The sequence below is a fragment of the Bacillus sp. RZ2MS9 genome, assembly GCF_001816185.2.
Classification (GTDB): Bacteria; Bacillota; Bacilli; order Bacillales; family Bacillaceae_G; genus Bacillus_A; species Bacillus_A cereus.
Genome location: NZ_CP049978.1, coordinates 155001 through 212671 on the forward strand (window position 1 = coordinate 155001; position 57671 = coordinate 212671).

A 57671-nucleotide genomic window follows, 5' to 3' on the forward strand; every position below is an offset into this window, starting at 1 on the left:
ATCGCTCAACGGATAAAAGCTACCCCGGGGATAACAGGCTTATCTCCCCCAAGAGTCCACATCGACGGGGAGGTTTGGCACCTCGATGTCGGCTCATCGCATCCTGGGGCTGTAGTCGGTCCCAAGGGTTGGGCTGTTCGCCCATTAAAGCGGTACGCGAGCTGGGTTCAGAACGTCGTGAGACAGTTCGGTCCCTATCCGTCGTGGGCGTAGGAAATTTGAGAGGAGCTGTCCTTAGTACGAGAGGACCGGGATGGACGCACCGCTGGTGTACCAGTTGTTCTGCCAAGGGCATAGCTGGGTAGCTATGTGCGGAAGGGATAAGTGCTGAAAGCATCTAAGCATGAAGCCCCCCTCAAGATGAGATTTCCCATAGCGTAAGCTAGTAAGATCCCTGAAAGATGATCAGGTTGATAGGTTCGAGGTGGAAGCATGGTGACATGTGGAGCTGACGAATACTAATAGATCGAGGACTTAACCATATAATATGTAGCAATGTTATCTAGTTTTGAAGGAATATGCATTAAAATTTCTTCTTGACATTTCGAAAGAAATGTTTATAATGATAAAAGTCTGGTAATGATGGCAGAGAGGTCACACCCGTTCCCATACCGAACACGGAAGTTAAGCTCTCTAGCGCCGATGGTAGTTGGGACCTTGTCCCTGTGAGAGTAGGACGTTGCCAGGCTAATATTATTCCGCAGTAGCTCAGTGGTAGAGCTATCGGCTGTTAACCGATCGGTCGTAGGTTCGAGTCCTACCTGCGGAGCCATTATGCTTCCATAGCTCAGCTGGTAGAGCACTTCCATGGTAAGGAAGAGGTCACCGGTTCAAGCCCGGTTGGAAGCTTGGGAATAGGTTTAAAACTTTTTTGGCCCGTTGGTCAAGTGGTTAAGACACCGCCCTTTCACGGCGGTAACACGGGTTCGAATCCCGTACGGGTCACCACTTTTGGAGGATTAGCTCAGCTGGGAGAGCACCTGCCTTACAAGCAGGGGGTCGGCGGTTCGATCCCGTCATCCTCCACCATATATATTTAAAATGTCGGAGGGGTAGCGAAGTGGCTAAACGCGGCGGACTGTAAATCCGCTCCTTCGGGTTCGGCAGTTCGAATCTGCCCCCCTCCACCATTTTCTTTAAAATAACCTGAGAGGGTTTATTTTTTTGAAAAGATAACCATACTAGTAAATATTAATGGGCTATAGCCAAGCGGTAAGGCAACGGACTTTGACTCCGTCATGCGCTGGTTCGAATCCAGCTAGCCCAGCCATTTACGAGCCATTAGCTCAGTTGGTAGAGCATCTGACTTTTAATCAGAGGGTCGAAGGTTCGAGTCCTTCATGGCTCATCATTTTTGCGGAAGTAGTTCAGTGGTAGAATACAACCTTGCCAAGGTTGGGGTCGCGGGTTCGAATCCCGTCTTCCGCTTAATTAATAAGGGGCCTTAGCTCAGCTGGGAGAGCGCCTGCCTTGCACGCAGGAGGTCAGCGGTTCGATCCCGCTAGGCTCCATCTAAATAAAAAAGCTTACATCATATGATGTAAGCTTTTTTTGTGTTTAAAAAGACAACTTTTATACTTGTCGTTTAAAATGAAGAAAACGTGAAAATAAGGGATGGGGAGATAATTGTGAAAGTTGTTATTGCATCTGATTCATATAAAGAAAGCCTAAAAGCTATAGAAGTATGTGGAGCTATTGAAAGAGGTTTTAGAGCAATTTTTCCTAATGCAGAGTATGTGAAAATACCAATTGGAGATGGAGGAGAAGGGACGGTTGAATCACTTGTTGATGCTACAGGGGGGAGAATTATATCAATTAGTGTGACAGGACCGCTTAGAGAAGGTATACAAGCTTTTTATGGCATTTCTAAAGATAAAAAGACAGCGTTTATTGAAATGGCAGCAGCATCAGGATTACAGCACGTTCCAGTTGAAAAGCGCAACCCACTTATTACAACGACAAAAGGAACAGGAGAACTTATATTACATGCGCTAGATCAAGGAGTGGAGTACATAATTTTAGGACTTGGAGGAAGTGCTACAAATGATGGTGGGGCAGGTATGTTAGCAGCTTTAGGAGTAAGATTTATAAATGACAAGGGTGAAGTAATAGATCCATCTGGAGGCACATTACATTCGATTGTTGCTATTGATTTTTCACAAATGGACCCCCGCTTAAAGGGGGTAAAGATAGAAGCGGCATGTGATGTGGATAATCCATTAGTCGGAATGCAGGGAGCATCTTTCATATTTGGGAGACAAAAGGGTGCAAATGTAGAGATGATGAAAGAGCTAGATGAGAATTTACAACATTATGCGAATATGCTTAAACGATATGTATCTTTTGATGTATCTGAAATACCTGGTGCAGGGGCAGCGGGAGGAATGGGAGCGGCTGTTATTTCAGTGTTAAAGGGAGACTTGCGGAGGGGCATTGAAATTGTATTAGATTATACAAATTTCGATAAACATATAGAAGATGCAAATCTCATTATAACTGGTGAAGGTAGAATAGATAAACAAACTGCATATGGAAAGGCTCCTGTGGGTGTTGCGGGGCGTGCAAAACGTTTTTCTGTGCCTGTAATTGCTATTGGAGGGTCTGTATCATCTGATTATTCAGCTGTGTACGAGAAAGGAATAGATGCGGTATTTAGTATTACAACGAGACCGATGACACTAGAAGAAGCATATAAAGTAGCAGAAGAAAATATTGAAATGACAACAAAAAATATTGCAATAGTATGGAAAATAGCATCAGAAAAACACTTCTAAATGTAGGAGTGTTTTATTATTATTATTTAATAATAGTGATTGCGATTGTTTCATTAAGTTAACTTTATACATAGAATAGTCTTGAAATTTAGTTTTCAGTATGAATATAAGTGAATAAATTGTATATCCATACAGAAAAATGTCGAGTTGAGTCAGACTATATAAAAGATTTAAAATATTTAGTGAAGGCATAAAAGGGGGATACTATCTATGAAAAAAGAAATCTCAGTTATTGGAGTTCCAATGGATTTAGGACAGATGCGTCGTGGAGTTGATATGGGACCGAGCGCGATCCGTTATGCAGGGGTAATTGAAAGAATTGAAGAAATTGGATATGACGTTAAAGATATGGGAGATATATGTATAGAGAGAGAAAAAGAGATAGATGAAAATACAAAATTAAGAAACCTTACACAAGTTGCAACTGTATGTAATGAATTAGCAAGTAAGGTGGATCATATTATAGAAGAAGGTCGTTTTCCACTTGTATTAGGTGGTGACCATAGTATTGCTATCGGTACATTAGCTGGTGTAGCAAAACATTATAAAAACTTAGGCGTTATTTGGTATGATGCACACGGTGATTTAAATACAGAGGAAACTTCACCATCTGGAAATATTCATGGTATGTCACTTGCAGCAAGTTTAGGTTATGGACATTCTTCACTTGTAGATTTATACGGAGCATATCCAAAGGTGAAAAAAGAGAATGTCGTAATTATCGGTGCGCGTGCATTGGATGAAGGAGAAAAAGATTTCATTCGCAATGAAGGTATTAAAGTGTTCTCAATGCATGAAATTGATCGTATGGGGATGACGGCTGTTATGGAAGAAACAATCGCATATTTATCTCATACTGATGGTGTACACTTATCATTAGATTTAGACGGTCTTGATCCTCATGATGCACCAGGTGTTGGAACGCCTGTAATTGGCGGTCTATCTTATCGTGAAAGTCATTTGGCGATGGAAATGTTAGCAGAAGCTGATATTATCACATCTGCTGAATTTGTTGAGGTAAATACGATTTTAGATGAGAGAAATAGAACGGCAACAACAGCAGTTGCTTTAATGGGTTCTTTATTCGGTGAAAAACTAAAATAAATGTAAGAAAAGCAACTGAGAAGTTGCTTTTTTTATTTGAAAATAGGCGTATAATAATGATTTATATTATACTGTACAATAAAAATGTTTGACATCTTACCAATTTGAGCTAAAGGGGGTTGTTTGTAATTGTCGTTTGTTTCATGTATGGTATAATTAACTAGTTGTTGGAAATACATACAGATAGAGCATAAAACAATATTTCAATATATGGATAGAATTGCTCGTAAGTAGGAGGAAGGGATAGCATGCCTTTTGAAGATACGACCATTTTGAAATATCTTAGTACGGCATTAGATATTGCCATTGTATGGTTTATTATATATAAGCTAATTCTTATAATCCGAGGGACGAAAGCTGTTCAACTTTTAAAAGGGATTACAGTTATTATCGTCGTTAAGATGATAAGTATTTTCCTTGAATTGCGTACGCTATCTTGGCTAACTGAACAAGTATTAACGTGGGGATTTTTAGCCGTTATTATTATCTTTCAGCCAGAATTGCGAAGAGCACTTGAGCAGCTAGGGCGCGGAAGTTTATTTTCGCGTGTTGGAACACATGAGGATGATGAACCTGAAATGGTTGCAACAGCGATAGCAAAAGCAACCGAATATATGGGGAAACGTAGAATTGGTGCATTAATTACTTTGTCAAAAGAGACTGGTATGGGTGATTATGTGGAAACGGGTATTCCGCTTAATGCAAACGTATCATCGGAATTACTTATTAATATTTTTATTCCAAATACACCTCTTCATGACGGAGCGGTAATTATGCAAGGAAGTACAATTAAAGCAGCAGCATGCTATCTTCCATTATCAGAAAGTCCGTTTATTTCTAAAGAATTAGGAACTAGACATCGTGCTGCAATGGGAGTTAGTGAAGTTACTGATAGTATTACAGTAGTTGTGTCTGAAGAAACTGGTCAAATTTCTTTAACGAAAAATGGTAAGTTGCATCGTGATTTGAAGACAGAACAGCTGAAGGATATGTTATTAGCTGAATTTAGTGGAAACGAAAAAACGACTTCTTCGTCTTTATGGAATTGGAGGAGAAAGCGTCATGGATAAGTTAATGGAGAATCATTGGTTTTTAAAAGGGATCTCATTACTATTGGCGTGTATGCTTTTTATGTCAGCGACGTTAACTGAAAAAAATACGACATCAGGTATATTACCTTTTGCAAATGATACGAAAGAAACATTAACTAATTATGCTATTAATCTTAAGTATGATGAGGAGAAATATATTGTAAGTGGTATTCCAGCAGAGGGCGTTAAGGTGAAATTAGAAGGCCCAAAAGCATCAGTTGCTACAGCAAAAGCAAAAAAACAATTTGATATACCGATTGATTTGCGAGATAGTCCAAAAGGAACTTATGAGATTTCTTTAAAAACGAACGGGCTTCCAGATGATGTGAAAGGAACAGTTCAGCCATCAACAATTAAAGTTACTCTTCATGAAAAGGCGAGAAAATATGTTCATGTAGATCTGAAATTATCAAATGAGGATCAGATGCCAGCGGGGACTACACTAGAAAAATCAAGCATTAAACCGGATACTGTTGAGGTAGTTGGGACGAAAGAAGAAATTGAAAGTATTTCATCTGCCAAAGCGTATGTTGATTTAAAAGGTGTTAATAAAACTGTTACAAAAACGCCCGAAGTTACATTATACAATAAAGAAGGAAAACGTTTAAATGTAAGAACAAGTCCATCTAAGATTAGTGTAACGTTGAATGTGGCAACGCAAACTACAGCCAATAATACTGAAAAAACTGTTCCTGTAACGTATACGAAGAAGGGGAGTTTAGCAGAAGGATTGGCAGTTACAAATATCAGTGTTGAGCCGAGAGAAGTAACTATAGCAGGTCCAAAAGATATTTTGGATAATATACAATCGCTAGAGGGGGTCGAAGTAGATCTTAGTCAATTGACAGAGTCTACAACATTCGATGCCTCTGTTTTATTACCCAAGGGTGTAACAAGTGCAAAACCGAATCAAGTGAAGGTTTCGGTGGGAGTGCAAAAAACAAAACAAACGAAAACAAAAACGATTGATGGTATCCCAATCCAGAAAAATGGACTTTCTAAAGATGTTACTGCTCAGCTACTTTCGCCGCAAGATGGAAAGATAAGTGTTGATATTTCAGGAGAAGCAAGTATAGTAGATAAAATAACAGCTGCTCAAATAACAGCGGTAATTAATCTGCAAAATGTATCTCCAGGAACGAAAGATATTTCCATTCAAGTGAGTGGTCCTGGTAATATTTCAATAGAGCCAAAACAAAAAAGTGCTAAAGTTACTATTGTGAAGAAAGAAAAACCAGATAAAGAAGTACAGGGTAACGGTCAACAACCGGATTCAAACACCGATCAAGAAAATCAAAATGAGAAACCAAAAAATCCTGAACCTGATTCAGAAAAAGAACAGGAAAAGAATCAAAACCAAAATCAAAATCAAGATAAAGATAAAGAAACGAGTCAAGAACCAACAGTAGATAATCACAATCAAAAAGAGCAAGAAAAAGGAGCGAATCATAATGGGTAAATATTTTGGTACAGATGGAGTACGCGGAGTTGCAAATAAGGAGTTAACACCTGAATTAGCTTTCAAAATTGGACGTTTTGGTGGTTATGTATTAACAAAAGATACAGATCGTCCAAAAGTAATTATCGGTCGTGATACACGTGTATCTGGCCATATGTTAGAAGGAGCTTTAGTAGCAGGGCTATTATCAACTGGAGCAGAAGTAATGCGCCTTGGCGTTATTTCTACACCGGGCGTTGCTTATTTAACAAAAGCACTAGACGCACAAGCGGGTGTTATGATTTCTGCATCTCATAATCCAGTACAAGATAACGGTATTAAATTCTTTGGTTCAGACGGCTTTAAATTAACAGATGAGCAAGAAGCTGAGATTGAAGCTTTATTAGACAAAGAAGTTGATGAACTACCACGTCCGACAGGTACTAATCTTGGACAAGTGAGCGATTACTTTGAAGGTGGACAAAAATATTTACAGTACATTAAACAAACTGTTGAAGAAGATTTCTCTGGCCTACATATCGCTTTAGATTGTGCACATGGTGCAACTTCTTCTCTAGCTCCATACTTATTTGCAGACCTAGAAGCTGATATTTCAACGATGGGAACTTCCCCAAATGGTATGAATATTAATGAGGGTGTAGGATCTACACATCCAGAAGGCTTAGCTGAATTGGTAAAAGAAAAAGGAGCGGATATCGGACTTGCTTTTGATGGCGATGGCGACCGTTTAATTGCTGTAGACGAAAAAGGAAACATCGTTGACGGTGATCAAATTATGTTCATTTGTGCGAAGTACATGAAAGAAACTGGTCAATTAAAACATAATACAGTTGTTTCAACTGTTATGAGTAACTTAGGTTTCTACAAAGCACTTGAAGCAAATAATATTACAAGTGATAAAACAGCAGTTGGTGACCGCTACGTAATGGAAGAAATGAAGCGCGGAGGTTACAACCTAGGTGGAGAACAATCAGGCCATATTATCTTACTTGATTACATTACAACTGGTGATGGAATGTTAAGTGCACTTCAACTTGTAAACATCATGAAAATGACGAAAAAGCCATTATCTGAGCTTGCAGGAGAAATGACGAAATTCCCACAATTGCTAGTAAACGTTCGTGTAACAGATAAAAAATTAGCATTAGAAAATGAAAAAATTAAAGAAATTATTCGTGTTGTAGAGGAAGAAATGAACGGTGATGGTCGTATTCTTGTTCGTCCATCTGGAACAGAGCCACTTATTCGTGTAATGGCAGAAGCACCAACACAAGAAGTTTGTGATGCATATGTACATCGCATTGTAGAAGTTGTGAAAGCCGAAGTTGGCGCTGAATAATTAGCTGAATTTATATGAAAAAGGAGCACAAAAAGTGCTCCTTTTTCATATGTTTTATAGACGATGAAAAAAATTTCATTGACGGTTTATCCATGTTTGTTATAAGATGGTCTTGTTCTTTTTCTCAAAGGAAATATTGTAAATTATAAAAGCGCCAGAACTACAAATAGTGTAGTTGACGAGGTGGGGTTTATCGAGATTTCGGCGGATGACTCCCGGTTGTTCATCACAACCGCAAGCTTTTACTTAAATCATTAAGGTGACTTAGTGGACAAAGGTGAAAGTGTGATGAGAGAAGAGGAACGGATGAAAACTAGCTGTATAAGTATATACGGACTTAAACCCAATCGAGAGGAAGGTGAAAGCCGTTACAAGCTTACAGGGCTAGCAATATGTAATCCGTTTTTTAGTATAAATAAAAATGGTATCGGACTATGTCGTTACATGTTCGCAGAGCAGTGTAAGCATTTGTAACGGCGACTAAACATGTGTGGAATCGTAGGATTTATTGGAGAGCAAGATGCAAAGGAAATTTTATTAAAAGGTTTAGAAAAGCTAGAATATCGTGGATATGATTCAGCAGGTATTGCAGTACAAGCAGAGAACGGTGTTGTTGTATACAAAGAAAAAGGCCGTATCGCAAAACTTCGTGAAATCGTAGATGAGAACGTAGCAGCAAGCGTAGGTATCGGACACACACGCTGGGCTACACACGGTGTTCCAAGTAAAGTAAACGCGCATCCGCATCAAAGTACATCAAAACGCTTTACATTAGTTCATAACGGTGTAATTGAAAACTATGAATTAGTGAAAAAGGAATATTTACAAGATGTAACGTTCGTAAGTGAAACAGATACAGAGGTTATCGTACAGCTTATGGAACAACAAGTGAGCACAGGATTAAGTGTAGAAGAAGCGTTCCGTAATACGCTATCTCTTTTACATGGCTCTTATGCAATCGGATTACTTGATGCTGAAAATCCAAACATGATTTATGTTGCTAAAAACAAAAGCCCGCTATTAGTAGGTGTTGGTGACAACTTTAATGTTGTGGCAAGCGACGCTATGGCGATGTTACAAGTTACAGATCAATTCATTGAGTTAATGGATAAAGAAATCGTAATCGTAACGAAAGAAAGTATTACAATTAAAAACTTACAAGGTGAAACGATTGAACGTGCACCGTTTACAGCGGAATTAGACGCAAGTGATATTGAAAAAGGAACATATCCTCATTTCATGCTTAAAGAAATCGATGAGCAACCACTTGTAATCCGTAATATAATTCAAAAGTATCAAGATGAAAATGGCGAAATTGAATTAAATCAAGACATCCGCAATGCGATTTTAGATAGCGATCGTATTTACATCATTGCATGTGGAACGAGTTATCATGCAGGTCTTGTTGGAAAACAATTTATCGAGAAGTTTGCAAAAATGCCAGTTGAAGTACACGTGGCAAGTGAATTCTCTTACAACATGCCATTATTAACAGAAAGACCATTCTTCATTTACATTTCACAAAGTGGTGAAACAGCTGATAGCCGTGCAGTACTTGTACAAACAAATGAAATGGGTCATAAAGCATTAACAATTACAAACGTGCCTGGTTCTACGCTTTCTCGTGAAGCTGATTATACACTTCCGTTATACGCTGGACCAGAAATTGCAGTTGCATCAACGAAAGCTTACACAGCACAGCTTGCAGTACTTTCAATTTTAGCGGCTGATATTGCTAAAGCAAAAGGTGAAGTTCTTGATTTCGATTTAACACACGAACTAGGACTTGTAGCAAATGCAATGATAGAACTTTGTGATCAAAAAGAAGAAATGGACGCATTAGCAAAACAATTTTTAGCAACAACGCGTAACTGTTTCTTCATCGGACGTAGCGTAGACTTCTACGTAGGATTAGAAGGTGCGTTAAAACTAAAAGAAATCTCTTACATCCAAGCAGAAGGATTCGCTGGAGGAGAGTTAAAACACGGTACAATCGCTTTAATTGAAAATGGTACACCAGTTATCGCACTTGCTACACAAGAGCACGTAAACCTTGGAATTCGTGGTAACGTGAAAGAAGTAGTAGCACGCGGAGCTAACCCATGTATCATCTCAATGAAAGGCTTAGAAATGGAAGGTGACAGCTTCGTATTACCAGCTGTACACGAAGCGCTAGCACCGCTAGTAGCAGTTATTCCATTACAACTTATCTCATACTACGCAGCACTTCACCGCGAGTGTGACGTTGATAAGCCACGTAACTTAGCTAAGTCTGTTACTGTTGAGTAGGAGATTGGTAGGTTAATAAATATAGTTATGCGTTTGAAATAAATTTTGATAGTTTATAAAAAAGTCTGATCGTTTATAATAAATTAAAACTAAGAAAAGAACTCTGTAAAAATCATTTTACAGAGTTCTTTTAGTTATTTATTGTTTTACATAACAAATTGTTACTTGTTCGTCTATGTGGAAAATCTGTAATGCTTTACCATCTAAATTTTTAACCTCATATGATGAATAAATAGGTCGTTCCAATTTCACTTCTTGACCATTTTGAGTTCCTTTTTCCACCATTAGCGTTAACTGATGGGAAGAAACGTCTGCTTGGTATGTTCCTGTTAAGTAATTATCTTTATTTGGATAAGAACCATTTGCATATGTTTCAAATGTCTTATCTGCTTTTAGGACTAACGTAGTTTTGACTCCGTCTCCGTAATCAATACCCCAATTACCTACAAGCTCTGTACCGTCTTTATAGTTGTTCTGTACATTCTTAAACTTAGCCGAACCCTCGTCTGGTGTATCAATTTTTCCTTTGAATATACCAGTTTTATCTTGGGTACTGTATGTTTTAACTGTATTACCACTAGATAAACTCGGTGAGTTAGAAGAACTAGTACCACTTGTTGTAGAAGTAGTTGTTGAACTACTCTTAGCTTCCGCTTTTAACTTATCAAATACAGGTTTCCAAATGCGTTTTGCTTCATCTAATTTATTGTTTGCTTTATCTATGATTGCATCATCCGTATCTTTAAGTGTTTTAGAGTAATCAAATAACTTCGATACTTCTTTGAAAGATTCTTTTAACTTTTGAACAGCTTTTACAATTTCCTTATGATCTTCCTTGTATTTTCCTGGTGCATCTATACGCTCTATTTTATTAAATACTTTATCTAAGTCTTTAATACTATCTCGTACCTCTTCATTTGACTTACTTCCCTTTTTATTATCCCTCACAGAAGCATCATAGTAATCTAGACGTCTTAATAAGTCTTCTTCAATGTCTACCATAAGTTGTGGGTAATCCTCAGGTAAAACCATAATCATCTTAACATCTTTACTTTCTTCTTTTGAGTTAGTTGATTTTTCCTTTGTTTCAGATGATTTACCTTCTGTCTTAGTTTCTTTACTTTCTTGTTTACCAGATTCAGCATTTGTTTTTTCTTTTTCTCCAAATAAACTAGTTACACTACAAGCTGACATAGAAACTACTAATCCGGATGCTAGTAAAATTTTACCTGTACTCTTTTTGAAATTCTTCATATGATTTTTCAATTCTCCCTCTAAAAACATAAAATAGATGTGCTTTAGCCCCTTTAAAACTAAAAAACATATCCCTTCTATATTTATTTTATAATACCTTTCTATGTGTAATATTTTACAATTAATTACAGATGCGGTCAAAATTTATCTTAGTTTAACGATGTTTACAAAAAAGATGCGAAGCTTTATTCTTCAAGTAAAGATTCTAAGTGAGTTTTGATTAAAATTTTTTTATAAAAATCTCATACTTAGTTAAAAAGAGTAATTCTATTTTGATCAATCGCTTTTTCAAAATGGATTTTTTTGTTGTTAAATAAAGATTTATGACTTCATTTTTATCAAATTTTATTCCAAACCAACATATAGTTATAGCTTTAAAATAAATTTACAAATTTGTATCTAAAAGGGGTATTTTTGTGTCGAAAAAGAACATCTAAAATTGATAAGCGGAAAGAGCCCTATAGATTAAAGTTTTACTTTATCGGATTCACTTTTATTTATCTGAATTTTCCGTTAATATTTTAAGTATCCGTGAACAATTTCCTTTATTACGACAAGAAGAGACGGTAGATTCATGGACATTACAAGGGGGCTTATTATATGAAAGTGAAAGCAAAAACATATTTAAGTATAGAAGAGATTATTTCATTACCAACCGTATCAAGTACAAACATAAGTGATGATGGTAAAAACGTAGCATTTGTTAAGAAGACGGCTGATTGGAAAGACAATATATATAGGAATCATGCATGGATATATGAAAAAGATAAGAAGCAGAGTTACCCATTATCAAATGGTGATATAGATAGTACACACCCATTATGGTCTCCAGATGCTAGGTGTATCGCATATCTTAGTCGAGTTGGTGATGGGGGAAATCAGATATTTGTTAAGTCACTAGATGATTATAGAGAGGTTCAAATTACTGATGAGAAAGAAGGAGTCAGTACATTCAAATGGGGTCCTACTGGCAAGGGTCTTTATTATGTTACGCAGTCAAAAGAATGTGAAGAGATAAAGAAACGTAAGAACCTATATGGAGATTTTCAACATATAGGTAAGGAACACCAGAATAATTGTTTATATTACATTGAAATAGAAAAGGTGATACAAAGTGATACAGATGAACACGAGAACAGAGTTGTTTATCAATTAACGGATGGTAAGGATTTTCATATCCATGAATTTGATATTTCAAATGATGGTAAAAAGGTTGTATTTATGGCGACACCAAGCTCAAATATGGCAGATTATATAAATGGAGATCTATACATACTCCATATTAAAGCTGGAGAGCTACAAAAGCTGAATGTGGATAAGTTGTTGGGAGGGAGTGTTTGCTTTTCTCCTGACGGCAGTAAAATATGTTACACAGCAAGCATAAGAGAGAAGGATTACTATAGAAACCATATACAAGATAGTACGTTAGAGATATATGATATGAATACTGGAGAGGTAATTCAGCCTCTAACAAACTTTGATAGTACAGTTATGCCATTACAGTGGACAGCTAAAGGAATTTTAATTAGATGGCAGGATAAAACGAATTATCGTATTGGATTACTAGCTGAAGATGGCACTGTGGAAGCATTAAGCGACAAGGTAGATGGCTTTATAATGGATGCCTCTATAACAAAGGATGGAAATCATATAACCTATAATAAGGCTATAACAAATGAAACCTTTGAAATCTATTTAGACGATAAAAAAATAACGGATGAAAATAGCTTTTTCAAAGGGAAACTTAAAAGTAACAGGGAAATCATCTCATGGAAAAGTAGTGATGGTCTTGAAATAGAAGGTGTTTTATCAACGCCAGTAGAGTTTGACACTAATAAAAAATATCCTTTATTAGTAGTAATTCACGGTGGTCCGGCTTGGGCATCTTTTCCGATATTTTCAGACTGCTTCAATGAGAAATATCCGATTGAACAGTTTGTTGAAAAAGGCTTTATCGTTTTAGAGCCAAATTACAGAGGAAGTTCAGGTTATGGTAATGAATTTTTAAAAGCTAACTATAGAAAACAGGGGATTGCTGACTACGACGATGTTATATCAGGAGTTGATAAACTAGTTGATCAAGGGATAGTAGATAAAGATAGAGTAGGAGTTATGGGATGGAGCAATGGTGGATATGTATCAGCTTTTTGTTCTACATTTAGTAGCAGGTTTAAAGCTATTTCAGTTGGCGGTGGAATAACTAACTGGAGTACCCATTATGTAAATACAGATATACCTTACTTTATTAGAATGTATTTAGGAAATACTCCATGGAATGATCCAGATATATATACGAAGACATCACCTATGACGTATATTAAATCAGCTTGTACGCCTACCTTAATTCAACATGGGGAAAAGGATGCAAGAATTCCGATTACAAATGCATATGATCTATATCAAGGATTAATGGATATGGAAGTTGATACAGAATTAATTATATTTAAAGGAATGGCATATAGTTCTGACCAACCAGGAGTTCATGTGGCTATTATGAAGCAGAACTTGATGTGGTTTTCACACTATATGCTTGAAGAGAGTATGGAGGGTTTTAGGACTTTGTAATAGATGTTTGTACAAGATATATGATTGAAACGGTCTTCATATTGAGATGATTTATTATAAAATATATACTTAAACTACTATCAGTACATATATCAGGGAGGACTAATATGACAGGAAATAAAAATGACTTATTAGTAGAAAAACGTGAAGAGTTATTGAAAGTATTGCAAGCTCGTTTTGAGAAAAACATGAACCGCCATGAAGGTCTTGAATGGGCTAAAGTTGAAGCGAAGATAGAAGCTAATGCTGAAAAATTATGGTCACTTAACGAAATGGAAGTAACTGGTGGTGAGCCGGATGTTATTGGTTATGATGAAGAAAAGGACGAATATATTTTCTATGATTGTTCAAAGGAGAGTCCTAAAGGCCGCAGAAGTCTTTGTTATGATCTTGAAGCGTTAGAATCAAGAAAAAAGCATAAACCAGAAAATAACGCTATTGATGTGGCGGCCGCTATGGGTATTGAGTTATTAACGGAAGAACAATATCGAGAGTTACAACAACTTGGAGATTTTGATATGAAATCATCGAGTTGGGTACAAACACCTTCAGATATTAGAGAGCTTGGTGGTGCTCTATTTTGCGATTATCGCTTTGGACATGTTTTCGTGTACCACAATGGAGCAGACTCTTACTATGCTGCCAGAGGTTTTCGTGGTTCGTTAAAAGTTTAAATTAGGATAAATAAGAAAAAGAGCCTATATTCAGGCTCTTTTTCTTATTTATATTTTAAAAGTAAATTGTTACTACGCAGTTTTACTTAATTTATATATTCCGTGGTTGTTTTTACGGAAAAGTTTAGGGAAAACATAGCCATCTAATCCAATACGTCCAGCGTTCTGCCCTGCAACTAAAATGAACATAGTCAAAATAAGCAGGTTTGGGTTTACACTAACAGTTCCGCTTAATAAAAATGAAAGATTCATTATGATTCCGAAAAATGCAGCTGTTTTTGTTAATCCGCCTAAAATCAAACCTAGACCTACTAAAATTTCTCCCCATTGAACTAAAAAGCTAAATAGGTCTGCGTTTGGAAGGACAAAATGTTGAAGAAAATCTGCCCACCAACTTTGTACTGCAGGATGGTCACCTGATGCTTGAGCAATAGCACCCTTTAGAAAACCGCTTGCGTCAAAAGATTGTCCGAAGACTTTGCCTATCCCAGCAGCGAGCCATGTATATCCTATGTAAAGCCGTAAAAGTAATAATATGAAAGTAGCACGTTTATCAGTTCTTAAAAAATTGATAACCATTGAAATCCCTCCAATATTGTATTTACACGTTTATTATATATCTAATGTGAAAAGATTCACAATAGATATAATGTGAACAAATTTATGATTTTTCATTTGTGAAATTGTACAAAGCATTTTGAAGTTTATTTTTGGAAGGTGAAGAATAAATGTGGTCTGGGAGCTATCTATTGTAGTAGAGAGCTCCCAGAGTAAATAGATTCATTTAGTTTTTTTAGTGTATCTGCGCATTACGTATTATTTCTCTGGCTTTATATAAGGAACAATTTGCGCAGTCACCCCTACAGAAGCACCACGAATAAAGTCTTGGTTTTCTAACGCCTTAAAGTTTTCCGTTCTCCCAGTTAGCATAACCCCTAAAATTTTCACTTGATCAAATGGTTTGTCCTTGTTTGATTTTAAAAACTTCTGGATATCTTTATCATGACCATCGTCATCGTATTGGTTAAGTGAATCAACGAACTCTTTATAGGCTTCTCTAGGTGACTTGTCTGGATTAAATCCATAAACGGGCATACCAGCAGGCCCTTTGCTTTCATCTCTAATTGGTGAGGTCATGTATAACCATACAATGTTTAAGTTGTCTGGAATCTTCTCTTTAATTTCTTGTAGTGTGTAGGGCTGGTTGAAAGAAATAGCAACTTCGGCAACATAGTTATTCATTTGTGAAACTTCCCCTAATTCATTTTGGACACCATCAAAATATTCCTTAATAGCGGGATTATAAAATGTTGCAAATTTTTTCTTTGTTTGTTTATCATACTCATAGAACTCTGTATCGGACCAATAAAATCCGGGTGTTAATTCATTGGTATCAATGTTGATACGGAGCCAACCATAGGAACTTGTTAAAGTGTTCCATGGGACTACATAACCATTAATATTTTTAGATCGATTTGATATAATATTGCCGCCAAACATAGTTGAATTACTTGTAACTTGAGAATCGATTTGCACATTAGGTTCGGCAATTGCATTATGTAAAAAGAGACTTTCGTGAAGCTTTGTCGAACTTTTCGCCGCAAAGTAATTGCCAACTTTATAAATTATAGGTATAAGCATGATTACAACGATAATTGAGGTAATGATGATTTTAAGTAACTGTTTTCTTTTAGCTTTTTTTAATGCATCTTTTAAAGAAGTATCCATTAAGGTTTTCCTCCTACTGTAGAATGAATTGTTTTACGTGCACGATGTAATTTTTGTTTTACGCTGTTCACTTGAATATCTAGTATTAGAGCGATTTCTTCATATGAAAAGTTGTAATAGTATTTTAAAAAGAAGGCTTCTTTATATTCTGGTTTTATATCTTTTAATAAATAGAAAATCTCATCTTTATTTAAAACAGCGTCTAATTCTCGGTCTGTATATTGTAATTTTGAATAAATCTCTTCAGTTAAATAGATGTTCTGTTGCTCTTTTTTTCTCTTTAAGTCAATGTATTCATTTAATGCGACTCTGAAAAACCATGGACGTATGTTATCCTCGGTTAAGCTATCTAGCAATGTGTATACTTTATAGAAAGTATTTTGGATGATGTCTTCTGCATCTTCTTTTATAGCCCCTTTCGCTAGTAGTAGTTTGAACACTTCCTCCCCTAGATTGATAAGATAGGAGGTAAATATATTTTCTTTTCCCATCACTTTTCCTCCCTACACTTATACAACGAATAGGTAATGATAAATGTATACACTTAAATTTAAATTAGTTATTAACTATGGTTTATAGTACACGATACTTTATAAATAGGAGTGGTTATTTTATTTTTTGAAATATTAAATCTTTAGTGCTAAAATAAAATTTGGAGATATATGGAGAGGAGACAAAGACTCAATATGTGGATGAACTTGTAATGATTAGAAACTACTAGATAGATAAATTTTGCTCTCATAAGCGAGGGTTTATTTAGTTATCTGTAAATCATTCAAGGAATGCATATTTGGCTTGTACATCCCTTTTATAAGGATAGGTGCCTATTTTATGTATCTGTCTTTTTTGTGGGAAAGTTTATATCTCTTATATAAAATATGCGTCCTTTAAACTTGGAGGAGTATATGATGAACCAATTAAAAAATAAAGTAGCAGTTATTACAGGGGTAAGTCGTCTAGATGGTATAGGGGCAGCGATTTGTAAAGAATTAGCTGAATCAGGATACGATATATTTTTTACGTATTGGACAGCTTACGATAAAGAGATGCCTTGGGGCGTTGATAAAAATGAACAAATACAATTAAAAGAAGAGTTACTAAAAAACGGTGTTAAAGTATCAAGTATGGAGTTAGATTTAACTCAGAATGATGCACCAAAAGAGCTTATAAATAAAGTTACTGAACAATTAGGGTACCCTCATATATTAATTAATAATGCAGCATATTCTACGAATAATGATTTCTCTACGTTGACTGCTGAAGAATTAGATAAGCATTATATGGTAAATGTTCGTGCGACTACATTGCTCAGTAGTCAATTTTCCCGGGGATTTGATAAGAAATCTGGTGGTAGAATTGTTAATATTACTTCGGGGCAATTTCAAGGTCCTATGGCAGGAGAACTAGCTTATGCGACAACGAAGGGAGCTATTGATGCTCTTACTAGTACGTTGTCAGCAGAGGTAGCTCATTTAGGAATAACAGTGAATGCAATTAATCCAGGACCAACCGATACAGGATGGATGACTGAAGAGATAAAACAAGGGTTAAAGCCGATGTTTCCTTTTGGCAGAATTGGTGAGCCAAGGGATGCAGCTAGACTCATTAAATTTTTAGTAAGTGAAGAGGCCGAGTGGATTACTGGGCAAGTTATTCATTCAGAAGGTGGATTTAAAAGATAAAAAAGAAGGCATCTCACCAGGGTGAGATGCCTTCTTTTTTAATCTTTCTTCAATCTTCGTGCAACACCATTCCCTAAAGACTGTAATCCTTGAACGAGGATAATTAAAATAAAGACGGTTGCATACATTACTTCAGGCTCGTAGCGTAAATGTCCGAAGCGGTATGCTAAATCCCCTAGCCCGCCAGCACCTACAAGGCCAGCCATTGCTGTTGCGCCGATTAAGCCGATCGTTGCGATTGTTAATCCGAGTACAAGGGAGGGACGAGCTTCTTTCACCATGACGTGCCAAATGATTTTTATAGTAGAGACTCCCATCGCTTGGTAGGCTTCAATGACACCGCGATCGACTTCTAGTAAAGCTGTCTCCATTAAACGTGCGATATAAGGGGCTGTGAAGACGACAAGCGGTACGATAACACCTTGCACGCCAATGGACGTTCCCATTAGAAACTTTGTAAAAGGTAAAATAAAGAATAATAGAATGATAAATGGAAGAGAGCGAATGATATTAATAATTGTATTAAGAATAGGATAGATGATTTTATTTTCACGCTGCCCACCAGGTCTCGTTAAAACAAGTGTGACGCCAAGTGGTAATGCAATAAGGATCGAGATGAGTAATGAGATAGATGTCATTTGAAAGGTTTGGATTGTGGCTTCCCATATGACTTTACCCCATTCATCCAAAAAGGACTTGTTTCCCATAATCTGTTCTACCTCCTTCTACGATGATTCCTTGCTCTTGTAAAAATGATAAAGCACGGTGGATTTCATTTTGTTCCCCTTGCATATGAACGACTAGTTTCCCATATGCTTCATGTTTTAACTGCGTAATATTACCGGATAAAATATTCGGATACACTTGGAAACGTTTTGTGGCAACGGCTAAGGCGGGTTCCCCTGAAGTAGTGCCAATAAATGAAAGTGTTACAATTTCTCCAGTACTTTGTAGTTCTTTCTGTACCTCTTTTGGAATTTTCGCTGCAAATGCGCTATTTACAAATTTCTTCGTGGTTACATGTTGTGGGTTTGTGAAAATATCTTTTACAGTCCCACTTTCGACTACAGATCCGTGTTCCATAACAGCAACGCGGTCACATATACGCTGGATGACATTCATTTCATGTGTAATGAGTAAAATCGTAATTCCGATTTCTTCATTAATCTTTAATAATAGATCAAGAATAGAATCAGTTGTCTCTGGATCCAAAGCACTCGTTGCTTCGTCGCTTAATAACACTTCTGGTTCATGTGATAGTGCACGTGCAATGGCAACACGTTGTTTCTGGCCACCAGAAAGTTCGCTTGGATACGCATCTTTTCGATTAAAAAGATCGACAATACGTAAATACTTTTCTACCCTTTTTTCAATTTCATTTTTTGGAAGACCAGATAGACGTAACGGTAACGCGATATTCTCATAAACAGTCACTGTTTTAAGTAAATTGAATCCTTGAAAAATCATCCCGATTTTTTGTCGCGCTTTTGCTAGTTCTTTTGTCGATAACGTTGTTAAGTCTTGTTCGTTTACAATGATATTTCCTGTCGTTGGTTTTTCTAATAAATTTACACATCGAATCAATGTACTTTTACCAGCGCCACTATACCCAATGATTCCAAATACCTCGCCTTTTTCTACTTTAAGGGAAGTAGACTTAAGAGCCTCAACATTCCCTTTTTTTGTTGTAAATACTTTGGATATGTTTTTTAATTCAATCATTATCGTCAGCTCCTACCAAGATGGTAAAACTGAACCATCAAATTTTTTCTCGATAAACTCTTTTACTTCCTTAGACTGATAAGCTTTCTTTAATTTATTTACAACGGCATCATCTTTATTTTCAGTACGAACAACGACCCAGTTCACATATGGTGAATCTTTTCCTTCGCGGAAGATAGAATCTTTCGCTGGACTTAATTTTGCACCTAATGCAAAGTTTGTGTTAATTGCAGCTGCTTTCACTTCACTTAGTTGCGTTGGTAATTGAGATGCCTCTAATTCGACAATCTTTAATTTTTTTGGATTTTCAATTACATCTTTTGCAGTCGCTTTTTCTGTAGCCTTTGGATCAACTTTTAAAACCCCTGCTTTTTCAAATAATTTTAAAGCTCGAAGTTCATTCGTTGGGTCATTTGGTACAGCAATTGCGTCGCCCTCTTTTAAGTCTTTTACATCTTTTATATCTTTAGAATATACGCCCATAGGGAATGTTACTGTTGAAAATACTTCAGCTAATTTCATATTGCGTTCAGCTTTAAATACATCTAAATACGATTTCGTTTGGTAGCTATTTACATCAAGGCTTTTTTCATCTAATGATACGTTTGGCGCTACATAATCATTAAATACTTTTATATCAATTTCGAGACCATCTTTTGCTGCAACTTCTTTTACCTTTTCAAAAATTTGTTCATGTGGTCCACCTGTTACACCGACAGTAATCTTTTTCTCGTCTAATGCTTTTACCTCTTTATTTGAACTCACGCTACATGCGCCTAATAATAATACTGCTCCGCTTACAATGCTTAATAATACCTTTTTCATCTATAAATCCCCCTTCATATACGTTCCAAAATAAAAAGCACCTCTCAAAAATAAGAGAGGTGCCGAATAGACGAAATAGATTCCTCTCTTATCTTCCAAAACGAAAACTCGTTTTGCAGGAATTAGCACCTTAGCTTATACGTCATAAGCTCGGTTGCCGGGCATCATCGGGCCAGTCCCTCCGCCACTCTTGATAAGAGTATGTGTATGTAGTTTTGAATATGGTACTAATAGTAAATCGTACAAAAAGAATTGTCAATGATATTTTCAGAATATATTTTATTTTAAGGTAATCGAAACGTTCCCCTTTTTATGTCCTTTTTCTACATATATATGAGCTTCAGCAATTTCTTCTAATCGGTAAGTTCTATCAATAACAGGCTTTAGCTTTTCTGTTTCAGCTAGTTGTTTTAGTAGGTTCATATCTTCTTTACTGACCTTTGCCATCATTCCGTTCACAGATACATATTTTCCATTAGGCATTAATGCATCTGTACAAAGAGACTTTTTATATTTTCCAACTGCATCAAATATAATATCATAGTGCTCGCCCCGCTTAGTAAAATCTTCTTTCATATAATCAATTACGTTGTCTGCCCCTAAAGCTGTTACTAAATCTAAATTCGAACTACTACAAATGGCTGTGACAGTCGCCCCGAAGTATTTCGCAAGTTGTACGGCAGCTGTCCCTACTGAGCCAGAGGCGCCGTATATAAGTACTCGTTGCCCTTTTTTTATCTGTCCTTTTCTAAGGAAGTGCAATGCTGAAGTTCCGCCAAAAGGAATAACGGCAGCTTCTTCATATGTCACATTGGTAGGTTTTAATGCTATTAATCCACTTTCATGCACGCATGTGTATTCCGCATAACCACCAAGGTTTAGTTCTGTTAATGCAAAAACTTGATCTCCTTTTTTAAATTGTGTTACATCTGTTCCAATGTCTTCGATTTCACCGGATAACTCTACGCCAAGTATAGGTTTTCTCGGTTTTCTGAAACCTAATATGATCCGCATAGGAATCCAAAATAAGAGGGGGCTATTAAAGCCACGTATTCTACAATCTCCAGTTGATACACTTGTTGCGTGAATTTTAACTAATACTTCATTTTTTTTAGGTTTAGGCTTTTCTACATTTTGAAGCTGGAGAACATTAGGTGGTCCATAATTTGTGCAAATAATCGCTTTCATCCTGACCTCCTGAAATGAGTTGTTATTATTTACATCATATTTAAACTTTTTCTCAAACATGTTGTTATATAGGAAATAAATTTAAAGATAAATATTACGAATTATATAGATTTCATAGGAAAAGAGATGATATTATTTTTGGGAAGGAGGGGACGTTATGAAAAAATTTATTTTAATTTCAAGTTTAGTACTTGCAGTCGGTCTAGGAGTAGGGTGTAGTAATGAGAAAACAAAAAAGACTGATGAACCGAAAAAAGAAGCTGTGCAGAAAGAAAAGGAATTAACAGCGAAGGATGTTTTTAATAAAGCGAATGAAGCTTTTAAAAACGAAGAAAATGTAACGATGACATATGATGTGGGAATAAAGGCTGAAGGAACAGAGATGAATGTAATAAAGGCCAAAATGCAACTAGAGCCGAAGAAAAAAAATTCTCGTTCTGAAATGAATGTTTCTGGTACAGAGGTTGTTGTGTATGATGTGGGTGGCAAAATTGCTGGTCAGTTGAAAAATCCTAATACGGGTGAAGTTATGTCTGTACCAGAGGAACAATTAAATGCTAACGGAATGAACGCGACTCAAGGAATGGTAGATAATTTAGAGATTCCATCGGAAATTTTAAATAAAGTGAAGATGGAGAAAAGTGGAGATAATTATAAGCTGAAGTTTGCATTAAAAGGGCAAGAGACAGAGAGTATGTTAGCTAGTATGGATGAAAAGCAGAAACAAATGCTACAAGGCCAAAATGCAAAGATAGAAGAAATAGATGGGGAATATATTATTACAAAAGATTTTAAATATGAATCAGCAAAGATAGATATGGTTATGAGTAGCAATGGTGAGGATAAAGCGCACATTATTACGGATGCAAAGTTTACATCGTATGATAAATTTGATCCAATACAATTGCCAGCAGCAAAGTAATCACTGTCAAGAGAGGTACCTGAAAGAACGGGTATCTCTTTTTGTTGCTAATAAGGAGAGTGTCCTTTGAAAAAAAGAAAGATAGCAGTGGTCATTGTCGCATATATGGTTTTGCTTGCAACGTCTGTACATACGTATAAAAAACAAATTGATCATCCTATTATGAGTGATGTAGGTAAATTGCTTCCGACGAAAATAAAACGTGTTGAAAGTGCTACGGAAGAGCACTCGTTAATAAAATTAGTGCGAGATGCAAAAGTTTCAGGAGAGAAAATTTCCATTGCAGGCATGCAACATAGCCAAGGAGGACAGACATATTATCCGAATGGCACGATGCTCGATATGAAAGGATATAATAAAATATTAGAATTTGATCCAGAGAAGAAGCGGATTACAGTTCAAAGTGGTGTCACCTGGAATGATATTCAGAAGAAAATAAATCCTTATGGCCTTGCGGTACAGGTCATGCAGTCTCAAAATATTTTTACTGTTGGCGGTTCATTAAGTGTAAATGTACACGGGCGTGATATTCGTCATGAGGCACTGATTGATACAGTAGATTCATTTAGATTGTTAATGGCAGATGGCACGGTACGTAATGTAAGTAGAGAAGAAAATGCAGAGTTATTTCCATATGTCATTGGGGGTTACGGTTTATTTGGGGTTATTTTAGATGTGACGCTGAAGTTAACAGATGATGAATTATATGAAATGCACACGAGAATGATAGATTATAAAGAATACGCATCTTATTTCAAAGAGAAAGTGAAAAGAGATGAGAATGTTCGTATGCACTTAGCACGTATTTCTGTTGCTCCAAATTCATTTTTAAAAGAGATGTATGTGACGGATTATACTTTGGCACAAAATCAAAATATGAGAGAAGAGTACAGTGAATTAAAGGAAGAAAATATTATAGCTGCACCAAAATTTTTACTTGGGTTATCACGTTATAGTGATTGGGGAAAGAATACATTTTGGGATATACAAAGAGGTTATTTTGAACGTACAGATGGAAAGTATGAGACGCGTAATAATGTTATGAGATCAGATAGTGCTTTTATGGAATATGAAAATCCAAATAGGACCGAAGTGTTACAAGAATACTTTGTGCCTATAGATGCTTTCACAGAGTATATAGATCATTTACGTAACGTATTAAATGAAGAAGAGTTTAATTTACTCAACATTACGATTCGTTACGTGGAAAAGAATGAAAATGCAGTTTTGTCCTATGCGAAAGATGATATGTTTGCGCTGGTTCTTTTGATTAACCAGGGACGCTCAGAGAGTGAGATAAAGAAAACAGAGGATGTCATTCGAAAGATGATTGATATTACTTTAAAGCATAATGGTAGTTACTATTTGCCGTATTATTCTTATCCAACGAAAGAGCAGTTAAAGAGGGCATATCCTCGCATTGAAGAATTTCTCAAGAAAAAGAAGGAAGTAGATTCAGAAGAGAGATTTGTGAATTTATTTTATAGGGAGTATACGAAATGACATATAGAAGATTTGTGGCTTCGCAAAGTATCATCATGATGGCAGGAAGTATGGTATTTCCTTTTTATATATTATTGCTTCGAAACGTTGGAAATAGCTTCTCGCAATTTGGCTGGGCGTATGGCTTATTTGCTTTAACATCAGCACTTGTATATCCACTAGTGGGAAAGGTATCTGATCAAGTAGGGGATAAAAAATTATTAATCATATACGCTTGGTCCATGGCAATCTTAATGCTTTGCTTTCCAATTGCCACGGAAGTTTGGCATGTGTATATTCTTCAAATTGTAATGGGCGTTTTAGGTGCTGTGCAGCGTAATACTGAGAAGACTTCGTTAGCACGAAAGGTTGCGCAGGAAAAGGCTGGTTATGAGATTGGAAAATACCATGTGTGGACATCCATTGGCGGAGCAGTAGCGGTTATTGCCACGGGATATTTAGTAGATTTCTTTACGATTGGTACAATTTTTTATATTGCATCTATTCTATATGTAGTGAGCGGGATTGTATTAAGTAGTAAAAAAATATAACTATTCCTATTTTCACCTTAATAACCTTTATTTGTTATACTAAAAGGGAATACAAAAGAAAAGGGGACAGTGCCTTTGATGAAATTTGTAGTTTTAGCTATTCTTACTTTGTTTTTGATTCCATGGACAAGAAGTAGTAGTAAGCTTCGAGCAGTGGATAAGAAGGGAGATAAGAAGGTTGTAAAGGGTAAGAAATCATCTATTTTAGTTATTCCTGTTTTATTTTGGATAGGTATTGTAATCTATGAATACTTTTGGCTAATTGATGATCGAGTAGATTCGATTCTTACTCATTATTCTGTTGCAGTAGCAATTTTAATTGGGCTTGTTTTATTTTCACAAGATCAAATAGGGAAATTAGAAGGTACATTAAAAGGACTTCTAATGTTTATTTTACTCGCAAGTTACGGCTACTTTGGTTATTTGCACGATATAGTAATCTCGCAAAAGAAATATGATTCTGTTGTTAAGGTAGAGAAAGATATTTCAGAGCCATTTACTGAAAATGACCAGCCGTTTACAGTGCCGCCAAAGACAGCGGAGAATAAGATGAAAAAAGTATTTGGTGATATTCCAAAAGTAGCTTATTTTGAGCTAGGAGAATTAACGCCACAAATGGTAAACGGCGAGGCTTTATATGTAGCGCCGATTGAAGTTTCAGGATTTTTTAAAGCGCGTAAAGCTGAGACAATTCCAGGGTACGTAACGATGTCAGGTACGAATCCTGATGCGGAAGCGAAACTGCACCTCGGTTATAAAATGAAATATGTGCCAAGCATGTTTTTTGGTAATAATTTAGAGCGTGTGGTAAGGCAAGCAGAACCAAATTTAATCTTTAAAGGAAAACCTAAATTTGAGGTTGATGATAAAGGAAAACCATATTATACAATGACGTATGGTGAATTTATTTCAGGAAGATCTGGATTTGAGGTAGAAGGTGTTGTCGTAGTAGATGCACAAACAGGTGAAGTGAAAAGATATGATAAAGGAAAGGCACCTAAATTTGTTGATGGTGTATTAAATCATGAGACTGCATCTACGTTAAATACGTACTTTGGCAAATATATTCACGGATTTTGGAATACGAAATTCTCGCAAACAGATATGAAAATTCCGACTGAGTGGGGAACGAAAGAAGGCGTGACCCCGATCTTTGGTAAAGATGGAACACTGTATTATTTTACAGACTTTACTTCTCCAAAAGAAGGAGTAGATTCAGCTCTAGGCTATTCATTAGTAGATGCACGCACAGGCAAGCTATATTACTATAATGGAAAAGAAGTAAAGGGGATTATGGATGGTTCAGCAGCTACAGAAGTAGTAGATAATTCCTTTAAGAGAGAGAAATGGCATGGGACAATGCCTGTCATTTATAACGTATACGGTAAACCAGCTTGGATTATTCCGGTTGTTGATGACGGAGGCCTAGTACGTGCGCATACAGTTGTATATGCTGCTAATGCAAAAATATTTGCGACAGGTTCTTCGCAGAAAGAAGCGCTTGAGAATTATAAAAACGTAATGAGCGGTAATGGTGATACATTTAGACCAACCTCAACAGGAAAAGAAGCACAAAAAGAAGGTATTGTACAACGTGTATATAAAGAAAAATCAGGTGAAAATACAATCGTGTACGTACTTTTAGAGAATGAACAAAAGGTATTTATGATACCGGTGAAGAAATTCCCATATGCTATGTTTACAGAAGTAGGAGACCCAATTCAAATTACATATTTAGATACGGGAGAGACGATGGCCTCGGTATCTAAATTTACGAATAGCAATGTGAAAAAATAAAGCGGTAGAATTTCTATCGCTTTTTTTACATTATGAAAGAGGAAAATGCACTGTACTTGACGTATGTTTATGATGTAACTATAATTGTTACGATTCAGTGTGTATAGGAAAGGGTGAATTGAAAAAGTGAATGAAGTTAATCACGAAATATATAAACCTGTAAAGGCAAACAGGTTGTGGATGATTCTTGTATTAGGGACACTTACGGCGATTGGGCCATTATCTATTGATATGTATTTGCCTTCATTACCGAAGTTAACGGATGACTTGCAAACAGGTGCATCCCTAGCGCAGCTTACATTAACAGCTTGTTTGCTTGGGTTGTCAGTAGGGCAATTATTTGTTGGCTCAATTAGTGATATTTACGGAAGACGCAAACCACTTATTATTGCTCTTATTATTTATGTTGCTTCTTCTTTACTTTGTGCTGTTGCGCCATCTATTTGGACATTAGTATTATTGCGCTTCCTACAAGGAGCTTCAGGATCAGCCGGGATTGTTATATCACGTGCGATGGTAAGAGATATGTACTCAGGTTCTGAAATGACGAAGTTTTTCTCACTGCTTATGTTAGTAAACGGAGCAGCACCTATTTTGGCACCGATTATTGGGGGGCAATTGTTACAGTTTACAACGTGGCGCGGTGTTTTCATCGTTCTTGGAGCAATTAGCGTATTCATGTTAATCTCAGCTACTTTTGTATTGCGTGAAACATTACCTCTTGAAGAAAGAGAAACAGGTGGTTTGTCAGGGACTTTGGCGACGTACGGAAAATTGTTAAAGGACCGTCTATTTATGGGATATGCATTGTCACAAGGATTAGTAACAGCGGCAATGTTTGCATACATTTCGGGCTCACCATTTGTGTTGCAGAACATATACGGAGCATCACCACAGCAATTTAGTTTATTCTTTGCGATTAACGGCATCGGTATTATTATTGCTAGTCAGGTAACGGGTCGTTTAGCGGGGAAAGTGAATGAGAAGACATTATTTGTTGCGGGTATTATTATCGCAGCTGTTGGTGGCCTATCTTTACTACTGACAATCGTACTAGGAATAGGTTTAATTGGTGTTTTATGTTCGTTATTCCTTGTCGTATCAAGTGTCGGGGTTGTATCAACAACTGGGTTTTCATTAGCGATGAGAAATCAGAAACAAGCTGCAGGAACAGCATCAGCTTTATTAGGTTTATTACAGTTTATTTCAGGAGCTCTTGTTGCTCCGCTAGTAGGTATCGGTGGAAGTAATACAGCATTACCGATGGGTATTGTTATTGCGCTTTGTGAAGTAGGAGCAGTGTTATGTTATCTATTTATGGCCAGAAGAAGTGAGAAGCAGTTTGAACTGCAGCAAAAACAAAATCTAGAGGCTTAACAAAAAAGAACTGATTCAAAGGGAATATTTGAATCAGTTCTTTTTTCATTTCTTTGAAATACCTCATACAGTTTTGTAAGGTGATGTAGTAAAGCATTGCAAAAGTTATTTGTATAAAGTGACGATACTGTGACAAACATGTTGGTATATATATTACGGTGTCGTCTTAAGTGTAAAAAGTAGGATGTTCTCGGTATAATAACAAGTGGAGATAAAAGAAACTATAATGAGTAATAGTTGTAGATAAAAGGAGAAGAAGAGATGAAGAAGGTTTTGGGTATTGCCGTAATGGGAGGAATGCTCCTTCTAGCAGGATGTAATGGAAATAAAGATACGAAAGAACCGAAAGAAAAGGTAGAGCAATCTACAGAACAAACAGAAGAGATGAAAGAATACCGTGCAGTACATGAAAAATACGATATGAAAATGAATAAAGAAATTAATAAAGCACTGCAGTTATTTGAAGTAGCAAAAGAAAAGGGCGGTAAGGAAATAACGACTGCTACATATAAAGAAGATGTGCAAAAGGTAACAACGAGCATGTTAGAAGATATTGATCATATACGTAAAGAAATTCGTGTTCCGAAGTCGAAAGAGCAAGAACATGAAGTATATGTTGGTTTCTTGAATGAATCGGAGCAAGCAATGAAAAAATTACAGAAGTTAGCTAAAGAAGAAGATTCATCGTTGATTCGTGATATAGAAATTAATTTTGCAACAGCATCGACATACTATAAACGTTTTCAAGCAGAAACGAAAAAATAACCTTGCCTGTGCAAGGTTATTTTTTCTTCTTACCATCTTCATCTTCATCCTCGGATACTAATACCTTCTGCTCTTCGTGAAATTCGGAAATAGTTTGCCCGGTAATATTATCGAAAGGAGTATAAAAAAAGTAATACGTTTCTTTTTAATAAAGAGTTTATAGAAGCCGATGATGACAAGTATAACGATTGTAAGGGTAATCCTATAGTAGCAAGAAGTAAGGAGTCCATCTTATAACTCCTTTAACATCATTTCTTTTTATTATAAGCTGAAAAATGTAATTTCGATAAATGGATTAAAAACTGATTTTTCTAAATATACCCAATTTGATTGACTTTTCATTTTTTCAGAATTATAATTCGAAATATACAATTTGAACCAAATAATAATATAGCAATTTACTTATCCAGAGAGGTAGAGGGACTGGCCCTATGACACCTCAGCAGCGGGTTCTGTAGTAGGAACACCGTGCTAATTCCAGCAAGCAAGTCTTGAAAGATAAGTGATGGGCCTTTGTTTATTAAGCCTTGATCTTATTTTTTAAGATCAAGGCTTTTTGTATTCTAAAAAGAGAAAAGGGAGTAATGGAAAAAGTACGTTCATAAAACTAAGTAAATATATGTGTTTAGGGGGTTATTGAAGTGTATGTAATTAAAAAATTATCAGTTATGGTGTTCACGCTATGGGTTATTACGACGGTGACATTTCTAATTATGCATATTATTCCGGGGGATCCATTTTCATCAGATGCAAAAATCTTTCCTGAAGAAGTGATCCAAAACATGAGAGCGAAGTATCACCTTGATGAACCGTTGTGGAATCAATATGTGGCTTATTTAGACGGTGTAGTTCATTTTGATTTTGGTGAATCTGTTCAATCAACCGGGCAAGGTGTATCAGAAATTATAACAACTGGCTTTGGTCCATCAGCAATTATTGGTCTACAAGCACTTGTTATTTCGTTGTTAGTCGGAATTGCTGCAGGTACATTTGCTGCTCTATATCATGGGAAAGTAATTGACTATAGTGTGAGTTTGCTCGCAATTCTAGGTATTTCTATTCCAAGTTTTATTTTAGCACCACTATTTATACAAGTATTCGCTATTCAATTCGAGCTTTTACCAGTAGCCTCTTGGGGAACATTCGAACATACAGTATTGCCATCCTTTGCGTTAGCGTTAGGGCCAATCGCAGTGATTACAAGGTTTGTTCGTTCTAATATGATCGAAGTACTGCAGAGTGATTATATTAAGTTAGCAAGAGCAAAAGGCATACCAATTAAGAAGATTATTATAAGACACGCTCTTCGAAATGCGATTGTTCCAGTACTTACATTTGTTGGACCGTTAATGGCTGGACTCTTAACGGGGACTTTCGTTATTGAAAAAATCTTTTCAATTCCTGGCCTAGGAAAATATTTTGTAGATAGTATTTTTAACCGAGACTATCCGGTGATTATGGGAACAACAATTTTCTATAGTGCATTATTAATTACTTGTATTTTCATTACAGATATTATTCACCGTATTGTTGATCCACGTATTCGTTCTATTACGTAAGGAGGGGGATGTTTAGATGGGGGCTTATGAAATTAATGACCAGTTATTAACAAATGAAGAGAAAAAAGAATTAACGATAAATAAAAATCAGCAAACGATTAGCAGAAAGAAAGAAGTGTTTCGTAAGTTTATATCGAATCCAATCGCAGTTTTAGGAACAGTGACGTTATTGCTAATTATTGTTTTCTCGCTTATTGGCGAAAGTTTAACTTCATTTACTGCGAGTGAACAAGTAAAAGAGGCAACAAATTTACCGCCGAGTAGTGAACATTGGTTTGGAACAGATGATCTAGGGAGAGATATTTGGGCACGTACTTGGGCTGGTGGGAAGATTTCACTAACAGTTGGATTAGTAGCAGCTGCCCTCGATATAGGGCTCGGTGTACTGATTGGTGGATTTAGTGGATATGTGAGAGGGCGTAATCGCCTTGGAACGTTAATTGATGAGTGGATTATAAGAGGAATTGAAGTATTATACGGCATCCCATATTTATTAATTGTTATTTTACTATTAATTGTTATGAAACCAGGTCTTTTCACCATTATTATCGCCCTTGCATTAACGGGATGGATTGGAATGGCTCGTCTCATTCGAGCACAAGTATTGTCTTTAAAACAACGAGAGTTTGTTATTGCAGCAGAGCGATTAGGTACATCACATATGAAAATTATATATGGGCATTTAATTCCGAATTTAACAGGGATTATTATCGTCAATTTATCATTTACAATTCCAGCAGCTATTTTTTCAGAATCATTTTTAAGCTTTATAGGACTTGGGGTACAATCACCAGCGGCAAGTTGGGGGACGATGACGAATGATGCACTCGGGACATTATTGAGCGGAGAATGGTGGCAGCTATTTTTCCCAGCAATCATGATTGCACTCATTATGTTCGCATTTAATGCAATTGGTGATGGTTTGCAAGATGCAATTGATCCAAAAATCGTCAAACGGAATCGAAAGGAGAAAAAACATGGGACAAATCTTATCTTTAGAAAACGTAACGTTAGCCGTTGAAAAAGAGAATAGTAAGCAAGCAATTGTGAAACATGTTTCCTTTTCTATTAACGAAGGTGAAATAGTTGCACTTGTAGGAGAAAGTGGTTCAGGAAAAAGTGTTACAGCACAATCCATTATCGGCTTGAATCAAGAATTAATTCATATCGATGATGGAAATGTATCTTTCCAATCAAAGGAATTAACGAATTTACAAGAATCAGAATGGAATCAAATTCGCGGAAAAGATATTTCCTTTATATTTCAAGATCCGCTTTCATCTTTAAACCCAACGATGAAGGTAGGCAAACAAATTACAGAAGTAATTTTGCAACATGGGAAAAAGTCGAAAAGAGAGGCAAAGGGAATTGCGATTAACTTGTTAACAGATTTAGGGATACATGAAGCAGAGAAACGCTTTGAACAGTACCCACATCAATTAAGCGGGGGGATGAGGCAGCGTATTTGTTTAGCAATTGCGTTTGCTTGTCATCCAAAGCTTGTAATTGCAGACGAGCCGACAACAGCGTTAGATGTAACGATTCAGAAACAAATTATGGGGCTATTAAAAGAAAGAAAAGAAAAACAAAATACGAGTATTTTATTAATTACACATGATTTGGCACTTGTACGTGAGGTAGCTGATCGAGTAGTTGTTATGTACGGGGGACGTGTTGTTGAAAAAGGAACGATACAGGAGGTAATAGGTTCTCCTAAACATCCATATACGAAAAGCTTATTACAAGCAATTCCGAATATGGATGTTTCCGAAAAGGTATTACGTGCTATAGAAGGAACGACACCTTCCATTGAAACATTAAATAGCTTTGGTTGTCCTTTTGTAAATCGTTGTCCAGTAGCCATAAAAGAATGTATTCATCGTTTCCCAGAGAGAACAACGTATTCTAAGGAGCATAGTTCACATTGCTGGCAGCATGTTCTGGAGCATAATAAAGCGAAATCAAAAGAGAAGGTGAATGCCTCATGACGACAGATTTAATTACTGTAAAGCAAGTAACGAAAACATATGGAAGTAAAAGTAAAGAAATCACAGCGTTAAAAGATATATCACTTTCTATCCCGAAAGGAACAACACTTGGCATTATTGGTGAAAGTGGTTCAGGAAAAACAACACTTGGAAAGCTCATAGCAGGGATTGAGAGTCCAACGTTTGGTGAAATTGATTATAACGGTCAAGTTGTTCACATGCTGAAGTCAGCTCATAAGCGAGATTTTTTACAGAAAGTACAGTTCATTTTTCAAGATTCTACAGCTGCATTAAATCCGCGCTGGAAAATACGCGATAGCGTAACGGAGGGTTATATTTCATTCGGTTTAGGTGATAAAGGATTGAAGGATAAAGTAGCGGGTGATGCCCTGGAGCGTGTTGGATTAGATAGAAGATATATTGATCGATATCCGCATGAATTTAGCGGAGGACAACGTCAACGTATCGCTATTGCAAGAGCATTATTGTGTGAGCCAGAAGTATTGATTCTTGATGAACCAATTTCAGCATTAGACGTTTCATTGCAAATTCAAATTGTACATCTGCTGCAAAAAATCCAAAAAGAACAAGGTTATACATATTTATTCATCGCTCACGATTTACCGATGGTTCACTATTTATGTGAAAAAGTAGCTGTCTTATACAAAGGAGAACTTGTTGAATTTGGAAATACGGACGAAGTATTCCGTAATCCACAACATTCTTATACAAAAACATTATTAGCATCAACACCAAAAATTTCAGGTTAAAGGAGAATGTAGGATGAAGAAGTTTTTACTGTTTGTCATTATGACTGTTTTAGCAATTACTTCTGTTGCTTGCGGTAAGAAAGAAACACCAAAGGCGAGTGCTGATAAGGGAGAAGGCGATCGATTAGTAACGAATATTAGTAGTGATCCATATACACTTGATTCTGCTATTGCAACAGATAGCACGTCAGGTTATATAATTGGGCAGTTGTTTTCAAGTTTATATACGCAAGATAGTGATGGGAAATATCAAAATGAATTAGCGGAGAAAGAAGAAGTAAATGATGATGGAACTGAATATACAATTCATTTGAAGAAAGATATTAAATGGTCAGATGGTTCGCCTATTACAGCAAATGATTTTGAATTTGCATGGAAGCGATTATTAAATCCAAAAACGGGTTCTATGAATGCGACAGAAATGTATTTTATTAAAGGGGCAGAGGCGTATAATACTGGGAAAGGTGAAGAGGGGCAAGTTGGTATTCAAGTTGTTGATCCTCAAACATTAAAGGTAACCCTTGAACACCCAGTTGCTTCTATTAAACAAAAACTAGCAAGCTCACTATTTATTCCATTAGCTAAAAAGTCGATTGATGATAATAATAAATTAAAAACAGATCCAAAAGAGTTAATTACGAATGGGCCATTCACGTTAAAAGAGTGGAAGCATAACCAGGCTATTACAGTACAAAAAAATAAAGAATTCTATGATAAAAAGGTAACTCTAAAAGAAATTGAGTTTCGTATTATTCCAGACTCTAAAACAGCGTATCAATTATTTAAATCCAAAGAATTAGATTTACTAAGTGGTTTACCACAAGAGATGATCGAAAAAGAAAAAGGAAATAAAGAATATAAGCGTGTTGCAGGTTTCTCTTCGTATATTTATTCGTTTAACGTAGAAAAAGAGCCGTTTACAAATGCGAAGGTACGTAAAGCATTTTCATTAGCGGTTGATCGTAAATTTATCGTTGAAAAATTGTATAAAAATAATGCGCAAGAAGCATATGCATTCGTTCCAGAAGGAGCAAAAACACAAAGTGGCCGTGATTTCCGTAAAGAAAAAGGTGATTACGTTAAATTTGATCCAGCAGAAGCGAAAAAGTTATTAGAAGAAGGCATGAAAGAACAAGGCTGGTCTACATTACCTGAAGTAACATTAAAATTCACTACAGATACACAACATAAAAAAGTAGCAGAAGCAATGCAAGAAATGTTTAAGAAAAATCTTGGCGTAGATATTAAATTAGAAAATAAAGAGTGGAAGAGTTACATCGACACATACAAGCAAAGTGATTTCCAATTAGCTTATATGGGATGGGGCGGCTCTTTATTAGATCCAATTACTAAACTAGATTTATATGCAGGTGATGGTCCGAATAACTATGCAAAGTGGCATAATAAAGAATTTGACGCTTTAATAAAAGAAGCAAAAGTTGAACAAAACGAGGATAAGCGCTTTGAATTATTACATAAAGCGGAAGATATTATGTTTACAGATTCACCATTAATCCCAATTATTTTCCCAAGTGCCTCATATTTACAAAAATCATCAGTATCTGGTGTCCAATTCATTATTGGTTCTAGTCCAGAATTAAGATACGCAAAAATTAAAAAATAAAGAAGTAGGCAACCGCCTACTTCTTTATTTTATTTCTCTTTTGTATTCTTTTTTCGTTCCATCAGAGAAGACAACTTCTAAATCAAATTTTTGATAGTCTTTATCAAGTTTGAACACGTTCACTACTTGATCGATTACTTCTTGGTCAGCAGTATTTTTATCAAATTTTAATTCTTGTAAGAGTGGGCTTAATTTTGTGATAGCCTCGTCTCCTGTTAATTTTACATCTGCTTTATGATCTTCAATTTTTGCTTCCATTTTCTTATCAGCTGCTACATTTTTATAGTCTGCTTCGTAGTCTTTCTTTGTATCTTGGTAGTCTGCCTTTAAATCGAATTCATTGAAGTTTAGTTTTAAATCTGCAGGAGCCTCATTTTTTGCTTCTTCAGTCGTCTTTTTATTAGAAGTTGTGTCTTCTTTTGCAGGAGCTTTACATCCTGTTAATGCAGGTACTAGCATAAGAGCTAATAAAACTGATAGTAGAATTCTCATTATAAATTCCTCCTTATGTAAATTCGTTCTATACAAGTTTTTCCCAAAAACATGTAATTATGTATGTGTTGAAAATAAATTATTATTCTGTAGTTGCAAGGGCTAATCCGCAATTTAAATCAAAAAAGATTTGTATGTATATGGTAAATTGAAGTTGTGAGGAGGGGCTAAAATGCATGAAGAATATAAAGAGATAATAAAAAAATCAATTGAATATATAGAGAATCACTTACATGAGGAGCTTACAACAGAAAGAGTGGCATCTCACAGTGCAGTATCGATGTACCATTTTCATCGCATCTTTCAAAGATATGTTGGGATGAGTGTAACAGATTATATTCGAAAGAGAAGGTTAACTCATGCTGCGCAAGTTTTAGTGTCAACGGAGAGAGCTGTTATTGATATTGCAGTGCAATACGGTTTTTCCTCACAAGAGGCATTTACGAGAGCTTTTAAAAGAATGTTTCAATTGCCACCAAAGAAATATCGAAAGTACTTTCAGTCATTTTATATAGAAAGAGAGGGTGTTTCAATGCAAAAAGGTATACCGAAAGGATGGATCTTAAGTGGAAGTCATCCTGCTGAATATGAGATGGGTTTAGATTATGAAGTTGTCCATCAGGGGAAAGTATCTGCATACATAAAAGCAAAAGAGAATGTTACGCACGGAGGATTTTCAACATTAATGCAAATGTTCCGAGCGGATAAATATGTAGGAAAGAGATTACGTTTTACAGCATTTATTAAGAGTGAAAATGTAAGAGATTGGGCAGGATTGTGGATGCGAGTAGATGGAAAAGATACAGAACCGCTCGCTATGGATAATATGCAAAATCGCCCCATTAAAAATACGAATAACTGGCAATCGTACTCGGTTGTATTAGATATAAAAGAAGAAGCACTTGGTATTGCATTTGGTGTTTTATTATCAGGAGAAGGTTGTGTGTGGCTAGATAGTATTCGATTTGATGAAGTAGATGAAAAAATTCCTTCAACAGATTTGGCAGAGAACTTTTATGAAACACTTTTAGAAGAGCCGGTGAATCTACAATTTGAAGAAGTAGAAAAATAAAAAACAAGGAGAAAAGATATGCTCAAATATGTAAAACTAATAAGTATTAGTTTAGTAATATCGTCTTGTATTATGGGAGTTAATTATTTAGTTAGCTATCTTTGGTCAGGGCATATACCTTCTTTGACGTGGAGAACATATTTGATATTTGTGTTTATATGTATGATGAGTTTTGGTTCAATGCAAAAAGAAGGAAAAGAGGATTATTGACAATAGTCTTCTTCGCCTTTCTTTCATTAACACAAATGGTTGTAACTGTTTTTGGAGATGCAGGTATGATTTTCAATATCATCTCACTATCGTTACAACTTGTAAGTTTGGGTGTAATTGTACCACATGAAATGCTTTCTAAAACATACCAAACAATCAGTGAATTATTTCCTGCAATATATGCAGGAAATGGCTATTATACAATAATATTTGGAGGAGTTAGTTTAGAAAGAAATATTATTTCATTATTAGTTATTGTATTGGTTATACAATTAGTAGCAGGTATGATTTTAGCTATAAAAGGAATGGCAAAGGGAAGAGGAAGCTCTGTAGTTAAAGTTGTATAAAAGTAAAAAGGTATCCTTCATGGGATACCTTTTACTTTTGTTACTTTGCAACTTCTGTCCACTTGTAGTTAAACTCACCACCGAAGTCAGTTGTTACAAGTCCTTTAATGAAAGAGCGTTGTAAGTAAGAACGACCTTGTTGGTATAAAGGAGCGACAGCGCCGTCTTGTAATAGAATTTTTTCAGCTTGCTTCATTGCTTCAAAGCGTGCTTTTTCATCGCCAGCTAAATCTGTTTTCACTTTATGAATTAGCTCATCGTACTCTTTGTTAGAGTATTTATCGAAGTTATAAGCACTATCTGTTGTAAATAGATCTAAGAATGTAATTGGATCAGCGAAGTCAGGGCCCCAGCCGTCAATACCAATTTCATAGTCACCACTTAATAGTAGTTTTAGCTGTTGTTTACGTGGTTGTGGTTTTAAATTCACTGTTAATCCGTCTAAGTTCTTTTCTAATTCACCTTTTAAATATTCACCAGTCTTTTTAGCTAAAGCATTGTCACTTGTTAATAGTTCGATTGTTACTTTGTCAGTACCAAGTTCTTGTTTTGCTTTTTTCCAGTTTTCTTTCGCTGTTTTCACATCATCCTTGACTAGATTTCCATTTTCTTTACGGAAGTCGTTGCCTTCTGGGCTCTTTGCGAATTTCGCAGGAACCATTCCTTCAGCTGGAACAGCGCCGTTATTTAAAATTGTTTCTACGTAAGCTTTTTTATTCATTGCGCCGTTAATAGCAAGGCGTGCATGTTGATTTTTTAATGTTTCATTTTTTTGATTTAATCGTAAGAATTGAATGCCGACTTCAGCGCGTTCCTTGAAGTTTGGATCGCTCTTATATTTATCAACAAACTCTGCAGTTAAAGCAACACGATCAATTTGTCCTGAATCATATAAGTTCACTTCTGTAGACTTATCTTTAACGACATTGAAGTTGATTTCTTCTAATTTTACCGTTTTAGCATCCCAATAGTTAGGGTTTTTCTTCAATTGGAAGCTTTGTTCATGTTTCCAGTTCTCTAATGTGAAAGCACCGTTGTAAATTAAATGATTTGTTTCCAAACCATATTTATCACCTTGAGATTTTAAGTACTCTTCATTAATTGGTAAGAATGTTGAGAATGTCGTTAAGCTTAAGAAGTAGGGAACAGGACGGTCTAGTTGCACTTCTAACGTTTTGTCATCAACAGCTTTGACCCCTAGTTGATCAATTGGCAATTGTTTTTGGTTTATTTGTTTCGCATTCTTTATATCGAAGAATAAGAATGCGTATTCAGCTGCTGTATCAGGATTTACGGCACGTTGCCAAGCGAAGGCAAAGTCCTTTGCTGTAACAGGAGTACCGTTTGACCATTTTGAATCACGCAGATGGAATGTATATTTTGTTTTATCGGGACTAATGTCAACCGACTCAGCGACACCAGGAACCGGTTTATTATCTTCTCCCATTGCATATAACCCTTCAAAAACATTGCGCATTACGTTCATGGATTCCCCATCCGTTGCTTTTGCAACATCCATTGTTGGAATTTCTGAAGCGAATGATAAGTTAATTGCCTGTTTATCAGGTGCTTTATCGTTTGCTTTCGCTCCGCTTGCATTATCCTTATTTCCCCCGCAAGCAGTTAGTAATAGACTTGCCCCTAAAACAGATGCAACAACAGGTATAACTTTTTTCTTCATTGTTCGTTCCTCCCTAAATGTGTTGTTCGTAACGTCATAATGTCCATGTCTTGAAGTAGCTATAGAAGGAGATAAAACCTATTATAAATATTTGTTTATAGGTAATCAGGTGTTCTATATGTATATACATGTTGATCTATAATCTATCGTTATATGTTTCAACGTAGTAGACATTATATTTTGATGGTGAAATATTTCGTTTCTTTGATTATTTAGAATATTAACACTGGAAAGAACTATATGTCAATAATAAAAATAGATTGTTAATTTCTTAGAATAATATATTGAAAAAGCGGATTTTCATGTGTGAGAGAACCTATTTTTAATATATTTTGCTAAAAAAACAATTGGTGTGGGCTAATAATAAGTGGGGATGAAGAAACCCCCACTTATTAAAGTTTCACTTTATTTTTCAATTTTTGCCCACTTGAAGTTTAATTGCCCTGCAAAGTCTACTTGCACAATTCCTTTCACATAAGAACGTTCTAAATAAGATTCGCCTTTTTGGTAAAGAGGAGCGATAACAGAGTCTTTAAATAATATTTTCTCGGATGCTAGTAATGCTTCCCAGCGAGCTTTTTCATCACCAGCTAAAGTTGTTTTCACTTTTGCTATTGTTTCATCGAATTCCTTATTAGAGTAATGATCTAAGTTATAAGGGTTATTCGTTGTAAATAGCTCAAGGAATGTAATTGGATCCGCAAAGTCAGGGCTCCAGCCATCAATTCCGATTTCGTAGTCACCTTTTAATAAAAGCGAAACTTGTTGCTTACGCGGTTGCGGTTTTATATTTACTGTTAATCCATCTAGATTCTTTTCTAGTTGTCCTTTTAAGAATTCACCAGTTTTCTTATCAAGGTCAGCATCACTCGTTAATAATTCTAATGTTATCTTTTCAGAACCAAGCTCTTGTTTAGCTTTTTTCCATAACTCTTGTGCAGATTTTGTATCAACTTTTGTTAAATCGCCATTTGCAGTACGGAAGTCTTTTCCTTCAGGTCCTTTTGCAAAGTTTTTTGGAACGAGACCAAATGTTGGTGTAGATCCATCATTTAATAACGTATTTACAAAGGATTTTCTATCAATTGTTTGATCAATTGCTTGGCGTGCAGAAACGTTTTGAAGCACTTTGTTTTGTTGATTCATACGTAAAAATTGTACGCCTACGTTTGGACGTTCTTTAAAGTTAGCATCCTTTTTATATTTATCGACGAAGTCAGATGTTAGTTTTATACGATCTAATTGTTTTGACTCGAATAAATTTACTTCTGTTGATTTTTCTTTTACGACGTTAAAATTGATTTCTTCTAGTTTGACAGTATTTTTATCCCAATAGGTAGGGTTTTTCTTGAATTTAAAGCTTTGTTCGTGCTTCCAATCGCTTAGTGTAAAAGCTCCGTTGTACAAGATTGTATTATCTTCTAAAGCGTACTTATCACCTTGTGCTTTAAAGAATTCCTCGTTAATTGGTAGAAATGTTGGGAACGCTGTTAAGCTAATAAAATACGGAACAGGACGCTCCAATTCTACCTCAAACGTATGGTCATCAACTGCTTTTACACCAAGTTGGTCGGCTGGAAGTTCTTTGTTGTTAATTTTTGTTGCGTTTTTAATATCAAAGAATAGAAATGCATATTCAGAGGCTGTTGCTGGATCTACGGCTCTTTGCCAAGCGAACACAAAATCTTTAGCTGTAACAGGAGTGCCGTTTGACCATTTTGAATCTCGCAAATGGAATGTGTATTTCGTTTTATCGCCACTTACTTCATGAGATTTTGCAACACCAGGAACAGGTTTGTTACCTTCACCAAGATTATACAAACCTTCAAATACGTTTCTCATTACTTGACCAGAATCAGTATCTGTAGCACGAGCCGTATCCATTGTTCGTATTTCAGTAGGTGAAGATAAGTTTAAAACCTGTTTACTAGGTGCCTCGTCTTTTGCATTTGCTCCGCTTGCTTCGTTTTTATAACTACCGCAACCAGTTAATAAAATACTTACTCCTACAACTGATGCAATACCGGGTACAAACTTCTTTTTCATTTGATTTTCCTCCTAAATAATTAAGTTTGGATGATGATGAGGGAAATGAAAAATAAAAAATCCCTCTTTTCATATTGAGAAAGAGGGATTTTTACGTACAAGTTATGCACCCGTATATAAACGAAGTCCCTCATTCTATCTTTCAAGCATAAAGCTTGCAGGAAGTGGCACAGTATTCAAAATGAACCTGTTGCCGAGGTTTCAAAGGGCCAGTCCCTCCACCTCTCTTGATACAATGAGTAAACGAATAAATTTTATTAATTTTTGTGTTTCTTTGATAATTCAAAATCTTACACCTTGAATAATGAAGTGTCAACTAAATGAAATATAGTTTAAATTTTCAGTTTTATTAAATAGAAAAACCACTGCATAGGACAGTGGTTTTTCTACTAGAAGTTAAAGTTATCTGGATCTGGACCAACGCGACGATCTTCATTTAAAGCTTGAATTGCTTTCATATCATCAGCACTTAATTCAAAGTCGAAGATGTTTGCATTTTCAATAATGCGATGTTCTTTAATTGATTTGGGAATTGTTACAACTTCGTTTTGTAAATCCCAGCGTAAAATAATTTGCGCAGTTGATTTATTATATTTTGTCGCAATTTCTTGTAACGTTGGATTATCTAGTAGTTGTCCTTGCATTAATGGTGACCAAGCTTCAAGCTGAATATTATGTTCTTTACAGAATGCATGTAACTCTTCTTGTGCTAAACGTGGGTGGTATTCCACTTGGTTGACCATTGGCTTAATTTCAGCAATTTCAAATACGTCTTGTAAGTGGTGAATGTGGAAATTACTCACACCGATAGCGCGAACACGGCCATCTTTATAAAGTTTTTCTAATGCTTTCCATGATTCGGTATATTTCCCTTTTACAGGCCAATGTACTAAATATAAATCTAAATATTCTAGACCTAATTTCTCTAATGTAGTTTCAAATGCTTGAAGTGTTGTTTCATATCCTTGATCGCTATTCCATACTTTTGAGGTAATAAATAATTCTTCGCGTGAAACACCGGATTCACGAATCGCTTGTCCAACGCCTTCTTCATTTTGATAGATTGCTGCAGTATCGATGCTGCGGTAGCCATTTTTAATTGCTGCTTTTACAGAATCAATTACTTCTGAACCATCTTCTACTTTAAAAACACCTAAACCAAACCAAGGCATTTTTACACCGTTATGTAATGTTGTATAGTCTTTTAAACTTGTTAAAATCATATTATTTCCCCCTAGCTTTTTTGTTTGTTGCTTCTACTGCTTTTTGAATTGCCTCTGAAAAATTATATTCGTATAAAGTTTTGAGACCCTCAGCTGTGGAACCACCTGGCGTTGTTACTTGTTCGCGGAGGTTAGCTGGATTTTGCGTTTGTTCGAGCATAGAAGCAGAGCCAGAAATCATTTGAATGACAAGATGTTTTGCGGTTTCTTCATCGACTCCATAACTTTTTGTTGTTTCAATTAAGCTTTCAGCAAAGTAATAAAGGAAGGCTGGTGCACTTCCAGTAACTGCAGTAAGCTGATGAACTTCTTCCTCAGTACAAAGTTGCGAAGTACCAATACCTTTTAAAAGCAGTTGCAGGGTTTCTTGATGCATCTCATTTACTGATTGTCCCATTGTATATAAGGAGATAGATTTTCCAATTTCAGCAGCTGTATTAGGCATAATCCAAGCAACAGGCGTGCCCTTTGGGAGTCTAGCTTCTAAATAAGATGGTCCAATGCCAGCTGCGACTGTTACGACTAGTTGATTTGATATTAACGGAGATAGCTCAGCTAATAACTCTTCATGAGCAGAAGGTGGCATTGCTAAAACAACCGTATCAACAGATGTAACATGCTGTTTCCAATCTGTTGCAGTAGACACATTATATCGATGTTGTAACTGTTTTAGCTTTTCTACGTTGCTTCGATTAGAGACGATAATTTCTTCGATGTACTCTTTGCTTGTTTTAAGTAATCCGGAAAATATAGCTTCTGCCATACGACCGGCACCAATAAATAAAATTCGATGTTTAGTTAGCATATTCTTTATTCCTTTCTAGTAGAGATATGTTATAAAAACGATATCATCTTTAAGAGAATGTTGTAAAAAGAAAAGACTTACCGTAGATGGAATGGATAATGAGAAGGCGGAAATTCATGCTAATATTAACTGTTATTAATCTCTTTATATGTGTAGCTGGTTTGCTAGAGTGGAAGAGCAATTATAGGGGGCAAGAACATACAAATAATTATATCTAGAAAATAATTAGAATTGAAAAACCCCTGAAGCATATATGCTTCAGGGGTTTACTAATAGAATATAAGATTATGCTTTTGTCATACCAAGTAATACAGCGCCGCCGATAATTAAAACACTACCTAGTGCAATAAAGATCAATTGACGTTTTGTTTTCTTTTCACCTAAGAAGACAATCGCACCAAATGTTGAGATAACGATTCCAGTTTGAGATAATGGGAAGCTTGTTGCTACTCCAACACGTGGTAATGAAAGAAGTAAGAATAAGTTTCCAGTTCCCCATAGTAAACCAGACAAAGCATTACGGATTGCATATTTGTTAAATGGTTTATGTTTAGACGTCAGTACAACCGCACCAACAAACATACCAACTGCTTGTGGTAAAATAGCAGACCAACCATCAATATTATACCAACGAATAATAATTACATATACAAGATAGCCGAAAGTAGAAACAATTAAAGTAAGAAGTCCTTTTTTCAATTGTCCAGGTGGCTGAGCATTTTCTTTATCATCTAATGATGTGAATACAACACCAACTACAATTAATAGGATTGCAATCGTTCCCAGAAAGATCGTTGTAGTAGTAGTCCACTCACGGAAAGCGATAACCCCAAAGATAGAAGTTGCAACAAGTTGCATACCAGTAGAAATCGTTACAGTAGTTGAAACACCTAGTTTTTCAACTGTTTTTAATTGGTTTACTTGTCCTAAAGCCCAGAATAAACCTGAAATAAAACCAACAATTAAGATTGTCATTGTTAAAGCTGGTTGAGTAAATACATACATAATTGTTGCGAAGAATAGAGCACCGATTGTCATACCTACCGTTTGGCTATATGCACCACCGCCCATTTTTACGCTTACTAATAAGATGTTTCCCCATGCAATTGCAGGAAGAAGCGCTAATAAAATGTCCATTACAAGACTCCCTTCGGTTTGCTATACCAATATAGTTACATATCGTTCTAACGATCGGTAATGCCCCACTAATAGAGTAGAAGATTACCGATCGCTAAAACAGGATGAAGAATTCACAATATAAATGCGTTTTCATTTCTTCATTTTTTGAAACACCTCCATATAATAACAGGAAATTGCCTATTTTAGAAAGTGAATTCAAATAAAATGTATATTTAAATAAGAGGTAAAATTCAGTTATTTCCCATTGGTATATTTTATTTCCTAAGAAATAAAGAAGCAGCTTCGACAAAAGCTGCTTTAAGAGTTAGTGATTCTTTTATTAATAAGTTGAATACATAGTAGAAATACGAGTGACATACCGATAGTAATAACTACAAGTGTCCAGGCGAGTTGCATATTACTTGCATCAATAGCCATGTAAATTGCAGTTGGGATTGTCTGTGTTTTACCAGGAATGTTCCCGGCAAACATGAGTGTAGCACCAAACTCACCGAGCGCGCGGACAAAGCTCAAAATCATCCCGCTTAGTAAGGCAGGAAATGCGAGTGGAAGTGTAACGTGCAGAAAAACTTGATATTCACTTGCGCCAAGGTCACGAGCACTTTCTTCAATTTGTACATTTGCGATAGAAAATCCCGTTTTCGCTGATTGGTACATAAGCGGAAATGCAACAACTGTAGAAGCGATAATTGCAGCAGTAGATGTGAACATAATAGACTGCTGAAATAATGATTCAACCCACTTTCCGATCGGGCTGTTGTTTCCAAAGATGATAATGAGAAAGAAGCCGATAACAGTTGGTGGAAGTACCATTGGTAATAAAAATATGGTTTCTAATAGTACTTTATATCGCCATGAGGAGCGAGCTAGTGCTCGCCCGACAATTGTCCCTAAAATTGTAACGAGAATAGTGGCGCACGCAGCTACTCTTAAAGATAGAAAGACAGGCGATAAAATAGCATCAATGCTCATAGTAATTACGACAGAACTGTAAATCCATATTTCTTAAAGATAGATTGTGCATCTTTTGACTGCAAATACTCATAAAATGAAGTCGCCTCTTTCTTATGTTTAGATTCCTTTATAACACCTAAAGGATAGTGGATTGGCTCATGAGAAGTAGCTGCTGCTGTCTCACCAATCTTTACTTTATCCGAAATGAGAGCATCTGTTTTGTATACGATGCCAGCATCGACATTCCCTGTTTCTACATATGTTAACACTTGGCGAACATCTTTTGTAAATACGATTTTATTTTGAACATCATTCCAAAGGTTTTCGTGTGTTAGAGAAGCCTTTGCATATTTGCCAGCAGGTACAGATTCAGGTGTACCAAGTGCAATTTTTTTGATTTTCTCATCTTTTAAATCTTGAAATTTTGTAAGAGAACTATCTTTAGGGATGACTAGAACTAGTTCATTTCCAAGAAGATTTTTCCCTTCTTTTTCACTAATGAATCCTTTTTTTACAAGGGTTTGGAATTTATCTTCTGCTGCAGAGAAGAATAAATCAGCAGGTGCACCTTGTTCAATTTGTTGTTGAAGTGCTCCAGAAGCACCGAAGTTAAAAGAAAGTTTGATATTTGGCTCTTTTTCTTTATATTGTTTTTCGATTTCTTTTAATGCATCTTGTAAGCTTGCAGCAGCTGAGATAGTCAGTTCAACTGTTTTATCCTCTTTAGCAGCTGACTTTGTATGCTTTTCCCCACTTGTACAAGCAGCACTAAATATAAGAAGGAAAGAAAGTATAAGTGCCCCGATGGAACGTAATGTAAATTTATTCATAAAAAAATCCCCTTTCGTTTTGATACATCTAATTATAACTAATTATATCTAAATATAACTAGTTATAATTGAATGTAATTTGAACATATATCTATTTTTAAAAAATAGGAGAAATATTCTTTTCTTTGTTACAATGAAAGGAGAAAGTGAGGAATCGTCTATGGATCATCATTCCTACACAACGGAAGAAGTAGCAAAGCGATTAAAAGTATCAAAATTAACTGTATACGACTTAATTAAAAAAGGAGAACTTCCTTCTTATAGAGTTGGTAGACAGATGCGCATTGATGCAACAGATTTAGATCAATATATAAAACAAATGAAAACAGGAAAGGTACAAGTTACTCCTGTAAAAAACGATGGTAGTAGTATCTTGAACACGTGTATTATTAGTGGTCAAGAACTAACGTTAGATATGTTAGCTAAACGTATAGAAAATCGTTTGCCAAGTTCTAATGTTTTAAGGGCGTATCAAGGTAGCTTAACGAGTTTAGTGAAAATGTATCAAGGAGAAGGAAGTATCGTTAGTTTGCATTTGTTTGATGGTGAAACTGGTACATATAATGTTCCTTACGTAAAACGCATTTTAGTAGGACAGCCATGCATTATGATTAATTTATTGTCCAGAAATGTAGGATTTTATGTCCGAAAAGGAAATCCGAAGAGAATAAAGGCATGGGCTGACATATCCGGGTCCACTATAAAGTTTGTGAATCGAGAAAAGGGTTCTGGTATTAGAGTGTTAGTCGATGAACAATTACGAATCCAAAAATTAAATAAAGCTGATATTAGTGGATATGAATGGGAAGAATCGAATCATCTTGGTGTTGCCACGCAAGTTGCAAATGGAAAAGCTGATGTAGGAGTAGGTTCAGAAAAGTTTTCGCAAATTGTAAATGTGGACTTTATTCCAATCATGCAAGAACAGTATGATTTAGTAATTTTGAAGAATAAAGAAAATGAAGAGTTGATTGAAGTTGTGAAAGACATTCTGCAATCGGAAGAATTTCATAATGAATTAAATGCGATTGGCGGATATGATATTACGAAAACAGGTCAAATTGTATATGAAACAAACTAAAAAGCTGCTTGTCTATAAGACGAGCAGCTTTTTCTATATATAAAGGGGGTTGGGGAAACAAAGTGTTAAACAAGACCTTGAGCAAGTGTATAAATGAAAGCCGTAAGAAGAGTGGCTCCACTTGCAAGTCCGATAAAGTCTGATTTGTTGAAAGTAATGTTGTTCATTATAAACTCTCCTTATTTGTTTAATGTAGTTGCAACAGCTTTTGCATCGACAAGTGCGGATAGCACCATGCCCATTGTATTTAAAAATTTATTTGATTTCATATTGTTCATCATGCGTATCCGCTCCTTTTCGAATTGTTGTTGCCCTGCTTATGTCTTAATTATAGGAAATATGGCTACTTGCAACTATCGAATTAGCTTACGAAAGACTTACACTTTTGTAAGAAAAAAAGACATTCATGTAAGAATGTCTTTCACAGCATATTGATATGATGATGGTCTTCAATTGTTTTTAAAAAACTACGCATTGAATTCGTCATATAGCTATCTTTACGGCGTATGAAAACCGTTGAAATACTGCCGTATTTTTCAGGGATTGCATGACAATGTACCTTACCTGCTTTAGAAAGATGATGGACAGCAGACTGTGGTACGAGTGTAATTCCGAGGCCGAGTGCAACGCTGTTTAATATTGTCTCTAATATATTGAATTCCATAATTCTTTTTGGTAGCAAACCTTCATCTTTAAGCCAACGTTCTAGTTTGGAGCGGTATCCACATCCTTGGTTAAAAACGAGTAGAGGCGTTGTTGTAAATTCTTCTATATGAAAGGCTTTATTTTGTGTTATAAGCATTAATTTCTCTGTACTAACATCGTATTGTTCGATTAGTGGATGTTTAATAGGCCCTGATATAAAGGCGCCATCCAATTGATGATCAAGTACTTCTCTAATTAATTCTTCTGTTAGACCCGCTTGTAATGATAAATCGACATTCGGATAGCTTTTATAGTAAGAAGATAAAATGGTAGGCAGTGTACTTACTGTTTCGACTGTACCGATTTTCAATATACCGGAGGGTGTTTCGCTATCTAAAAATACTTGTTTTAGTTCGTCGACATCTTGCAAAATTTTACTAACATAAACGAGCATTTTTCTTCCTTCAGCTGTTAAAGTCATTCCTCGTTTATGGCGGTAAAAGAGTGGGGTTTTTAATTCGTTTTCTAGTTGTTTAATACGTGTAGTTACATTTGATTGTACATAATTTAATTCCTTTGCTGCGCTACTTACACTACCCTGATCGGCAACGCTTTTAAAGATTTGTAAGTCTCGTAATTCCATTTTGTAATCCCCCTTGATGTTAACTATCATTATAAATGATAGTTAACATCATTTTGAATCATTTTACGTGATATATTTTTTCTTTTACAATTCTCTTTGTGCAAATAGAAAGAAACGGGGGATTGCGGTGAGAAGAGGTCAAATGATAATAGGGGCTGTAGCGTGTTTAATTGCGAGTATGTCATGGGGAGCGATGTTTCCAGTTGCTGATCATGCGCTAGAATACATAGATCCATTTTATTTTTCGCTTATTCGCTATGGAGCAGTGGCGATAATGCTGATTGTATTGTTGTTAGTGAAAGAAGGAAAACAGGCATTTCGTTTAGAGGGAAGAGGAAAGTTACTCGTCTTTTTTGGAACGATGGCATTTACAGTATATAATGTCCTCATATTTTTAGGGCAAATGTTGATGGGTAAGTCGGGTGTAATGGTAGCTTCCATTATGGAAGCACTTATGCCGATGATTTCTATTTGTATTTTATGGGGATATAAGCATATAAAACCGAAGAAGTATATGATAACGAGTATGGTTATTGCTTTTGTAGGAGCTGTGTTTGTTATTACAAAAGGTGACATGAGTTTCTTTGTAACATTGAAAGATAATATGTTCCCATTAGCATTTATATTTATTGGTGTTATAGGCTGGGTTATTTATACGATGGGTGGTCAAACGTGTAGTGATTGGTCAACATTACGTTATTCTACGTTGACGTGTGTATTCGGTACGACTGTTACAGGAATTATAACGGTAATTATTACGTGGCTTGGATATGTTTCAGTTCCTAGTATGGGAACGATTTCTATTGTAAAATATGATTTGTTATTTATGATGACATTGCCAGGTATTGTAGCGCTACTTGCTTGGAACTACGGTGTGAAAATTTTATCATCCATTAATGGGATTTTATTTATTAATTTTGTACCAATTACGACTTTAGCTATTATGATGATGCAAGGGTATCAAATCACAATGTTTGATATTATAGGGACTGTACTTGTTATTGCAGCACTTATTCGCAATAACGTTTGCCAGAGAAAAGAAGAAAATATAAATAATAGAGTTTTACAAGAAGAACAATTACGTCAAGCTGTTTAATAGGCAAATGGAGGATTTCACATGTTAGAAAGTTTATTGTTTTTCTTCGCCGTCGGAGTTGCCTGTGAGCTTGCAGCAATTAATCGAAATGGTCGTAAAAAGATAAAACAACAAGCTGAGCTGATACAGCTTTTAAAAGAGTTGAAAGAAAGAAAAAATTAAAAAGACGACCGGGCATAGACGGTCGTCTTTTTCTATATAAAGGGGAAAGGGGACACAAAGTTATACAAGCGTAGCAGCGTAAATAAAAGCAGTAAGAAGAAGAGAGCCGCTAGCTAATCCTAAAAAGTCTAATTTGTTAAAAGTGATGTTATTCATAATACATTCTCCTTACTTGTTTAATGTAGAAGCAACAGCTTTTGCATCGAAAAGAGCCGATAATACCATGCCCATTGTATGTAAGAAATTGTTCGTTTTCATTTTGTTCATCATATTAATCGACTCCTTTTCGAATAATTGTTGCCCTGTTTCTGACTTAATTGTATGAAATATAGTAAGAAGTAACTATCGAATTAGCTTACAAGAAAATTACACTTTTGTAAGAATTGAAATTTAACAATTCATACTTATTTTTATTACCAACTCCTAAAACTTAGTGTTATAATTGTTGTAAGAATATGATTATACTTCGGATGTTTAGAAAGGAACGAAATAAATGTATAAACCAATTACATTTTTGTTGAAATATATATTTAAAACAGCTGGGAAAGTAGAAGTGCAAGGAAGAGAAAAGCTACCAGAAGGTGGTCCGTATGTTGTTGCGTGTACACATACAAGTTTTATGGATGTATTAATGTTAGCTACAGGGATGTACCCAACTCAAATTCATTACATGGCAAAAAAAGAATTATTTGAAGGGAAATTCAAAAATTGGTTCTTTAAAAATGTAAATGCATTCCCTGTAGATCGCGCGAATCCGGGACCGAGTACACTTAAAATTCCATCACGTTTATTAAAAGAAGGAAAGGTAGTAGGGATTTTTCCGAGTGGAACGAGATCAGCGGAAGATGTTTCATTAAAAGCGGGTGCTGTGACAATTGCGATGCGTTCTAATGTACCTTTAGTGCCGGCAGCTTATGTTGGTCCATCAAGTGTAAAAGAATTAATAAAGGGGAAAAAGGCAAAATTGATTTTTGGAGATCCGATTCAAATTGAGGCTGGAGAACAAATAGATCGAAAAACCGCTATGAAAATGATGACAGATCAATTAAATGAGAAGTTTGAGGAGTTAAAAGAAGCTTTGCAATCAAATCAAAAATAAGAAAAGACGACCGGGCATAGACGGTCGTCTTTTCTATTACTATTTATAATAAAGGGGAAAGGGGACACAAAGTTATACAAGCGTAGCGGCGTAAATAAAAGCAGTAAGAAGAAGCGAGCCACTAGCTAGTCCTAAAAAATCTAATTTGTTAAAAGTGATGTTATTCATAATATATTCTCCTTACTTGTTTAATGTAGAAGCAACAGCTTTTGCGTCGATAAGAGCGGAAAATACCATGCCCATTGTATGCAAGAAATTGTTCGTTTTCATTTTGTTCATCATATTAATCCGCTCCTTTTCGAATAGTTGTTACCTTGTTTCTGACTTAATTGTATGAAATGTTGCGGAAAGTCACTATCGAATTAGCTTACAGAAAAATTACACTTTTGTAAGAGAAACAAATGAAGGTGTAATGATAAGAAGATTTGACATATGTTCATGAGATTCATTAACTTAAAGATAGAGGTGAGTGCATGGCTAATATTAAAGATATCGCAAAGATGGCGGGAGTTTCAGTTACGACTGTTTCGAGAGTGTTGAATGATCACCCATATGTAAGTGAAGAAAAAAGGAAAGCGGTTATAGAGATAGTTGAGAAATTGAATTACTCGCAAAACGCAAATGCTGTCCATTTATCAAAAGGAAAGACGAATATTGTTGGTGTGATTTTACCGTATATTAATCATCCGTGTTTTGATGCGATGGTGAGCGGAATGATGGAGATTGCGTTAACTCATAATTACAGAGTGTTACTTTGCCAAACGAATTATAATAAAAAAGAAGAAATGAAAAGTTTACATATGTTAAAAACAAAACAATTGGATGGTCTTATTATTTGTTCACGTGCAAATGATTGGGAAACGATAGAACCGTATGCTTCTTACGGCACAATAATTGCTTGTGAAGATAATGATATTTCAAACATCTCAAGTGTATATACGAATCATTCAGCGGCCTTTCAATTAGGAATGGATTATTTGATTGAGAAAGGTTATAAAAAAATTGGCTATTGTACAGGAAGAAAATTAGGGCCGAGTAGTCAAAAGCGTTTTGATGTTTATAAACAGCAATTGCAATCTATAGATGAAGAGGTTAACGAAGAATGGATTTTTACAGAATGTTTTACACTAGAAGATGGTGTAAAAGTGGCTCATAAGTTAAAAGAGATGCAGGATCTTCCTGGAGCATTAATAGTAGCAGGTGATGAAGTTGCGATTGGGGTTATGACAGAGGTTGAAAAATTAGGGATTCAAGTTCCTGAGGATTTAGCGATTATTGGCTTTGATAATCAACCTATCTCGCAAGTGTTACAATTGACAACTATTGATCAAAATTTAAAGGAGATAGGGAAAACTGCTTTTGAAATGTTGCATAGAAAAGTGAATGACGAGAGTTCTAAACAAGAAAAGCTGGAAATTCCATACGAACTTGTGGAACGCTCTACAGTTTAATCTTAATCCGTTATGTGTATAATCGCATAACGGATTATTTTTTTGAAATATCTTTGACAGGAAACGCGTTTCATACTTTATAAAGGAGTTAAACCGGTCTGTAATATCCATGGATTCTTTTCAAGTGTTAAAGCAGTGAATAGAATTTGGAGGAATATGCATGAATGAACTTTTATCGAGTATGAAAAAGTATGTAGATGATGATGAAAAGATTTTGGTTTTTGTGGTAGGGATCTTTGAGAAGGATAATTTCATGTTATGTTATCAACATGGAATTTTTGTTGCCACTACTAGACGCCTCCTGTTTTACGGGAAATTTCCTTACTATCCTTCAACATTTAAAGAGTACTCATATGTGCATATAGATAGCATAGATTTTCATCCGTACTTTGAGTTTACTTGTAATCATGAAACCATTCGCGCTAAGTATATTCAGAAAGGGAATGTGGAGCAATTTGTCCGTGCAGTTAGAGCAAATATGAATAATTAATCAACCCTCTGTTTAAACATAATATTTCAATTTTTAAGAGGGAAAATGCGGAATAAAAACCACTTCTAAACCTCTAGGAGATAGTGATACAATGTCAAATGGGGGGAGGGTATGAACTATGGTTAATCAACGTATAAAGGAAATAACACTAATTACAATTGGTTCATTATTATTCGCAATTGGTATTAATTACTTTGCAATTCCAAACCGTTTATCGGAAGGTGGAATTATTGGTTTAACGGTTGTTACGTACTACTTATTTGATTGGTCACCAGGGATTGTGAATTTTGCTATAAATGCAATTTTACTAGCTATTGGTTATAAATTTTTTGATAAGAAAACAATGATTTATACAATTTTAGGGATTGTAGAAACATCTTTGTTTTTATACGTTACAGAACATATTGAGTATCATGTAAATAGTGATACATTATTAGCAGCTTTATTTGCTGGTTTATTTGTGGGTATTGGATTAGGCTGTATGTTCAAAGCCGGAGGTACATCGGGAGGGTCAGCAATCTTAGCTCGGTTAGCAAATCAATATTTAGGTTGGAGCGTAGGTAAAGGCGTACTAATTATTGATATTGTTGTAATTGCTGGTTCTGTATTTATAATAGGGCAAGAAAAGGCAATGTATACACTTGTAGCTGTGTTCATCGGAGCGAAGGTGATTGATTTCATTGTAGAAGGAATGGATACAAAAACGGCTGTTACGATTATTTCGAATCAACCAGATTTAATTCGTGAAGCTATTACGAAAAATATGACACGCGGTGTTACTGTATTAGAAGGGCGCGGCGGATATACTGGTAAAAATAAAGAAGTTTTATATGTTGTTATTAATAAACAAGAGCTTGTTAAGTTAAAACAAGTTATTAGCCGGGTAGATGAAGATGCTTTCGTTGTTATACATGATGTACGTGATGTACTTGGCGGTGGCTTTAAAGCAAGCTAAAAGGTGAACGAGTAAATTCGTTCACCTTTTTTAATTCTTACAAAAATGTAAGTGTAATGTAATGAGATTCAATAGTAGATTTTATTCCCCCTTTTTAAAATGGATGTATATATATCCTGCAGAGGAGGAATGTTTATTATGAAGAAAAAAATGATCACTACTATAATAGCGATGATAGTGATAGTAGTAATGTTACTGCCTACGAAACTTGGACCGGTTATCGATAAATATAATCCATTTTATAAGACGAAAGAATACTATACGGTTGTGAATACAATTGGTCAGCATATTGGTGATGAGTGGTATGAATATGAATTTATTGCATTCGATGAACGTGGTAGAGAGCAGAAAATAAAGAAAACGGTTAAGCATATGTTAAAGAGAGATGAAGCATTAAAGGTTTTTGCAAAAGGACGTTACGGTGAATCGATTGAAGAGATTGAGGTTGCAAATATTCCTATAAATGCGAAGAGTAAACTTTTAACGATGAGATAGTAAAATATACCCCCAGCTATTTTTTGTCGAAAATAAAAATACCAGGTAAGGGTATTTTAGGGGTTAATAAAAAAGCCTTAGTCCATATAAACTAAGGCTTTTTTATTATATAAAGGGGAAGGGGGTACATTGTAGTAGCATGGTTGAAAGGTATAAGAAGAGTAGCTACTAGCAATGCAATTTGGTTATTTGAGTGTTCTTCTTATTTGGCTTACTTTCTAACTTTATTGTACGAAATATAAGTAAGGGAAACTATCGAATTACATTACACATAACTTACAAACATGTAAGTCTTCTGTAATGTAATTCGATAGTTAAAAGATAGTAATTTTCATATAGTGTAACTAGAAAGTCTTAATGTATTACTTTCTGTTTGTAATGAAGAATGAAAAACCAACTAATTTTTAATAATCCTCATCTGAATAAAGATGAGGATCCTTTTTTAAACCTTACAACATTGTAAGGTTTACGTAAGTTAATTCGATAGTAAATTTGTCATATTTTTTGCATAATAGATACAGATAGAAAAATAATTAGGGATCTAGTAAGAAGGGAGAAAAATGGGATGCGTAAAGAAGAAGTAGTGAAGTTACCAATTAAAGATTTCTGTAGCTACTTTACTGTTGCCGTAGTGTGTATTGGATTATTTGATATCATAACAAACTTAATTGTTAAATAATATAGATGCTAAAACAAGAAAGGAAGTCCTTTCTTGTTTTTTTTATGGGGGCATAAAGATGAAATGGATTGATAGTCATATACATGTTGATCAATATAAGGATGAAGAGAAGAACAGATTACTGAAAGAGGTGGAAAATAGTAATGAAATAAAGGGGCTTATTGCTGTATCTATGAATTATCAATCTTGTAAGGAAACGTTATCTTTAGCTAAGAAGTATTCCTTTATATATCCAGCGATAGGGTTTCATCCAGAGCAACAGATTCATAAAGAAGAGTGTGAACAGATTTATAAACTTATTGAACAGAACGCAGAGGAAATTGTTGCGATTGGTGAAGTAGGTTTGCCCTATTATTTGAGGAAAGAAGATGAAAGCATTGCTGTAGATCCATACATAGCTGTATTGAAAAAATTTATAGAACTAGCTAGTAAGTATAATTTGCCGATTATATTACACGCAGTTTATGAAGATGCTGACACTGTATGTGATTTGCTAGAGAAATATAAAGTTTCACGTGCACATTTCCATTGGTTTAAAGGAAGTGATGAAACAATGAAACGGATGATGAAGAATGGTTATTATATTTCGATTACACCGGATGTTTTACATAAGGAGAAGATTAGAAAAATTGTTTCGTATTATCCGCTTGAATATATGATGGTAGAAACAGATGGACCGTGGGAATTTCAAGACGATGTTATGACGCACCCGAGAATGATTCGAGATGTATTAAAGGAAATTAGTTCTATACAAAACATATCCATTGATAAGGTCGCAAAAACAATATATGAAAATACAAGTCGATTTTATTTGAAAGGATAGGAGAATTATAGTTTTAATCATGTAACGGAAAAAGTGAAAATTGAATGTATTTAATAAAATGCCACGGTTTGATATATGACAAAAAACCACCAAGCGTTCCGCTCGGTGGTTTTGTATTAGGATTCTAATTTTCTCGCACGTTTTAATAATAAAAGAAAGACAATGATAACGAACCCCAGTATAAGGAAGAAGCCATATTGCTTTATATAATCAATTATGTCATTCGCACTGGTTGGTTTTTCAACGTGAATGCCGTCTTTATTCGTCGTAATATGAATATCTTTCATTTTTACTTCATTCTTTTCCTTTTGTAAATCAATCCATTCTATATTTGGAATACTTTCTAGATCTTTTAACACTTCTTTTAATGGTTTCACACCTAAGTAAGGATGATAAAATGCCCCAATAATCCCATCGGATAATTTAGAAACAGATAGAGCACGTTCTTTCATTTTAGCAATAGTTTGTGGCGTATCTTCTTCAATAAATCCGACTGTTTCAGGCAATAGTTTCATTCCATGTAAAAATGACGGAGTACTTGTATAATATGGTGAGTGCATGGATTTCCAAGTTGTATCATTTAACTGTAGTTGTCCTACATAAGTTGAAAAGTACCTTGATAATATTTCATATCCTTTTTGAGACATCGTGTAATGAGGTGCTTCAAAGGCAACAGGATATAGTTTAGCATCTACAAGTTCTTGAATTCCTTTTTCAATATGATTTTTCGTATATTTTTCCTCGAATTCTTCCCCTTTTTTTACATATTGGTTATATGCCTCTATATTTGGAAAGTCATCTTTTGTCTTCGGTTTTTCATGCTTCGGTTGGCGAATTGGTTGATCTTTTTTGACATCCCAAAATTCAAAGCCCTCACCTGTTTCACTGTCATAAAATTGGTGAGTATAACCATGCATAATAATTGCTGCACCATCATCTTGCATAGAGCGTAAAAGATCAACTAGTTCTGGTTTATCTTTTAAATGTATTATCTTTCCTGTATCTGGATCTTTATATACCGGAATAACAGTAATCATGTAAGGCATCTTTTTCTCTTTTAGTAATTTAGCAATTTCTTTCAATTGATTTATATCTGCTGCTGGGTGAACATCCTCAAGACGTAAATAAGCTTCAACTTTATTTTTCGTTGGTTTTTGGCTGAAATAAGAAAATAACATTTCACCGACGTAATGAGACATCCAGTCAAAGAGGTTAGGTGTTGCGACATAATAAGATATTTCATGCTGAACGATTAGTGGGTTAGTGTTATTTGAGCTTAAAGCGTTAGCAAGCACAGTTCCATTCGTATCAAATGATTGAATTAATCGTTCCTCTTCTAAGGTATTTTTTAGCTTCTTTTCTGGATATTCAATTTTATTAACTCGTATATCGTCACTCTTCAATGTAATGAAAGAAAAACGCTTAGATAATTGTTCAACATTTTGTCCTAATACTAATAAAGGGCCGGAGAAGTTTTCTAGAAATTGTTTCGTTTCATCAGAAAACGCTTCTTTTGTTTCACCGATATAAACAATATGTGTATAGGAGGATACGTTATTAATTGAAGTTGCTTCTTTTAAGTTTTTTACGGTTATATCATTTGTAAAATGTCCTAATTGAGTATTAAGGATTTGGACATTATTTGAAACTTTATCGTCTTGTGTACTATACAAAACAAGTACTTTTGGTTTTGATGATGTTTGTGCAGAGGTGTAGGTAGGGATGAGTAGTAAAATGCTGAACAAGAGTGTTAGGCATTTTTTCATTTTGTACGCTCCTATTCTATATATAGAGTTCAGTTTACAATTATATACAAAAAATGCGTTATAGTCTATGAAAGTTACATTTTTGCACGTATTTACCAGCTGTTTTTTCACAAAATCGGTCTAAAGCATGATGATAATACGTATAGTTATTTGCTATGATAAAAGAGTAATAGAATGTAGGTAATTGTAAAGGGAAGGCTGAAAGGGGACAAATTTCAGCGGAGAAAGAGGTAGAGGTAGTGAAGAAATTCTTTGTAGGATTTTTAGTTGTTCTTGGAGTATATTTATATTTCCAAGGAAAGTCTGAAGGAATGGATAAGCTAGTGAATGGAACAAGCTATGTTGATTCAGAAGAAGCAAAACAGATGAAACAAATCATTATAGAGGAAGCGAAGAAAGTAAATCTTCCGGAATGGATACCTCTTGCAATTGCCGAGCATGAAAGTCGATTAAATCCAAGAAGTGTTGGAGATAATGGAACTTCATTTGGATTGTTTCAACTACACCGCGGCGGCGGGCTTGCACCAGAACATTTAACTGATGATGAGCTGAAAGATCCACGTACAAATGCGCAAATTGCAATGCCGCATTTAATGAAAGGATATAAGCGTGGGGTGCAAAAAGGTTTGACTGATTTTGCATTACTGAAATATATAGCGAATACATCTGGATGGCCAGGGAATTTAGGGCCAGAGTGGACGGATAATAACATGAAGTATAACATCGGACTAGAAGATGTGTACTATCGAAATAAAGGTGTAATAAAGTGAAACTTTAATCAGTGGGGGAGTCTGTTCATCCCCCGCTGATTATTAGTCTTCACCAATCGGGCTTTTACGAGCAGTTAATCTTCCGCCTAAATTCTAGCGTTTTCCGGATTTTGAGGTGGAAGTTTTACTGCTCGTTAATGCGGGGTAACAGAGTAGGTTTCCTATACCTACTCTGTTTTTTTATGAA

At 35.5% G+C, this 57671-nt stretch carries 56 protein-coding genes, 9 tRNA genes, 2 rRNA genes, 1 pseudogene and 3 riboswitches (2 of these 71 cut by a window edge); of the genes and pseudogenes, 45 read left to right on the forward strand and 23 right to left on the reverse strand.

What is annotated here, in order from left to right; all coding sequences use genetic code 11:
* From BHV55_RS00885 to glmS, 18 genes are all read left to right on the forward strand, one after another.
* A 23S ribosomal RNA gene (locus tag BHV55_RS00885) occupies positions 1 to 482 on the forward strand; it begins 2441 nt to the left of the window's first position.
* 90 nt (positions 483 to 572) lie between these two features.
* A 5S ribosomal RNA gene (rrf, locus tag BHV55_RS00890) occupies positions 573 to 688 on the forward strand.
* Between the two features lie 9 nt (positions 689 to 697).
* Positions 698 to 772: transfer RNA gene (locus tag BHV55_RS00895), tRNA-Asn, on the forward strand.
* Between the two features lie 4 nt (positions 773 to 776).
* A tRNA-Thr gene (locus BHV55_RS00900) sits at positions 777 to 849 on the forward strand.
* A gap of 24 nt (positions 850 to 873) precedes the next feature.
* Positions 874 to 948, forward strand: a tRNA-Glu gene (locus BHV55_RS00905).
* 5 nt (positions 949 to 953) lie between these two features.
* Positions 954 to 1029: transfer RNA gene (locus tag BHV55_RS00910), tRNA-Val, on the forward strand.
* Between the two features lie 17 nt (positions 1030 to 1046).
* A tRNA-Tyr gene (locus tag BHV55_RS00915) sits at positions 1047 to 1130 on the forward strand.
* Positions 1131 to 1195: 65 nt separating this feature from the next.
* Positions 1196 to 1270 (forward strand) — tRNA-Gln (locus BHV55_RS00920).
* A 5-nt stretch (positions 1271 to 1275) separates the two neighbouring features.
* A tRNA-Lys gene (locus tag BHV55_RS00925) sits at positions 1276 to 1348 on the forward strand.
* Positions 1349 to 1356: 8 nt separating this feature from the next.
* Positions 1357 to 1428, forward strand: a tRNA-Gly gene (locus tag BHV55_RS00930).
* Positions 1429 to 1438: 10 nt separating this feature from the next.
* Positions 1439 to 1511: transfer RNA gene (locus BHV55_RS00935), tRNA-Ala, on the forward strand.
* Positions 1512 to 1628: 117 nt separating this feature from the next.
* Entirely contained in the window at positions 1629 to 2774 is a 1146-nt protein-coding gene (locus tag BHV55_RS00940) for a glycerate kinase (protein WP_000869581.1), read from the forward strand.
* A 210-nt stretch (positions 2775 to 2984) separates the two neighbouring features.
* Positions 2985 to 3878 (forward strand): arginase, encoded by an 894-nt coding sequence (rocF, locus tag BHV55_RS00945; protein WP_000711563.1) that lies wholly within the window; start codon positions 2985 to 2987, stop codon positions 3876 to 3878.
* 248 nt (positions 3879 to 4126) lie between these two features.
* Positions 4127 to 4948: a diadenylate cyclase CdaA gene (gene cdaA, locus BHV55_RS00950; RefSeq protein WP_001115697.1), complete on the forward strand. Its 822-nt coding sequence runs from the start codon at positions 4127 to 4129 to the stop codon at positions 4946 to 4948.
* Positions 4941 to 6428, forward strand: a complete 1488-nt coding sequence (locus tag BHV55_RS00955) for a CdaR family protein (RefSeq protein WP_000359594.1) — start codon at positions 4941 to 4943, stop codon at positions 6426 to 6428. Before cdaA ends, BHV55_RS00955 begins: the two co-directional genes overlap by 8 nt.
* Positions 6421 to 7767 (forward strand): phosphoglucosamine mutase, encoded by a 1347-nt coding sequence (gene glmM, locus BHV55_RS00960; protein ID WP_000521476.1) that lies wholly within the window; start codon positions 6421 to 6423, stop codon positions 7765 to 7767. Before BHV55_RS00955 ends, glmM begins: the two co-directional genes overlap by 8 nt.
* Before the next feature lie 288 nt (positions 7768 to 8055).
* Positions 8056 to 8241 carry a hypothetical protein gene (locus BHV55_RS00965; RefSeq protein WP_001206405.1) on the forward strand — a complete coding sequence of 62 codons (186 nt, stop codon included), beginning with the start codon at positions 8056 to 8058 and terminating at the stop codon, positions 8239 to 8241.
* A 12-nt stretch (positions 8242 to 8253) separates the two neighbouring features.
* The gene (gene glmS / locus BHV55_RS00970; protein ID WP_000334163.1) at positions 8254 to 10056 is read left to right on the forward strand and encodes a glutamine--fructose-6-phosphate transaminase (isomerizing); all 1803 of its coding nucleotides are present in this window, start codon (positions 8254 to 8256) and stop codon (positions 10054 to 10056) included.
* 138 nt (positions 10057 to 10194) lie between these two features.
* On the opposite strand, the gene BHV55_RS00975 is transcribed toward glmS, so the two are convergent.
* A complete protein-coding gene (locus tag BHV55_RS00975; RefSeq protein WP_080009053.1) occupies positions 10195 to 11322 on the reverse strand; it encodes a DUF3994 domain-containing protein in 1128 nt (375 codons plus the stop codon).
* 588 nt (positions 11323 to 11910) lie between these two features.
* Between BHV55_RS00975 and BHV55_RS00980 the strand changes: the two genes are divergently transcribed.
* Both BHV55_RS00980 and BHV55_RS00985 read left to right on the forward strand, forming a co-directional pair.
* Positions 11911 to 13875 carry a S9 family peptidase gene (locus BHV55_RS00980; RefSeq protein WP_070757046.1) on the forward strand — a complete coding sequence of 655 codons (1965 nt, stop codon included), beginning with the start codon at positions 11911 to 11913 and terminating at the stop codon, positions 13873 to 13875.
* Positions 13876 to 13982: 107 nt separating this feature from the next.
* Positions 13983 to 14549, forward strand: coding sequence for a DUF4256 domain-containing protein (locus BHV55_RS00985; protein ID WP_000147387.1), 567 nt, complete (start codon positions 13983 to 13985; stop codon positions 14547 to 14549).
* 72 nt (positions 14550 to 14621) lie between these two features.
* On the opposite strand, the gene BHV55_RS00990 is transcribed toward BHV55_RS00985, so the two are convergent.
* The 3 genes from BHV55_RS00990 to BHV55_RS01000 form a co-directional block, all read right to left on the reverse strand.
* Positions 14622 to 15128, reverse strand: a complete 507-nt coding sequence (locus BHV55_RS00990) for a DoxX family membrane protein (RefSeq protein ID WP_000236366.1) — start codon at positions 15126 to 15128, stop codon at positions 14622 to 14624.
* A 237-nt stretch (positions 15129 to 15365) separates the two neighbouring features.
* Entirely contained in the window at positions 15366 to 16277 is a 912-nt protein-coding gene (locus tag BHV55_RS00995; protein WP_048567485.1) for a sigma factor regulator N-terminal domain-containing protein, read from the reverse strand.
* A complete protein-coding gene (locus BHV55_RS01000; protein ID WP_048567484.1) occupies positions 16277 to 16768 on the reverse strand; it encodes an RNA polymerase sigma factor in 492 nt (163 codons plus the stop codon). Before BHV55_RS01000 ends, BHV55_RS00995 begins: the two co-directional genes overlap by 1 nt.
* A 414-nt stretch (positions 16769 to 17182) precedes the next feature.
* Here BHV55_RS01000 and BHV55_RS01005 point away from each other — a divergent pair, with 414 nt between their 5' ends.
* Positions 17183 to 17959, forward strand: coding sequence for an SDR family oxidoreductase (locus tag BHV55_RS01005; protein WP_002098920.1), 777 nt, complete (start codon positions 17183 to 17185; stop codon positions 17957 to 17959).
* A gap of 38 nt (positions 17960 to 17997) precedes the next feature.
* Here the strand turns inward: BHV55_RS01005 and BHV55_RS01010 are convergent, their stop codons facing one another.
* The 4 genes from BHV55_RS01010 to BHV55_RS01025 form a co-directional block, all read right to left on the reverse strand.
* Positions 17998 to 18666: a methionine ABC transporter permease gene (locus tag BHV55_RS01010; protein WP_000527151.1), complete on the reverse strand. Its 669-nt coding sequence runs from the start codon at positions 18664 to 18666 to the stop codon at positions 17998 to 18000.
* Positions 18641 to 19681 carry a methionine ABC transporter ATP-binding protein gene (locus tag BHV55_RS01015; RefSeq protein ID WP_070757047.1) on the reverse strand — a complete coding sequence of 347 codons (1041 nt, stop codon included), beginning with the start codon at positions 19679 to 19681 and terminating at the stop codon, positions 18641 to 18643. The genes BHV55_RS01010 and BHV55_RS01015 overlap by 26 nt, the downstream gene beginning before the upstream one ends.
* A 12-nt stretch (positions 19682 to 19693) precedes the next feature.
* Positions 19694 to 20506, reverse strand: coding sequence for a MetQ/NlpA family ABC transporter substrate-binding protein (locus BHV55_RS01020; protein WP_000756997.1), 813 nt, complete (start codon positions 20504 to 20506; stop codon positions 19694 to 19696).
* Positions 20507 to 20591: 85 nt separating this feature from the next.
* A riboswitch (SAM riboswitch) is annotated at positions 20592 to 20706 on the reverse strand.
* 79 nt (positions 20707 to 20785) lie between these two features.
* Positions 20786 to 21694, reverse strand: coding sequence for an NAD(P)-dependent alcohol dehydrogenase (locus tag BHV55_RS01025; protein WP_070757048.1), 909 nt, complete (start codon positions 21692 to 21694; stop codon positions 20786 to 20788).
* A 157-nt stretch (positions 21695 to 21851) separates the two neighbouring features.
* Between BHV55_RS01025 and BHV55_RS01030 the strand changes: the two genes are divergently transcribed.
* The 6 genes from BHV55_RS01030 to BHV55_RS01055 all read left to right on the forward strand — a co-directional run bounded on the left by BHV55_RS01030 (position 21852) and on the right by BHV55_RS01055 (position 28588).
* Entirely contained in the window at positions 21852 to 22616 is a 765-nt protein-coding gene (locus BHV55_RS01030; protein WP_000713522.1) for a DUF6612 family protein, read from the forward strand.
* Between the two features lie 66 nt (positions 22617 to 22682).
* Positions 22683 to 24119 (forward strand): FAD-binding oxidoreductase, encoded by a 1437-nt coding sequence (locus BHV55_RS01035; protein ID WP_070757049.1) that lies wholly within the window; start codon positions 22683 to 22685, stop codon positions 24117 to 24119.
* Positions 24116 to 24649, forward strand: a complete 534-nt coding sequence (locus tag BHV55_RS01040; protein WP_000222367.1) for an MFS transporter — start codon at positions 24116 to 24118, stop codon at positions 24647 to 24649. The genes BHV55_RS01035 and BHV55_RS01040 overlap by 4 nt, the downstream gene beginning before the upstream one ends.
* 78 nt (positions 24650 to 24727) lie before the next feature.
* Complete coding sequence (locus BHV55_RS01045; RefSeq protein ID WP_070757050.1) at positions 24728 to 26446, forward strand: DUF3981 domain-containing protein; 1719 nt, start codon at positions 24728 to 24730, stop codon at positions 26444 to 26446.
* Positions 26447 to 26563: 117 nt separating this feature from the next.
* Positions 26564 to 27823 carry a multidrug effflux MFS transporter gene (locus BHV55_RS01050; protein WP_246874077.1) on the forward strand — a complete coding sequence of 420 codons (1260 nt, stop codon included), beginning with the start codon at positions 26564 to 26566 and terminating at the stop codon, positions 27821 to 27823.
* Between the two features lie 261 nt (positions 27824 to 28084).
* On the forward strand, positions 28085 to 28588 hold the full coding sequence (locus BHV55_RS01055; protein ID WP_000756517.1) for a hypothetical protein: 504 nt from the start codon (positions 28085 to 28087) through the stop codon (positions 28586 to 28588).
* Positions 28589 to 28604: 16 nt separating this feature from the next.
* Here BHV55_RS01055 and BHV55_RS01060 read toward each other — a convergent pair.
* Positions 28605 to 28818, reverse strand: a pseudogene (locus tag BHV55_RS01060) (DUF3951 domain-containing protein).
* A gap of 169 nt (positions 28819 to 28987) precedes the next feature.
* Positions 28988 to 29093: riboswitch (SAM riboswitch) on the forward strand.
* Positions 29094 to 29229: 136 nt separating this feature from the next.
* On the opposite strand from BHV55_RS01060, the gene BHV55_RS01065 reads away from it, so the two are divergent.
* The 5 genes from BHV55_RS01065 to BHV55_RS01085 are packed head-to-tail and all read left to right on the forward strand — an operon-like array spanning position 29230 to position 34529.
* Positions 29230 to 30147 (forward strand): ABC transporter permease, encoded by a 918-nt coding sequence (locus BHV55_RS01065; protein WP_000289322.1) that lies wholly within the window; start codon positions 29230 to 29232, stop codon positions 30145 to 30147.
* Positions 30148 to 30163: 16 nt separating this feature from the next.
* The gene (locus BHV55_RS01070; RefSeq protein ID WP_000501529.1) at positions 30164 to 31168 is read left to right on the forward strand and encodes an ABC transporter permease; all 1005 of its coding nucleotides are present in this window, start codon (positions 30164 to 30166) and stop codon (positions 31166 to 31168) included.
* The gene (locus tag BHV55_RS01075) at positions 31125 to 32135 is read left to right on the forward strand and encodes an ABC transporter ATP-binding protein (protein WP_000529797.1); all 1011 of its coding nucleotides are present in this window, start codon (positions 31125 to 31127) and stop codon (positions 32133 to 32135) included. Before BHV55_RS01070 ends, BHV55_RS01075 begins: the two co-directional genes overlap by 44 nt.
* Entirely contained in the window at positions 32132 to 32905 is a 774-nt protein-coding gene (locus BHV55_RS01080; RefSeq protein ID WP_000205679.1) for an ABC transporter ATP-binding protein, read from the forward strand. The genes BHV55_RS01075 and BHV55_RS01080 overlap by 4 nt, the downstream gene beginning before the upstream one ends.
* Before the next feature lie 13 nt (positions 32906 to 32918).
* Positions 32919 to 34529, forward strand: a complete 1611-nt coding sequence (locus BHV55_RS01085) for a peptide ABC transporter substrate-binding protein (RefSeq protein ID WP_070757051.1) — start codon at positions 32919 to 32921, stop codon at positions 34527 to 34529.
* 24 nt (positions 34530 to 34553) lie between these two features.
* Here BHV55_RS01085 and BHV55_RS01090 read toward each other — a convergent pair whose 3' ends face one another.
* Positions 34554 to 35021: a YusW family protein gene (locus BHV55_RS01090; RefSeq protein ID WP_001221553.1), complete on the reverse strand. Its 468-nt coding sequence runs from the start codon at positions 35019 to 35021 to the stop codon at positions 34554 to 34556.
* Positions 35022 to 35193: 172 nt separating this feature from the next.
* Between BHV55_RS01090 and BHV55_RS01095 the strand changes: the two genes are divergently transcribed.
* The 3 genes from BHV55_RS01095 to BHV55_RS01105 are packed head-to-tail and all read left to right on the forward strand — an operon-like array spanning position 35194 to position 36650.
* Positions 35194 to 36093 (forward strand): helix-turn-helix transcriptional regulator, encoded by a 900-nt coding sequence (locus BHV55_RS01095; protein ID WP_000544203.1) that lies wholly within the window; start codon positions 35194 to 35196, stop codon positions 36091 to 36093.
* A gap of 18 nt (positions 36094 to 36111) precedes the next feature.
* On the forward strand, positions 36112 to 36303 hold the full coding sequence (locus BHV55_RS01100) for a hypothetical protein (protein WP_070757052.1): 192 nt from the start codon (positions 36112 to 36114) through the stop codon (positions 36301 to 36303).
* A complete protein-coding gene (locus BHV55_RS01105; RefSeq protein ID WP_000156942.1) occupies positions 36300 to 36650 on the forward strand; it encodes an ABC-2 transporter permease in 351 nt (116 codons plus the stop codon). The genes BHV55_RS01100 and BHV55_RS01105 overlap by 4 nt, the downstream gene beginning before the upstream one ends.
* Before the next feature lie 40 nt (positions 36651 to 36690).
* On the opposite strand, the gene BHV55_RS01110 is transcribed toward BHV55_RS01105, so the two are convergent.
* From BHV55_RS01110 to modA, 7 genes are all read right to left on the reverse strand, one after another.
* Complete coding sequence (locus BHV55_RS01110) at positions 36691 to 38331, reverse strand: peptide ABC transporter substrate-binding protein (RefSeq protein WP_000730942.1); 1641 nt, start codon at positions 38329 to 38331, stop codon at positions 36691 to 36693.
* Positions 38332 to 38736: 405 nt separating this feature from the next.
* A complete protein-coding gene (locus BHV55_RS01115) occupies positions 38737 to 40377 on the reverse strand; it encodes a peptide ABC transporter substrate-binding protein (protein WP_070757053.1) in 1641 nt (546 codons plus the stop codon).
* Between the two features lie 132 nt (positions 40378 to 40509).
* Positions 40510 to 40614: riboswitch (SAM riboswitch) on the reverse strand.
* A 152-nt stretch (positions 40615 to 40766) separates the two neighbouring features.
* On the reverse strand, positions 40767 to 41600 hold the full coding sequence (locus BHV55_RS01120; protein ID WP_000604196.1) for an aldo/keto reductase: 834 nt from the start codon (positions 41598 to 41600) through the stop codon (positions 40767 to 40769).
* Position 41601: 1 nt separating this feature from the next.
* Positions 41602 to 42405: a pyrroline-5-carboxylate reductase gene (proC, locus tag BHV55_RS01125; RefSeq protein ID WP_000956278.1), complete on the reverse strand. Its 804-nt coding sequence runs from the start codon at positions 42403 to 42405 to the stop codon at positions 41602 to 41604.
* Between the two features lie 285 nt (positions 42406 to 42690).
* Positions 42691 to 43542 carry a GRP family sugar transporter gene (locus BHV55_RS01130; RefSeq protein WP_070757054.1) on the reverse strand — a complete coding sequence of 284 codons (852 nt, stop codon included), beginning with the start codon at positions 43540 to 43542 and terminating at the stop codon, positions 42691 to 42693.
* A gap of 300 nt (positions 43543 to 43842) precedes the next feature.
* Complete coding sequence (gene modB, locus BHV55_RS01135) at positions 43843 to 44517, reverse strand: molybdate ABC transporter permease subunit (RefSeq protein ID WP_000020526.1); 675 nt, start codon at positions 44515 to 44517, stop codon at positions 43843 to 43845.
* Between the two features lie 5 nt (positions 44518 to 44522).
* A complete protein-coding gene (modA, locus tag BHV55_RS01140) occupies positions 44523 to 45329 on the reverse strand; it encodes a molybdate ABC transporter substrate-binding protein (protein ID WP_070757055.1) in 807 nt (268 codons plus the stop codon).
* Between the two features lie 160 nt (positions 45330 to 45489).
* Between modA and BHV55_RS01145 the strand changes: the two genes are divergently transcribed.
* Positions 45490 to 46410 carry a substrate-binding domain-containing protein gene (locus BHV55_RS01145; RefSeq protein WP_070757061.1) on the forward strand — a complete coding sequence of 307 codons (921 nt, stop codon included), beginning with the start codon at positions 45490 to 45492 and terminating at the stop codon, positions 46408 to 46410.
* Between the two features lie 65 nt (positions 46411 to 46475).
* On the opposite strand, the gene BHV55_RS01150 is transcribed toward BHV55_RS01145, so the two are convergent.
* Positions 46476 to 46577, reverse strand: a complete 102-nt coding sequence (locus BHV55_RS01150) for a DUF3948 family protein (protein ID WP_001060018.1) — start codon at positions 46575 to 46577, stop codon at positions 46476 to 46478.
* Between the two features lie 254 nt (positions 46578 to 46831).
* Entirely contained in the window at positions 46832 to 47698 is an 867-nt protein-coding gene (locus BHV55_RS01155) for a LysR family transcriptional regulator (RefSeq protein ID WP_000423040.1), read from the reverse strand.
* Between the two features lie 127 nt (positions 47699 to 47825).
* On the opposite strand from BHV55_RS01155, the gene BHV55_RS01160 reads away from it, so the two are divergent.
* Positions 47826 to 48794 carry a DMT family transporter gene (locus tag BHV55_RS01160; RefSeq protein ID WP_002100652.1) on the forward strand — a complete coding sequence of 323 codons (969 nt, stop codon included), beginning with the start codon at positions 47826 to 47828 and terminating at the stop codon, positions 48792 to 48794.
* 21 nt (positions 48795 to 48815) lie between these two features.
* On the forward strand, positions 48816 to 48956 hold the full coding sequence (locus tag BHV55_RS01165) for a YrzO family protein (protein ID WP_000894065.1): 141 nt from the start codon (positions 48816 to 48818) through the stop codon (positions 48954 to 48956).
* 60 nt (positions 48957 to 49016) lie between these two features.
* Here BHV55_RS01165 and BHV55_RS01170 read toward each other — a convergent pair whose 3' ends face one another.
* Positions 49017 to 49112, reverse strand: coding sequence for a DUF3948 family protein (locus BHV55_RS01170; RefSeq protein WP_001060007.1), 96 nt, complete (start codon positions 49110 to 49112; stop codon positions 49017 to 49019).
* Positions 49113 to 49449: 337 nt separating this feature from the next.
* Here BHV55_RS01170 and BHV55_RS01175 point away from each other — a divergent pair, with 337 nt between their 5' ends.
* Complete coding sequence (locus tag BHV55_RS01175) at positions 49450 to 50055, forward strand: lysophospholipid acyltransferase family protein (RefSeq protein ID WP_000277777.1); 606 nt, start codon at positions 49450 to 49452, stop codon at positions 50053 to 50055.
* A gap of 72 nt (positions 50056 to 50127) precedes the next feature.
* On the opposite strand, the gene BHV55_RS01180 is transcribed toward BHV55_RS01175, so the two are convergent.
* Entirely contained in the window at positions 50128 to 50223 is a 96-nt protein-coding gene (locus BHV55_RS01180; protein WP_001060007.1) for a DUF3948 family protein, read from the reverse strand.
* A 305-nt stretch (positions 50224 to 50528) separates the two neighbouring features.
* On the opposite strand from BHV55_RS01180, the gene BHV55_RS01185 reads away from it, so the two are divergent.
* The 5 genes from BHV55_RS01185 to BHV55_RS01205 all read left to right on the forward strand — a co-directional run bounded on the left by BHV55_RS01185 (position 50529) and on the right by BHV55_RS01205 (position 54948).
* Positions 50529 to 51506, forward strand: coding sequence for a LacI family DNA-binding transcriptional regulator (locus BHV55_RS01185; RefSeq protein ID WP_001273899.1), 978 nt, complete (start codon positions 50529 to 50531; stop codon positions 51504 to 51506).
* Between the two features lie 160 nt (positions 51507 to 51666).
* Positions 51667 to 51996: a PH domain-containing protein gene (locus tag BHV55_RS01190; RefSeq protein WP_001004251.1), complete on the forward strand. Its 330-nt coding sequence runs from the start codon at positions 51667 to 51669 to the stop codon at positions 51994 to 51996.
* A 118-nt stretch (positions 51997 to 52114) separates the two neighbouring features.
* Complete coding sequence (locus tag BHV55_RS01195; RefSeq protein ID WP_000248040.1) at positions 52115 to 52951, forward strand: YitT family protein; 837 nt, start codon at positions 52115 to 52117, stop codon at positions 52949 to 52951.
* Positions 52952 to 53089: 138 nt separating this feature from the next.
* Positions 53090 to 53446, forward strand: coding sequence for a YxeA family protein (locus tag BHV55_RS01200; RefSeq protein ID WP_000728422.1), 357 nt, complete (start codon positions 53090 to 53092; stop codon positions 53444 to 53446).
* A gap of 737 nt (positions 53447 to 54183) precedes the next feature.
* On the forward strand, positions 54184 to 54948 hold the full coding sequence (locus tag BHV55_RS01205; RefSeq protein ID WP_070183503.1) for a TatD family hydrolase: 765 nt from the start codon (positions 54184 to 54186) through the stop codon (positions 54946 to 54948).
* 116 nt (positions 54949 to 55064) lie between these two features.
* On the opposite strand, the gene BHV55_RS01210 is transcribed toward BHV55_RS01205, so the two are convergent.
* Positions 55065 to 56714, reverse strand: a complete 1650-nt coding sequence (locus BHV55_RS01210) for a DUF2334 domain-containing protein (protein ID WP_016111295.1) — start codon at positions 56712 to 56714, stop codon at positions 55065 to 55067.
* A 239-nt stretch (positions 56715 to 56953) separates the two neighbouring features.
* Here BHV55_RS01210 and BHV55_RS01215 point away from each other — a divergent pair, with 239 nt between their 5' ends.
* Positions 56954 to 57484, forward strand: a complete 531-nt coding sequence (locus BHV55_RS01215; RefSeq protein ID WP_000713248.1) for a transglycosylase SLT domain-containing protein — start codon at positions 56954 to 56956, stop codon at positions 57482 to 57484.
* Between the two features lie 167 nt (positions 57485 to 57651).
* On the opposite strand, the gene BHV55_RS01220 is transcribed toward BHV55_RS01215, so the two are convergent.
* Positions 57652 to 57671, reverse strand: the end of a protein-coding gene (locus tag BHV55_RS01220) for a DUF4931 domain-containing protein (RefSeq protein ID WP_002004289.1). 775 nt of this gene lie beyond the right edge of the window; the window shows 20 of its 795 coding nt (coding positions 776-795); its start codon lies beyond the right edge, outside the window; its stop codon occupies positions 57652 to 57654.

Excerpts from the sequence above, each read along its gene's own strand:
- BHV55_RS01180 (WP_001060007.1), bottom strand. The coding sequence starts at position 50,223 with ATGAATAACATCACTTTTAACAAATTAGATTTTTTAGGACTAGCTAGT.
- BHV55_RS01165 (WP_000894065.1), top strand. The coding sequence starts at position 48,816 with ATGTTAGAAAGTTTATTGTTTTTCTTCGCCGTCGGAGTTGCCTGTGAG.
- BHV55_RS00980 (WP_070757046.1), top strand. The coding sequence starts at position 11,911 with ATGAAAGTGAAAGCAAAAACATATTTAAGTATAGAAGAGATTATTTCA.
- BHV55_RS00965 (WP_001206405.1), top strand. The coding sequence starts at position 8,056 with ATGAGAGAAGAGGAACGGATGAAAACTAGCTGTATAAGTATATACGGA.
- BHV55_RS01090 (WP_001221553.1), bottom strand. The coding sequence starts at position 35,021 with ATGAGAATTCTACTATCAGTTTTATTAGCTCTTATGCTAGTACCTGCA.
- BHV55_RS01015 (WP_070757047.1), bottom strand. The coding sequence starts at position 19,681 with ATGATTGAATTAAAAAACATATCCAAAGTATTTACAACAAAAAAAGGG.
- BHV55_RS01010 (WP_000527151.1), bottom strand. The coding sequence starts at position 18,666 with ATGGGAAACAAGTCCTTTTTGGATGAATGGGGTAAAGTCATATGGGAA.
- BHV55_RS01005 (WP_002098920.1), top strand. The coding sequence starts at position 17,183 with ATGATGAACCAATTAAAAAATAAAGTAGCAGTTATTACAGGGGTAAGT.
- BHV55_RS00995 (WP_048567485.1), bottom strand. The coding sequence starts at position 16,277 with ATGGATACTTCTTTAAAAGATGCATTAAAAAAAGCTAAAAGAAAACAG.
- BHV55_RS01190 (WP_001004251.1), top strand. The coding sequence starts at position 51,667 with ATGAATGAACTTTTATCGAGTATGAAAAAGTATGTAGATGATGATGAA.
- BHV55_RS01120 (WP_000604196.1), bottom strand. The coding sequence starts at position 41,600 with ATGATTTTAACAAGTTTAAAAGACTATACAACATTACATAACGGTGTA.
- BHV55_RS01000 (WP_048567484.1), bottom strand. The coding sequence starts at position 16,768 with ATGGGAAAAGAAAATATATTTACCTCCTATCTTATCAATCTAGGGGAG.
- rocF (WP_000711563.1), top strand. The coding sequence starts at position 2,985 with ATGAAAAAAGAAATCTCAGTTATTGGAGTTCCAATGGATTTAGGACAG.
- BHV55_RS01115 (WP_070757053.1), bottom strand. The coding sequence starts at position 40,377 with ATGAAAAAGAAGTTTGTACCCGGTATTGCATCAGTTGTAGGAGTAAGT.
- modB (WP_000020526.1), bottom strand. The coding sequence starts at position 44,517 with ATGAGCATTGATGCTATTTTATCGCCTGTCTTTCTATCTTTAAGAGTA.
- cdaA (WP_001115697.1), top strand. The coding sequence starts at position 4,127 with ATGCCTTTTGAAGATACGACCATTTTGAAATATCTTAGTACGGCATTA.
- BHV55_RS01145 (WP_070757061.1), top strand. The coding sequence starts at position 45,490 with ATGGATCATCATTCCTACACAACGGAAGAAGTAGCAAAGCGATTAAAA.
- BHV55_RS01070 (WP_000501529.1), top strand. The coding sequence starts at position 30,164 with ATGGGGGCTTATGAAATTAATGACCAGTTATTAACAAATGAAGAGAAA.
- BHV55_RS01205 (WP_070183503.1), top strand. The coding sequence starts at position 54,184 with ATGAAATGGATTGATAGTCATATACATGTTGATCAATATAAGGATGAA.
- BHV55_RS01100 (WP_070757052.1), top strand. The coding sequence starts at position 36,112 with ATGCTCAAATATGTAAAACTAATAAGTATTAGTTTAGTAATATCGTCT.
- BHV55_RS01075 (WP_000529797.1), top strand. The coding sequence starts at position 31,125 with ATGGGACAAATCTTATCTTTAGAAAACGTAACGTTAGCCGTTGAAAAA.
- BHV55_RS01025 (WP_070757048.1), bottom strand. The coding sequence starts at position 21,694 with ATGAAAGCGATTATTTGCACAAATTATGGACCACCTAATGTTCTCCAG.
- glmS (WP_000334163.1), top strand. The coding sequence starts at position 8,254 with ATGTGTGGAATCGTAGGATTTATTGGAGAGCAAGATGCAAAGGAAATT.
- BHV55_RS01085 (WP_070757051.1), top strand. The coding sequence starts at position 32,919 with ATGAAGAAGTTTTTACTGTTTGTCATTATGACTGTTTTAGCAATTACT.
- BHV55_RS01095 (WP_000544203.1), top strand. The coding sequence starts at position 35,194 with ATGCATGAAGAATATAAAGAGATAATAAAAAAATCAATTGAATATATA.
- BHV55_RS01020 (WP_000756997.1), bottom strand. The coding sequence starts at position 20,506 with ATGAAAAAGGTATTATTAAGCATTGTAAGCGGAGCAGTATTATTATTA.
- BHV55_RS01155 (WP_000423040.1), bottom strand. The coding sequence starts at position 47,698 with ATGGAATTACGAGACTTACAAATCTTTAAAAGCGTTGCCGATCAGGGT.
- BHV55_RS01080 (WP_000205679.1), top strand. The coding sequence starts at position 32,132 with ATGACGACAGATTTAATTACTGTAAAGCAAGTAACGAAAACATATGGA.
- BHV55_RS01210 (WP_016111295.1), bottom strand. The coding sequence starts at position 56,714 with ATGAAAAAATGCCTAACACTCTTGTTCAGCATTTTACTACTCATCCCT.
- glmM (WP_000521476.1), top strand. The coding sequence starts at position 6,421 with ATGGGTAAATATTTTGGTACAGATGGAGTACGCGGAGTTGCAAATAAG.
- BHV55_RS01175 (WP_000277777.1), top strand. The coding sequence starts at position 49,450 with ATGTATAAACCAATTACATTTTTGTTGAAATATATATTTAAAACAGCT.
- proC (WP_000956278.1), bottom strand. The coding sequence starts at position 42,405 with ATGCTAACTAAACATCGAATTTTATTTATTGGTGCCGGTCGTATGGCA.
- BHV55_RS00955 (WP_000359594.1), top strand. The coding sequence starts at position 4,941 with ATGGATAAGTTAATGGAGAATCATTGGTTTTTAAAAGGGATCTCATTA.
- BHV55_RS01110 (WP_000730942.1), bottom strand. The coding sequence starts at position 38,331 with ATGAAGAAAAAAGTTATACCTGTTGTTGCATCTGTTTTAGGGGCAAGT.
- modA (WP_070757055.1), bottom strand. The coding sequence starts at position 45,329 with ATGAATAAATTTACATTACGTTCCATCGGGGCACTTATACTTTCTTTC.
- BHV55_RS01040 (WP_000222367.1), top strand. The coding sequence starts at position 24,116 with ATGACATATAGAAGATTTGTGGCTTCGCAAAGTATCATCATGATGGCA.
- BHV55_RS01195 (WP_000248040.1), top strand. The coding sequence starts at position 52,115 with ATGGTTAATCAACGTATAAAGGAAATAACACTAATTACAATTGGTTCA.
- BHV55_RS00990 (WP_000236366.1), bottom strand. The coding sequence starts at position 15,128 with ATGGTTATCAATTTTTTAAGAACTGATAAACGTGCTACTTTCATATTA.
- BHV55_RS01045 (WP_070757050.1), top strand. The coding sequence starts at position 24,728 with ATGAAATTTGTAGTTTTAGCTATTCTTACTTTGTTTTTGATTCCATGG.
- BHV55_RS01130 (WP_070757054.1), bottom strand. The coding sequence starts at position 43,542 with ATGGACATTTTATTAGCGCTTCTTCCTGCAATTGCATGGGGAAACATC.
- BHV55_RS00985 (WP_000147387.1), top strand. The coding sequence starts at position 13,983 with ATGACAGGAAATAAAAATGACTTATTAGTAGAAAAACGTGAAGAGTTA.
- BHV55_RS01030 (WP_000713522.1), top strand. The coding sequence starts at position 21,852 with ATGAAAAAATTTATTTTAATTTCAAGTTTAGTACTTGCAGTCGGTCTA.
- BHV55_RS01170 (WP_001060007.1), bottom strand. The coding sequence starts at position 49,112 with ATGAATAACATCACTTTTAACAAATTAGACTTTTTAGGATTAGCTAGC.
- BHV55_RS01185 (WP_001273899.1), top strand. The coding sequence starts at position 50,529 with ATGGCTAATATTAAAGATATCGCAAAGATGGCGGGAGTTTCAGTTACG.
- BHV55_RS01200 (WP_000728422.1), top strand. The coding sequence starts at position 53,090 with ATGAAGAAAAAAATGATCACTACTATAATAGCGATGATAGTGATAGTA.
- BHV55_RS01150 (WP_001060018.1), bottom strand. The coding sequence starts at position 46,577 with ATGAACAACATTACTTTCAACAAATCAGACTTTATCGGACTTGCAAGT.
- BHV55_RS01055 (WP_000756517.1), top strand. The coding sequence starts at position 28,085 with ATGAAGAAGGTTTTGGGTATTGCCGTAATGGGAGGAATGCTCCTTCTA.